Source organism: Xanthomonas hydrangeae, assembly GCF_032697525.1.
GTDB classification, from domain to species: domain Bacteria; phylum Pseudomonadota; class Gammaproteobacteria; order Xanthomonadales; family Xanthomonadaceae; genus Xanthomonas; species Xanthomonas hydrangeae.
Window position 1 is genome coordinate 1 of record NZ_CP103836.1, and the last position, 57,671, is coordinate 57,671.

43 protein-coding genes and 2 pseudogenes (1 of these 45 running past the window's edge) are annotated in these 57,671 nt (G+C 64.2%); 25 read left to right on the forward strand and 20 right to left on the reverse strand.

All coding sequences use genetic code 11. The annotated features are described in order from the left end of the window. Window positions 1-299 precede the first annotated feature (299 nt). Entirely contained in the window at window positions 300-1,766 is a 1,467-nt protein-coding gene (locus tag NYR97_RS00005) for a rhomboid family intramembrane serine protease (RefSeq protein WP_316695864.1), read from the reverse strand. 104 nt (window positions 1,767-1,870) lie between these two features. Here NYR97_RS00005 and greB point away from each other — a divergent pair, with 104 nt between their 5' ends. Further along, window positions 1,871-2,377, forward strand: a complete 507-nt coding sequence (gene greB, locus NYR97_RS00010; RefSeq protein ID WP_316695865.1) for a transcription elongation factor GreB — start codon at window positions 1,871-1,873, stop codon at window positions 2,375-2,377. A 121-nt stretch (window positions 2,378-2,498) separates the two neighbouring features. On the opposite strand, the gene rimO is transcribed toward greB, so the two are convergent. After that, window positions 2,499-3,872 (reverse strand): 30S ribosomal protein S12 methylthiotransferase RimO, encoded by a 1,374-nt coding sequence (gene rimO, locus NYR97_RS00015; protein WP_316695867.1) that lies wholly within the window; start codon window positions 3,870-3,872, stop codon window positions 2,499-2,501. Between the two features lie 182 nt (window positions 3,873-4,054). Between rimO and NYR97_RS00020 the strand changes: the two genes are divergently transcribed. From NYR97_RS00020 to NYR97_RS00035, 4 genes are all read left to right on the forward strand, one after another. Beyond that, a complete protein-coding gene (locus NYR97_RS00020; RefSeq protein WP_316695869.1) occupies window positions 4,055-4,717 on the forward strand; it encodes a dienelactone hydrolase family protein in 663 nt (220 codons plus the stop codon). Next, window positions 4,714-5,166, forward strand: a complete 453-nt coding sequence (locus tag NYR97_RS00025; protein ID WP_205394338.1) for an HIT family protein — start codon at window positions 4,714-4,716, stop codon at window positions 5,164-5,166. The genes NYR97_RS00020 and NYR97_RS00025 overlap by 4 nt, the downstream gene beginning before the upstream one ends. A 27-nt stretch (window positions 5,167-5,193) precedes the next feature. Further along, complete coding sequence (locus tag NYR97_RS00030; protein WP_006452352.1) at window positions 5,194-5,361, forward strand: LiaI-LiaF-like domain-containing protein; 168 nt, start codon at window positions 5,194-5,196, stop codon at window positions 5,359-5,361. Between the two features lie 475 nt (window positions 5,362-5,836). Continuing rightward, window positions 5,837-6,022 (forward strand): LiaI-LiaF-like domain-containing protein, encoded by a 186-nt coding sequence (locus NYR97_RS00035; RefSeq protein WP_024939537.1) that lies wholly within the window; start codon window positions 5,837-5,839, stop codon window positions 6,020-6,022. A 22-nt stretch (window positions 6,023-6,044) separates the two neighbouring features. Here the strand turns inward: NYR97_RS00035 and dcd are convergent, their stop codons facing one another. Continuing rightward, a complete protein-coding gene (dcd, locus tag NYR97_RS00040; RefSeq protein WP_006452354.1) occupies window positions 6,045-6,614 on the reverse strand; it encodes a dCTP deaminase in 570 nt (189 codons plus the stop codon). 96 nt (window positions 6,615-6,710) lie between these two features. Further along, window positions 6,711-7,562 carry an iron-sulfur cluster carrier protein ApbC gene (gene apbC / locus NYR97_RS00045; RefSeq protein WP_074057107.1) on the reverse strand — a complete coding sequence of 284 codons (852 nt, stop codon included), beginning with the start codon at window positions 7,560-7,562 and terminating at the stop codon, window positions 6,711-6,713. A 336-nt stretch (window positions 7,563-7,898) separates the two neighbouring features. Between apbC and NYR97_RS00050 the strand changes: the two genes are divergently transcribed. Both NYR97_RS00050 and NYR97_RS00055 read left to right on the forward strand, forming a co-directional pair. After that, window positions 7,899-10,889 carry a TonB-dependent receptor plug domain-containing protein gene (locus NYR97_RS00050; protein ID WP_316695876.1) on the forward strand — a complete coding sequence of 997 codons (2,991 nt, stop codon included), beginning with the start codon at window positions 7,899-7,901 and terminating at the stop codon, window positions 10,887-10,889. Between the two features lie 378 nt (window positions 10,890-11,267). After that, on the forward strand, window positions 11,268-14,342 hold the full coding sequence (locus tag NYR97_RS00055; RefSeq protein WP_316695878.1) for a TonB-dependent receptor: 3,075 nt from the start codon (window positions 11,268-11,270) through the stop codon (window positions 14,340-14,342). Between the two features lie 112 nt (window positions 14,343-14,454). Here NYR97_RS00055 and NYR97_RS00060 read toward each other — a convergent pair whose 3' ends face one another. After that, complete coding sequence (locus NYR97_RS00060) at window positions 14,455-16,050, reverse strand: phytoene desaturase family protein (RefSeq protein ID WP_316695879.1); 1,596 nt, start codon at window positions 16,048-16,050, stop codon at window positions 14,455-14,457. Window positions 16,051-16,416: 366 nt separating this feature from the next. On the opposite strand from NYR97_RS00060, the gene NYR97_RS00065 reads away from it, so the two are divergent. The 3 genes from NYR97_RS00065 (at window position 16,417) to NYR97_RS00075 (ending at window position 23,165) form a co-directional block, all read left to right on the forward strand. Then, window positions 16,417-18,519 (forward strand): M13 family metallopeptidase, encoded by a 2,103-nt coding sequence (locus NYR97_RS00065; RefSeq protein ID WP_316698451.1) that lies wholly within the window; start codon window positions 16,417-16,419, stop codon window positions 18,517-18,519. A 341-nt stretch (window positions 18,520-18,860) separates the two neighbouring features. Further along, a complete protein-coding gene (locus tag NYR97_RS00070) occupies window positions 18,861-20,966 on the forward strand; it encodes a M13 family metallopeptidase (protein ID WP_316695881.1) in 2,106 nt (701 codons plus the stop codon). Between the two features lie 186 nt (window positions 20,967-21,152). Continuing rightward, on the forward strand, window positions 21,153-23,165 hold the full coding sequence (locus tag NYR97_RS00075) for a M13 family metallopeptidase (RefSeq protein ID WP_316695882.1): 2,013 nt from the start codon (window positions 21,153-21,155) through the stop codon (window positions 23,163-23,165). A 242-nt stretch (window positions 23,166-23,407) separates the two neighbouring features. Here the strand turns inward: NYR97_RS00075 and NYR97_RS00080 are convergent, their stop codons facing one another. The 6 genes and pseudogenes from NYR97_RS00080 to NYR97_RS00105 all read right to left on the reverse strand — a co-directional run bounded on the left by NYR97_RS00080 (window position 23,408) and on the right by NYR97_RS00105 (window position 28,325). Further along, window positions 23,408-24,103 carry a rhomboid family intramembrane serine protease gene (locus NYR97_RS00080; protein ID WP_210763221.1) on the reverse strand — a complete coding sequence of 232 codons (696 nt, stop codon included), beginning with the start codon at window positions 24,101-24,103 and terminating at the stop codon, window positions 23,408-23,410. Between the two features lie 40 nt (window positions 24,104-24,143). Next, window positions 24,144-24,551: an MGMT family protein gene (locus tag NYR97_RS00085; RefSeq protein ID WP_316695885.1), complete on the reverse strand. Its 408-nt coding sequence runs from the start codon at window positions 24,549-24,551 to the stop codon at window positions 24,144-24,146. Between the two features lie 114 nt (window positions 24,552-24,665). Beyond that, window positions 24,666-26,036, reverse strand: a complete 1,371-nt coding sequence (gorA, locus tag NYR97_RS00090; protein WP_316695886.1) for a glutathione-disulfide reductase — start codon at window positions 26,034-26,036, stop codon at window positions 24,666-24,668. Next, a pseudogene (locus NYR97_RS00095) lies at window positions 26,033-26,173 on the reverse strand (amino acid dehydrogenase); the annotation flags it as partial. The pseudogene NYR97_RS00095 and the gene gorA, both read right to left, overlap by 4 nt. 204 nt (window positions 26,174-26,377) lie before the next feature. After that, on the reverse strand, window positions 26,378-27,622 hold the full coding sequence (locus NYR97_RS00100; RefSeq protein ID WP_316695887.1) for a DUF418 domain-containing protein: 1,245 nt from the start codon (window positions 27,620-27,622) through the stop codon (window positions 26,378-26,380). A 223-nt stretch (window positions 27,623-27,845) separates the two neighbouring features. After that, window positions 27,846-28,325 carry an FKBP-type peptidyl-prolyl cis-trans isomerase gene (locus NYR97_RS00105; RefSeq protein WP_006449968.1) on the reverse strand — a complete coding sequence of 160 codons (480 nt, stop codon included), beginning with the start codon at window positions 28,323-28,325 and terminating at the stop codon, window positions 27,846-27,848. Here NYR97_RS00105 and NYR97_RS00110 point away from each other — a divergent pair. The 8 genes and pseudogenes from NYR97_RS00110 to NYR97_RS00145 all read left to right on the forward strand — a co-directional run bounded on the left by NYR97_RS00110 (window position 28,324) and on the right by NYR97_RS00145 (window position 37,665). Then, window positions 28,324-28,978 (forward strand): annotated as a pseudogene (locus tag NYR97_RS00110) (C40 family peptidase). The gene NYR97_RS00105 and the pseudogene NYR97_RS00110 sit on opposite strands and share 2 nt — an antisense overlap. 109 nt (window positions 28,979-29,087) lie before the next feature. Then, window positions 29,088-29,837 (forward strand): C40 family peptidase, encoded by a 750-nt coding sequence (locus tag NYR97_RS00115; protein ID WP_006449966.1) that lies wholly within the window; start codon window positions 29,088-29,090, stop codon window positions 29,835-29,837. Window positions 29,838-30,563: 726 nt separating this feature from the next. Continuing rightward, on the forward strand, window positions 30,564-31,148 hold the full coding sequence (locus NYR97_RS00120) for a DUF4956 domain-containing protein (protein WP_316695888.1): 585 nt from the start codon (window positions 30,564-30,566) through the stop codon (window positions 31,146-31,148). Window positions 31,149-31,284: 136 nt separating this feature from the next. Beyond that, window positions 31,285-32,064, forward strand: a complete 780-nt coding sequence (locus tag NYR97_RS00125; protein WP_316695889.1) for a polyphosphate polymerase domain-containing protein — start codon at window positions 31,285-31,287, stop codon at window positions 32,062-32,064. Window positions 32,065-32,131: 67 nt separating this feature from the next. After that, window positions 32,132-33,109, forward strand: coding sequence for an esterase-like activity of phytase family protein (locus NYR97_RS00130; RefSeq protein ID WP_316695890.1), 978 nt, complete (start codon window positions 32,132-32,134; stop codon window positions 33,107-33,109). A gap of 31 nt (window positions 33,110-33,140) precedes the next feature. Further along, on the forward strand, window positions 33,141-34,274 hold the full coding sequence (locus NYR97_RS00135; protein WP_316695891.1) for an OprO/OprP family phosphate-selective porin: 1,134 nt from the start codon (window positions 33,141-33,143) through the stop codon (window positions 34,272-34,274). 30 nt (window positions 34,275-34,304) lie between these two features. Beyond that, window positions 34,305-35,663: a sigma-54-dependent transcriptional regulator gene (locus NYR97_RS00140; RefSeq protein WP_316695892.1), complete on the forward strand. Its 1,359-nt coding sequence runs from the start codon at window positions 34,305-34,307 to the stop codon at window positions 35,661-35,663. 61 nt (window positions 35,664-35,724) lie between these two features. After that, window positions 35,725-37,665, forward strand: coding sequence for a sensor histidine kinase (locus tag NYR97_RS00145; RefSeq protein ID WP_316695894.1), 1,941 nt, complete (start codon window positions 35,725-35,727; stop codon window positions 37,663-37,665). A gap of 120 nt (window positions 37,666-37,785) precedes the next feature. On the opposite strand, the gene NYR97_RS00150 is transcribed toward NYR97_RS00145, so the two are convergent. The 3 genes from NYR97_RS00150 to NYR97_RS00160 form a co-directional block, all read right to left on the reverse strand. After that, window positions 37,786-38,277 carry an acyl-CoA thioesterase gene (locus NYR97_RS00150; protein ID WP_316695895.1) on the reverse strand — a complete coding sequence of 164 codons (492 nt, stop codon included), beginning with the start codon at window positions 38,275-38,277 and terminating at the stop codon, window positions 37,786-37,788. A 90-nt stretch (window positions 38,278-38,367) separates the two neighbouring features. Next, window positions 38,368-39,204: a class I SAM-dependent methyltransferase gene (locus tag NYR97_RS00155; RefSeq protein ID WP_316695896.1), complete on the reverse strand. Its 837-nt coding sequence runs from the start codon at window positions 39,202-39,204 to the stop codon at window positions 38,368-38,370. A gap of 13 nt (window positions 39,205-39,217) precedes the next feature. Then, a complete protein-coding gene (locus NYR97_RS00160) occupies window positions 39,218-40,558 on the reverse strand; it encodes a dicarboxylate/amino acid:cation symporter (protein ID WP_023903384.1) in 1,341 nt (446 codons plus the stop codon). Between the two features lie 142 nt (window positions 40,559-40,700). Here NYR97_RS00160 and NYR97_RS00165 point away from each other — a divergent pair, with 142 nt between their 5' ends. The 5 genes from NYR97_RS00165 to NYR97_RS00185 all read left to right on the forward strand — a co-directional run bounded on the left by NYR97_RS00165 (window position 40,701) and on the right by NYR97_RS00185 (window position 46,508). Continuing rightward, window positions 40,701-42,407, forward strand: coding sequence for an alkaline phosphatase (locus tag NYR97_RS00165; RefSeq protein WP_316695898.1), 1,707 nt, complete (start codon window positions 40,701-40,703; stop codon window positions 42,405-42,407). Window positions 42,408-42,510: 103 nt separating this feature from the next. Next, window positions 42,511-43,806 carry a tRNA lysidine(34) synthetase TilS gene (tilS, locus tag NYR97_RS00170; RefSeq protein ID WP_316695899.1) on the forward strand — a complete coding sequence of 432 codons (1,296 nt, stop codon included), beginning with the start codon at window positions 42,511-42,513 and terminating at the stop codon, window positions 43,804-43,806. 31 nt (window positions 43,807-43,837) lie between these two features. Continuing rightward, entirely contained in the window at window positions 43,838-44,101 is a 264-nt protein-coding gene (locus tag NYR97_RS00175; protein WP_316695901.1) for an exodeoxyribonuclease VII small subunit, read from the forward strand. Window position 44,102: 1 nt separating this feature from the next. Then, window positions 44,103-44,978 (forward strand): polyprenyl synthetase family protein, encoded by an 876-nt coding sequence (locus tag NYR97_RS00180; protein ID WP_316695902.1) that lies wholly within the window; start codon window positions 44,103-44,105, stop codon window positions 44,976-44,978. 432 nt (window positions 44,979-45,410) lie between these two features. Next, window positions 45,411-46,508: a M35 family metalloendopeptidase gene (locus NYR97_RS00185; RefSeq protein ID WP_316695903.1), complete on the forward strand. Its 1,098-nt coding sequence runs from the start codon at window positions 45,411-45,413 to the stop codon at window positions 46,506-46,508. Window positions 46,509-46,578: 70 nt separating this feature from the next. Here the strand turns inward: NYR97_RS00185 and NYR97_RS00190 are convergent, their stop codons facing one another. Further along, the gene (locus tag NYR97_RS00190) at window positions 46,579-47,043 is read right to left on the reverse strand and encodes a DUF4870 domain-containing protein (protein ID WP_170118405.1); all 465 of its coding nucleotides are present in this window, start codon (window positions 47,041-47,043) and stop codon (window positions 46,579-46,581) included. 67 nt (window positions 47,044-47,110) lie between these two features. Continuing rightward, window positions 47,111-48,478, reverse strand: a complete 1,368-nt coding sequence (gene pmbA, locus NYR97_RS00195) for a metalloprotease PmbA (RefSeq protein ID WP_316695905.1) — start codon at window positions 48,476-48,478, stop codon at window positions 47,111-47,113. Between the two features lie 217 nt (window positions 48,479-48,695). On the opposite strand from pmbA, the gene yjgA reads away from it, so the two are divergent. Then, a complete protein-coding gene (yjgA, locus tag NYR97_RS00200; RefSeq protein ID WP_316695906.1) occupies window positions 48,696-49,277 on the forward strand; it encodes a ribosome biogenesis factor YjgA in 582 nt (193 codons plus the stop codon). 82 nt (window positions 49,278-49,359) lie between these two features. On the opposite strand, the gene tldD is transcribed toward yjgA, so the two are convergent. Next, window positions 49,360-50,805: a metalloprotease TldD gene (tldD, locus tag NYR97_RS00205; RefSeq protein WP_024940782.1), complete on the reverse strand. Its 1,446-nt coding sequence runs from the start codon at window positions 50,803-50,805 to the stop codon at window positions 49,360-49,362. A gap of 99 nt (window positions 50,806-50,904) precedes the next feature. Between tldD and NYR97_RS00210 the strand changes: the two genes are divergently transcribed. Next, the gene (locus tag NYR97_RS00210; RefSeq protein WP_316695910.1) at window positions 50,905-51,672 is read left to right on the forward strand and encodes a DUF6065 family protein; all 768 of its coding nucleotides are present in this window, start codon (window positions 50,905-50,907) and stop codon (window positions 51,670-51,672) included. A 190-nt stretch (window positions 51,673-51,862) separates the two neighbouring features. Here NYR97_RS00210 and NYR97_RS00215 read toward each other — a convergent pair whose 3' ends face one another. From NYR97_RS00215 to NYR97_RS00225, 3 genes are all read right to left on the reverse strand, one after another. Further along, a complete protein-coding gene (locus NYR97_RS00215) occupies window positions 51,863-55,786 on the reverse strand; it encodes a YhdP family protein (RefSeq protein WP_316695911.1) in 3,924 nt (1,307 codons plus the stop codon). Between the two features lie 169 nt (window positions 55,787-55,955). Further along, window positions 55,956-57,455, reverse strand: coding sequence for a ribonuclease G (gene rng / locus NYR97_RS00220; protein WP_006449951.1), 1,500 nt, complete (start codon window positions 57,453-57,455; stop codon window positions 55,956-55,958). After that, a protein-coding gene (locus NYR97_RS00225; RefSeq protein ID WP_006449950.1) for a Maf-like protein crosses the window boundary here: on the reverse strand, window positions 57,455-57,671 show its 3' end. Its footprint extends 356 nt past the window's final position; the window shows 217 of its 573 coding nt (coding positions 357-573); its start codon lies beyond the right edge, outside the window; it ends in the stop codon at window positions 57,455-57,457. The genes rng and NYR97_RS00225 overlap by 1 nt, the downstream gene beginning before the upstream one ends.

Below are 57,671 nucleotides of genomic sequence, written 5' to 3' on the forward strand. Positions count from 1 at the left end.
AGGACCCTGCAGCAAACCCGCATCACCGAGGGCGCGATGCCCTCACCGCTCCAGAGAGTTGATCGGTTGCTTTGTTTAAAACCATGCACACCGACCATCTCCACTGGTCCTTGCCCGCCCACCGTCGCGGGACCTTACGCGGCATGGATGCCGCGTAAGAGCCTACAGGGACGTACTTGCGGCGTGTCCCGCGACGGTGGGCGGGCAAGGGCCCTGCAGCCAAACCGCAGATCACCTGCTCTGCAATCGATAGGCGCTGATGGTCGGTTTGTCGCAGCAAGCCAGCAAATCGAACCAACTCACCCATTGTCGAGCAGAAAGCGCGCCTTGTTGGCTTGGCCTTGCTCCGGAAACTGCTCCAGCACCAGCCGCAACAAGCGCGTACGCTGCGCGCCGTCCTGCAGCTCGCCATGGCGCAAGGCCAGTACGAACCAGTGCTGCGCCAACTCCGCGCGCGACGCACTGAGTTCGCATTCTTTCAACAGCCGCTCGGCGTCGGCCAGCAGCCCATTGCGCATACACGCACCGATCAAGGCTAGCCGTGCCGGCAGCGCGCAATCAATCTTGGCCTTGCTCAACTCGGCAGCGACCGCCAGCTGGATGCGCGTCTGCTCGGCGTGGTGCGTCTGCAGCTGCAACAGCGTCTGCGCATGCCGCAAGCTGTCCTGGCGATGGCCCGCGTTGCGCGCGGTGCGATAACGCGCCAGTGCCACCTCCAGATTGTGCGGCTGCTCGCCGGCCAACTCGGCCAACAGGCGCTCGGCCTCCACGTTTTCCATGCGCCCCAGATGCCGCTGCGCGCGCTCCCAGCGATCGTCCACCAGCACTGCATCGCTCTCTTCCATGAAGGCAGGTCGGGTGCGCCGCAACAGCACCAGCAAGGCACCGAGCAGCGCGCCACTGACCAACCCGCCGGCATGCGCCTCGAAGGCGACCGCAGCATTGTCGCTCGACAACAGGCTGTACAGCTCCCAGCCCAACCATAGCGGCAACAGCAGAATCGCCGGGCCGCGCACATAGTTGAATACCACGAAAAACCAGTAGAAAAACCGTACTTTGCGCCACCCCCAGACCACGCAGAACGCGCCCATCAATGCAGCGATCGCACCGGATGCGCCCAACCCGCCGCCCGGCTCGCCCCAGCGCCACCACAGGCTGGCCACGCTGGCGCCGAACCCGCCGAGCAGATACAGCAGCAGAAACCATCCACTGCCGATCGCCCCTTCCAATAGGGTGCCCAGCGCCAGCAGGAACAGCATGTTGCCCAGCAGATGATCGAAACTGCCATGCAGAAATGTCGCCGTCAGCATCCGTGCTGGCGACCACTCCGAACTGCGCTGCAGATGGCGCAGCGTAAACACCTTGGACAGGCGCGCGTCGTAGGGCGCACGCAATGCGCGCCATTCGCGCAAACGTTCCTCGTCCTCGAACAGCGTGCCGCTGCGCAATGCCTGCGCGAACGCCACATCGTTCATCGTCCGATGCGCCAGATACGCGATGCGCTGACGCGCCGGCACGCTGCCCAGCCTGGCCTGGCGCGCGGCGCGCAGCTTGGCCTCGCCGGTCTGCTCCAGATAGCGCGCGTGGGCTTGCGCCTCCAACGCGCCCAGCCCGGAGTCGACGTAATAGCGCACCGCGTTTTCGACCAAAGCGTCGTCCTTGCGCTGATAGCCCAGGTAGACCACCACATTGATCAGCACCAGCAGCAGCGTCACCCAGGGAATGTTCTGGCGCGACCAGGGTTTGTGCAGCGGCATCAGTAGCATGACGGCGTCCGTGTCCGAGAACGCAAAGCTTCGCTGTGCGGCGGCAGATGCGCAAGCAGGTCATGCGCGCTAGCATCGCGTCCCCGCCGACCGACACACCGCCCATGAGCCGCTGGCGCCCGCCTGCCGAAAAAAGCACTGCGCTGATCACGCCCGACGGCCATGCCCGGCTCAAGGCCGAGCTGGAAGAGCTCTGGCGCGTGCGCCGGCCGGAGGTGGTGCGTGCGCTGGCTGCAGCCGCTGCAGAAGGCGACCGCTCGGAGAATGCCGAATACACCTATCGCAAGAAGCAGCTCGGCGAGATCGACCGCCGTGTGCGTTATCTGAGCAAACGGCTGGAAGCGCTGCGCGTGGTGGATACCGCGCCGACCGATCCGCGCGCGGTGTTCTTCGGCGCGCAGGTCGAGCTGGAAGACGCCGACAGCGGCGACCTGCTGCACTACCGCATCGTCGGTCCGGACGAAACCGACGCGGGCCGCGGCTGGATCAGCATCGACTCGCCGCTGGCGCGCGCATTGCTGAAAAAACGCGTGGACGATGAGTTTGAAGCGCAGCTGCCGTCGGGCAAGCACACCTTCGTGGTGGTGTCGGTGGATTACGCCAGCCAGTAGCCGCGTGATCGCCATCCGCTGACCTGTAGGAGCGCACTTGTGCGCGACAGGGCGTTATCGATAACGCCTCTTCGCGCGCAAGCGCGCTCCTACGGACCGCGGTGTCCCGACACCTGACCGGTTACACCATCTGCAGATTCAACGACCGTCCTTGCTGGATCGGGGCATTGGCCGGCAATGCATCGCCGAACAGATCGTGCTCATCGCTGTCAGTGATCTCCACATCGACCAGATCGCCGATCTTCAATCCAAGCTCGCCGCCGTTCTGGATATGCACCAGCCCGTCGATTTCCGGCGCGTCCGCGCGCGAACGGGCCACCGCGATATCGTCTTCGATCAGGTCGACCAGGCATTGCTGCACGCTGCCGATCTTGGCTTCCAGCCGCGCGGCGGAAATCTCCGCCTGCTTGGCCATGAAACGCGCCAGCCGCTCCTGCTTGAGCTCTTCCGGCACTGGGTCCGGCAATGCGTTGGCGCTGGCGCCTTCCACCGGCGAATACGCGAACGCACCGACGCGATCGAGCTGGGCCTGATCCAGGAAGTCGAGCAGGGATTCGAATTCGGCATCGGTCTCGCCGGGGAAACCGACGATGAAGGTGGAGCGCACCGTGATCTCCGGGCACATCGCCTTCCAGCGCTGCACGCGTTCGAGCGTCTTTTCCACTGCGCCCGGCCGCTTCATCAGCTTGAGGATGCGCGAGCTGGCGTGCTGAAACGGGATGTCCAGGTACGGCAGCAGCTTGCCTTCGGCCATCAGCGGAATCACATCGTCCACGTGCGGGTACGGATACACGTAATGCAGGCGCGTCCACACGCCCAGCTCCGACAAACCTTCGCACAGCGCCTTCATGCGGGTTTGGTACATGCGGTCGCGCCACGGGCGCTCGGCGTATTTCAGATCCACGCCGTAAGCCGAGGTGTCCTGCGAGACCACCAGCAATTCCTTGACCCCGCCGCGCACCAGCCGCTCGGCCTCGCGCAGGACCTCATCCACAGGGCGCGAGGCCAGATCGCCGCGCATTGACGGAATGATGCAGAAACTGCAGCGGTGATTGCAGCCTTCGGAAATCTTCAGATACGCGTAATGCCGCGGGGTCAGCTTGATGCCGTAGTCGGGCACCAGATCCACGAACGGGTCGTGGCGCGGCGGCAACGCGGCGTGCACCGCCTCCATCACGCTCTGGTAGTCCTGCGGACCAGACACCGCCAGCACCTGCGGGTAGGCCTCGCGGATCTGCTCCGGGCGCTTGCCCAGGCAGCCGGTGACGATCACCTTGCCGTTGGCGTTCATCGCCTCGCCGATCGCGTCCAGCGACTCGGTCACCGCCGAATCGATGAAACCGCAGGTATTGACCACCACCACGTCGGCAGCGTCGTAGCTGGGCACGATGTCGTAGCCCTCCACGCGCAGCTGGGTGAGGATGCGTTCGGAGTCGACGAGCGCCTTCGGGCAGCCAAGGCTGACGAAGCCGACTTTGGGGTTCAGCTGGGACATGGAAGCAGGAGCCTGGGGAACGGAGCGGCCTGGGGCCTGAGTGGGGCAATTATAGCGGCGTGCGGGCAACGCTCTGAACCGCCGTGCCTCGCCAGCCCGGCCGGCTTTGCGAAACCCTCACTTTTCACGATGCCGGTCCGGTCGATAATGCGCGCATCCCTCGCTGCACATCAGGAATTCCCATGGGTCACTGGACCACGCTCGACACCCCCGACGGCCAGGTCGCCGCCTGGCACGCCACTCCGACCACCAGCCCGCGCGGCGGCCTGGTGGTGATCCAGGAGATCTTCGGCGTCAACGAACATATCCGCGCAGTGGCCGATGATTACGCCGCACGCGGCTACGAAGTGCTGGCACCGGCCTTCTTCGACCTGGAAGAAAAGGACGTGCAGCTGCCCTACGACCAGGAAAGCCTGCAACGCGGCCTGGCCCTGGCCAATGCAGTCGGCCTGGAGCGCGCGGTGGAGGTGATCAAATCCGCCGCCACCCTGCTCAGCCGCGCCGGCAAGGTCGGCACCGTGGGCTATTGCTGGGGGGGCTCGGTGGCGCTGCTGTCGGCAATCCGCCTGGGACTGCCCTCGGTGAGCTACTACGGCGGCCGCAACACCCAGTTGCTGGACGAAACCCCCAAGGCGCCGGTGATGTTCCACTTCGGCGAGCGCGACACCAGCATTCCGCCCGAGGCGATCCAGGCCCACCGCGAGAAGCTGCCGCAGATGGAAACCTTCGTGTATCCGACCGGCCACGCCTTCAACCGCAGCATCGACCCCACCCACTACGACGCCGACAGCGCCGAGCGCGCGTTGGAGCGCACCCTGGGCTTCTTCGAAGCGCATCTGGGATGAGCGGGACTGCGGCAAGCGAATCTGCCCCAAGCAGGTCCGGAGCGAGCGGCTTCCAGCTAGATCCGCGCCTTGCGGCCGATAGCGTCTTCGTCGCCGACGGACCGCTGTCGCAGGTGCGGCTGATGGACGACAGCCGCTTCCCGTGGATCGTGCTGGTGCCGCGGGTGGCCGAGGTCAGCGAATGGATCGATCTGGATGGCGGCCAGCAGCGCCTGTTGCTGGCCGAGATCAATCAGCTCTCGCAGTTGCTGCGCGTCGAGCCCGAAGTGACCAAGCTCAATATCGGCGCGCTGGGCAACATCGTGCGGCAGCTGCACGTACATCTGGTCGGCCGGCACCCAGGCGATGCCGCCTGGCCCGGCCCGGTGTGGGGTAGCGGCAGCGCGCAACGTTTCGCGCCCGATGCGTTGCAACACCGTGTCGCTGCGTGGGCGCAACGGCTACGATAGGCGCCCGTCTTTCAACCACCCTTCCGCATGAAATCCAATGTCGTCGCCGCGCTGATCCTGATCCTCGTCGGCCTGCTGTTTCTGGCCAATAACCTGGGCTGGACCAATGTCAGCCTTGGTCGGCTGATCGCCACGTGGTGGCCGGCGGCATTGGTCGCTTGCGGTGTGGGGATGTTGTTTGGGCGGGGCAAATAGCCGGGAATGGGGAATCGTAAGAGCGGGCTTCTGGCGCTGTTGATTCCCGGACTGTCCGGCCGTAGCTGCTGATCTGTCATTGATCGAATGCGGCAATGCGCCTTGATGCGCGGCTCTATCGCCTGCGCGCATGATGGGCGTCGGCTCCCATAAACATGGAATGGAGCGATTCCAGCAGTCGATCGGTCCAGCGCATGGTCGGAGCGCCAACATCCCTTCTCCCGTCGGGAGAAGGTGCCCCGAAGGGGCGGATGAGGGTACGCGCGAAGCCTCATGCGCTAGCCGACTGCACCCGTAGCAAGCCAGAGTTCCTGTCTCCCTAACAATGCCAGCGAACACGACATGGCCACCAATGCAGCCATGACCTTGCGACCTTGCCGACATGACGTCTGTCATCCGCAAGAGTTGACTTCCGGCACCTGATCGGTGGGCGTGTTGCGCGCAGCATGGGCGCACACCTACCGAGGACATTGCCATGCACTATCGCCTGATTCCCGCCCTGTTCCTGATCACGCTGGGCACGCTGTTTCTGCTGGACAACCTCGGGCTGGCCCGTATCGACCTGGGCAACCTGGTGTCGACCTGGTGGCCGGCACTGCTGATCGCCGCCGGCGTACGCCAACTGCTGCGCTACCGCGAGCGGGCCACCGCGACCTGCTGAAGGCCGCGGCTGCTCCACTGCATCAGGTGCGCGGCAGGGTCACGCCGGTCTGGCCCTGGTACTTGCCGCCGCGGTCCTTGTACGAGGTCTCGCAGACTTCGTCGGACTGGAAGAACAGCATCTGCGCCACGCCTTCGTTGGCGTAGATGCGCGCCGGCAGCGGCGTGGTGTTGCTGAATTCCAGGGTCACGTGACCTTCCCACTCCGGCTCCAGCGGGGTCACGTTGACGATGATGCCGCAGCGCGCGTACGTACTCTTGCCCAGGCACACCACGAGGGTGTCGCGCGGGATGCGGAAGTATTCCACCGTGCGTGCCAGCGCGAAGCTGTTCGGCGGGATGATGCAGACATCCGATTCGATATCGACAAAGCTGCCCGGATCGAAGTGCTTCGGGTCGACGATCGTCGAGTTGATATTGGTGAAGATCTTGAACTCGCGCGAGCAGCGCACGTCGTATCCGTAGCTGGAGGTGCCGAAGCTGACGATGCGCTGGCCGGCGGCGTCGTGCTTGATCTGGCCGGGTTCGAACGGCTCGATCATCGCCTGCTGCTCGGCCATGCGCCTGATCCAGCGGTCGCTTTTGATGCTCATGTGATGTTCCTTGAAGACGGAAGGCAACGGGCCAAGCGGCCCGCGCGAAGACCGCGAATTCTAACAAGCGGCCGGCACTGCTGGCCGAGCCGCGCGCTACAGCAACGAGGCCGAAATCGGAATGCTGGCGCGCGGGCGCTTGCCCAGCTCCTCGGTCAGGCGCGCAGCGGCGGCCAAGTAAGCCTTTGCTGCTGCCGACTCGGGCGCGGCAACGACAATCGGCTGGCCGGCATCGCCCTGCTCGCGGATCGCAATCTCCAACGGCAACGACCCCAGCAAGGGCACGCCGTACTGCGCCGCCATGCGCTCACCGCCGCCTTCGCCGAACAGATGCTCACGGTGGCCGCAACTGGAACAGGTGTGCACCGCCATATTCTCCACGATCCCAAGTACCGGCACCTCCACCTTTTCGAACATCTTCAAGGCCTTGCGCGCATCCAGCGTGGCGATGTCCTGCGGCGTGGTGACGATCACCGCGCCGGCCACCGGAATCTTCTGCGACAGGGTCAGCTGGATGTCGCCGGTGCCTGGCGGCAGGTCGATCAACAGATAATCCAGGTCGTCCCACAGCGTGTCGTTGAACAGTTGGGTCAACGCCGAGGTCGCCATCGGCCCGCGCCAGATCATCGGCGTGTCCTGATCGACCAGCAGGCCGATCGACATCGCCTCGATGCCGAACGCGCGCAGCGGCTCGATCGACTTGTTGTCCGGGCTGTCCGGCCGCCCGCTCAGGCCCAGCATCGCCGGCACGCTCGGCCCGTAGATGTCCGCATCCAGCACGCCCACGCGCGCCCCCTGCTGACGCAAGGCCAGCGCCAGATTCACCGCCGTGGTCGACTTGCCCACCCCACCCTTGCCGGAACCGACCGCAATCACATTGCGGATCCGCGGATGCGGCGCCAGCGCACCCTGCACCGCATGCGCGGCAATCCTGCGCGCGCCACTCATGCGCGGCACACCTGCGCGGGGGCGATCGTCGCGCTCACAACACCTTCCAACATCGTCGTCATGCCTACCTGAATTCGTCGTGGGCGCAGCGGCAGCGACGCAAGAACGCCGCCGGGTACTGCGCCATGGAAGTGGTCAGTGTACCGGCTCGTCCAGACACATCCGCCTGGCGACTTCGCTGAAGAAATTCACAAGCAGCTACGAATATGTCAAGTGGAGACATATTTCACAAATATAGACACATGATTAAGGAATTGTTACGTTCGGGTTCTAGTTCAGCCAGCGCTCAGTGAGCACAGCTGTTTCGCCAACTCCCAGCGAGGAATCTGTCAGGTCATGTCGAGTCGTCTTCCGCAACACGCACACCGTCATCGTTTGAGCACCGCATTATTTGCCGTACTGGCCGCTTCTGCCGGACAAGCTGCGGCGCAATCAGAAAACGGTGTCGCGCCCGGCACCACTGATCTGGACAAGGTCACCGTCACCGGCTCGCGCATCGCGCGTACCGGCTTTGTGACGCCCTCGCCGGTCACGGCGATCAGCGCCGAAGAAATCCGTGCCACCGGCGCGACCACCATCAGCGACCTGATGGCACGCATGCCTGCGCTGGCGCCGAGCTACACGCTGGGCAATTCCACCCGCTTCATCGGGACCGCCGGTCTGGGCCTGCTCGACCTGCGCGGCATGGGCGTGGATCGCACCCTGGTGCTGGTCAACGGGCGTCGCCACGTGAGTTCCAGCCCGGGTTCGACCGCCGTGGACGTCAACACGATCCCGGTGGAATGGGTCGAACGCGTCGAAGTCATCACCGGTGGCGCCTCGGCCGTGTATGGCGCCGACGCGGTGGCCGGCGTGGTCAACTTCATCCTCAAGAAGAACTTCACCGGTTTCGAGACGCGCGCGCAGACCGGCCTGGCCGATGAGGGCAACTACAATCGCTCCTTCGCCAGCTTCTCGGCAGGCACCGACTTTGCGGACGGCCGCGGCAACATTGCGGTGTCCGGCGAATACAGCAAGCAGGACCGCTTCGGTCGCGGCAACCGCGCCATCGGTCGCGAGTATCTGGTGTCGGTTCCCAATCCCTCGTTCGACCCGAGCCAACCGCCGAGCGAGCGCAATCCGCAGAACGTGCTCAGCGGCCCGGGCGGCAATCATTCGACCTCCTATGGCGGCACCTTCAACCTGGGTACCTTCGATTTCCGCAACCCGGCCAGCTATGGCAACCGCTACCTGTTCAACGAAGACGGCAGCTTCCGCCGCAATCGCTACAACGGCACGGTGGTCAGCAATACCTCCTGCGTGGATTGCGATTTCGTCGATCTGAATGCGGTTGCCGACCTGCAGCCGGGCTTCGATCGCAAGAGCGTCAACACCATGATCAACTTCGAGATCAGCGAGAACCATCGCCTGTTCTTCGAAGGCAAGTACAGCGAGACCGATTCGGAATTCTTCGGCCAGCCGGCCTTCGACAGTTCGCTGCGCGTGCGTCGCCAGAATCCGTATGTCAGCCCCGAACTCGGTGCGCTGATGGATGCGCGCGGTGCCACGCAGATCCTGATGAACCGCTTCAACGTCGATGCCGGCCGTCGCGGCGAGAACATCGAGCGCAAGACCTACCGCGCAGTGCTCGGCGCCGAAGGCAATTTCACCGACAACTGGAGCTACGACGTGTCTGCCAACTACGGCAAGACCACGGTCGATCGCCTGAACCTCAACAACCGTATCAACGAGCGCTGGCAGGCCGGTATCGACGCCGCACGTGATGCCAGCGGCAACATCGTCTGCCGCACCACGCTGGATCCGAACGCGATCAATCCCCACACCAACCGCGTCTATTCAGCCCTGGCGCGCGAAGGCTGCGTGCCGTTCAGTGTATTCGGCAACGGCGCGGTGACCCCGGAAGCAGCGGCGTGGTTCAACACCACCGCGCGCGCGCAGGCCAAGATCCAGCAGACCGTATTCAGTGCATCGGTAGCCAACAGCAACCTGTTGTCGCTGCCGGCCGGCGACATCGGGTTTGCCGGTGGCGTGGAATACCGCAAGGAGCAGAGCGAGGAGATCACCGATCCGCTCGCAGCCTCGGGCGCGACCTTCCTCAACGCCATCCCCAATAGCGGTGGCGAATACACCGTCAAGGAAGTCTTCGTCGAGAGCACCATTCCGTTGCTCGCCGGCCTGCCGGGCGTGGACCGGTTGGCGCTGGACGTGGCAGGACGCTATTCGGACTACGACAGCATCGGCTCGACCAAGACCTGGAACGTGGGCCTGGACTGGACCATCATCCCGTCGCTGCGTCTGCGCGGCACCGTGGCGCAGGCAGTGCGTGCACCCAGCATCGGCGAGTTGTACGACTCGCAGAGCGAGAACTTCGCGACCATCAACGATCCTTGCAACTACCTGCCGACCAATTCCAATCGTCCTGGTACCGCCGGCGACGTGGCATTGCGTCAGGCCAACTGCAGCGCGCTGGGCGTGCCGGTCGGTTGGATCGACACGTTCACCTCGACCCGCCCGGGCGTGAGCGGCGGCAATCCGCAGTTGAAGCCGGAACGTGCACGCAGCCTCTCCTACGGCCTGGTCTGGCAGCCGGAGTTCTTCGAAGGCTTCGGCATGTCGATCGACTACTGGCGCATCGACTTGCAGGACGCAATCGGCACGGTGACTGCAGAGACCAACGCAACGCGCTGCGTGGACAATCCGGGCGGCATCGACAACAGCTTCTGCGGCTTCGTGCAGCGCGCCCCGCTGGGTGGATTCACCGACCCGCAGGGACGCATCTATCCCGAACACAGCATCATCGGCTGGCAGGCGCTCAACGAAAACCTGTCGCGCTCGCGGCGTGTAGGCGTGGATCTGGAAATGGACTACCGCTTCCAGCTCGGCCAAGGCAATACGGTGCTGCGCTTTGTCGGCACGCGCCTGATCCAGTCGCGCGAATGGGTGTTCCAGGACTTCCCGGCCGAGTACGACGAGTACGTCACCTACGTGACCGACCCGCGCTGGCGCGCGCAGTTCCAGACCAAGTACAACTGGAACGAATGGCGTGCCTCGTGGGACATGAACTATGTGGACGGCAACCTGCGCGTGACTCCGGAAAGCTACAACAGCAACCCGGGCTCGGCCAGCCCGATCAAGAACGGCTCGTACACGTACCACAACTTCCAGTTTGGCTATCAGTTCCCCGGCTCGAAGATCGACGTCTACCTCGGCATCGACAACGCCTTCGACAAGGACCCGCCGCGCAACTACTTCGGCTCGGATTTCAATTCTGCGCTGTATGACAACGTCGGGCGGTTCTTTTACCTGGGCACGACAGTCCGGTTCTGAGGCCTGTTGGCGATGCATCGAAAAGACCCCATTTGACGGGGTCTTTTTTGAATCCATGTTTCAGATGAAACCAGTCAACCAGACGCGACAATCAGTTACTGATATGGCGGCAAGGTAGCGTTCGGTTGGGCCGCTCGATGTCACGCCGCATCGCGCGCACTGACAAAAATGAATACTAGCGTGACCCAAGCCGGGCGGTATTTGCATGCCAGGCAATTTGTGCGCGGATCCGCATATTCGGTGCGGATCTCGCCCTTTTCATTAACGAATCATTCAAAAGGCTTGCGACTCAGCCCACAGATTCATTACGTTCGGGTTAAGGCCATCTGACTCTTCGATGACCGCCACTTCTCCCGATACCCAGTTGAAAGGTTAGGAATGAGCAATCAATTTCGTCGCCACGCCCTCAAGCGCACCGCTCTGGCTGTTGTGCTCGGCGCGTGTCTCGCCAACGGTGCGGTCTACGCACAAAGCACGACCGGCAGCATCTACGGTAGCGCTCCCTCGGAAGCGGGCAGCACCATCGTCGTGCAGAGCGACACCGGCCTCAGCCGCACGATCACCATCGACGCCAATGGCCGTTACAACCTCGGCTCGTTGCCGGTGGGCGCCTACACCGTCACCCTCAAGCGTGGCGATCAGGTCGTCGATACCCGCAAGAACGTGCAGCTGCGCGTAGGGTCCGGCACAGAGGTGTCGTTTGCTGGCGAAACTGCCAGCGGCAGCACCGACGCAACAACGCTCGGCGCGATCACGGTGACCGCCGCCAACGCACCGAAGATCGACGTCAGTTCCACCAGCTCGCGCTCGGTGATCACCTCCGAGCAGTTGGCAACCCTGCCGCTGGGACGCAGCGCCGAAGCGATTGCGTTGCTTGCGCCAGGCGCGATTTCCGGAAGTGGCGCCTTCAACAATGGCTCGCGGTCCACCATCTCGTTCGGCGGCGCTGGTGTAACGGAAAATGCCTATTACATCAACGGCGTTAATGTCACTAATCCGTTCAACAACCTCGGCGGGCTCAGCCTCCCCTACGGCGCAATCGACCAACAGGAAACATATACGGGCGGCTACAGCGCGAAGTACGGCCGCTCGACCGGCGGCGTCATCAGCCAAGTGGGTAAACGCGGCACCAACGAGTGGCATTTTGGTGCGCAAGCGGTATGGGAACCGAAATCGCTGGCGAGCTCACGCGGCGATGCTTGGTATCCGAATAGCGAACTTCCGGAGAATTATGGTTATGAAGATGATGACCTGCCCGGGACGATCTATCGCCGCGGCAAGGGCGACGTGCAGAACAGGACCGTTTACAGCGCGTACGCGGGTGGTCCGCTGATTGAGGATCGCCTATTCCTGTTCGTGGCCGGCGAAACGGACAAGGTCGACGGAGCAACCACCAATATTGCGACGGCCGCCAGCGACCAGGGGCGCAGCCATTATGAGAACAGTTCGCCGAAGTTCTATGGAAAACTGGACTGGAATATTAATGACAGCAATATTTTAGAATATACGCGCATCGAAAATAACGACCGACGTTCTGGCGTGTACAACAACTACGACTATGCAACACTTGCGGATCAGGGCCCTTCTGGCTTGTTCACGGATACGTACAAGCTCAAAGACAGTGTCGATATCGTCAAGTTCACCAGTTACATCACAGACGACCTGACCCTCAATGCAACGTGGGGACGCGATACTCAGCACAACCAACAGTTCAACCCCGGTGCTTCGGCATTGCCCAACATCGCCAGTTCGACTCTACAGGACCCTGCCATCACCGGCGGTCGGCGCATCACCAACGGGCAGGCCACTACGACTGTCAAGGCAGCAGACCCGATCAATAAGAGCCGCAATCTGCGCCTGGAACTGAACTATCGTCTGGGCGATCATGATTTGACCGCCGGCGTGGATAATATGTACTTCAATGCTTACGACGAAGGCGTCTTTACCAGTGGTCCAGGGTACCGCTGGATCTACGGCAGGCAGGACGATCCCAGCGAACCCATCAATGGTGCTCTGGGCGTCGGCGCCTCCGGAGGTAATGGCTACTTCGTGAACCGCCGTATCTTCACCACAGTTACCAGCATGGCCGTCGAGCAGAAGGCCTACTACTTGGAAGATCGGTGGCAAGTCAACGATAACTGGCTCCTCACGCTGGGTATCCGCAACGACAAGTTCACTAACTACAACAGCGATCATGTGGCTTACGTGGACAGTGGTGACCAGTGGGCTCCGCGCGTCGGGGTGAGCTGGGATGTCTTTGGCGACTCTTCCTTCAAGGTGTTCGCCAATGTCGGTCGCTACTATCTAGCCTTACCCAATCAGGTTGCGATCCGAGGAGCATCCGCCTCGACGTTCACCAATGAGTATTTCGCGTATTCGGGGATCGACGCCAACGGCGAGCCGACCGGTCTGACTGCACTGGGTCCTGGCCCGGTTTCCTCTAATGGTGAATATGGTCAAGCCCCGGATCCGAACTCGTTCGCACCAAGCGATCTGAAGTCGCAGTATCAAGACGAGTTCCTGATCGGCTTCGAAAAGACGCTTGGCGAGAAGTGGAATTCAGGCGCCAAAGTCACCTACCGTAAATTGCAGACCGCGATCGATGATGTCTGTGATCCCGGTCGTATGTCCGATGCGCTCGAAGCAGCAGGCGGCGATGCCAGCAGCGTGAGCATTCCTGGTTGCGTGATGTTCAACCCTGGCGAGACCAATACCTACAACCTTGCCAACACCGATGGCTCCGGCTACACCCAGCTGCGCATGTCGCAGTCCGATTGGGGCTTTACGGACAAGGCCAAGCGCAACTACGTGGCGGTGGACCTGTTTATCGAGCATCCTTTTGATGAAAAGTGGTATGGCCGCGTCGATTACACATGGTCGCATCTCTACGGAAACACCGAAGGACAGGTGAAGTCAGACCTCGGGCAAGCCGATATTTCCAAAACCCAGGATTGGGACGCAGCCCAGCTAATGTCCTACGCCGGTGGCAATCTGGCCAACGATCGTCGCCATCAGTTGAAGGCGTTCGGCGCCTACCAATTCACTCCAGAATGGCTGGCATCTGCCACGGTCAGGGTGATGTCGGGCACACCGAAGTCGTGCCTGGGTTATTACGCCGGCCCTGACGCTGCAGCGGTAAATTATGATCCGGTGGGTTATGGTTCGTCGTATCACTACTGCTATGGTCAACCTGTATCTGCGGGCGGCGCTGGCGAGACTCCATGGATCAAAAATCTGGATCTGGGCGTCACGTATCGTCCAGGCTTCGCCGATCACAAATTGGCGTTTTCGCTCAATGTGTTCAATGTGCTGAATGACCGTTCGGTCAATCGCGTCTCCAGCACCAACGAAGTCACTCGCCGGACTGTGTCCAATACATATGGACTTGGCACCGAAGCGTGGAGCTACAACCAGCCGCGCTATATGCGTCTGACCGCCTCATACGATTTCTGATCGTTTGATTGCGAGCGAAGGCGAGGTGTATTCACTCGCCTTTGCCCTGCAGGCGTCCTGTCTCCGGCCCCGGTCTTTCCGGGGCTTTTTTTTGGCTGCCAACGCGGCTGCGTCAGCTGTCCAAAATAACCCGCGCAGCATTATGCCCAGGCGCGCCGGTCACCCCGCCGCCGGGATGCGTCCCGGACCCGCATAGATACAGCCCGGGTATAGCGCCGCGATAGGCGCCCTGGCCCAGCATCGGACGTGCGCTGAACAATTGGTTGAGGCTGAGCGCGCCGTGGAAGATGTCTCCGCCGATCAGGCCAAAGATTCGCTCCAGGTCGAGTGGACTCAGCACCTGCCGGCCCAGCACCGATGCAGCGAATCCTGGCGCGTAGCGCTCCACCGTTGCAATCATCAGATCTGCGACCTCCTCGCGATGATCGTCCCAGTGCCGACCATCAGGCAGTTGCGGCGCCACGTGCTGGCAAAACAGGCTGGCCACATGCTGGCCGGGCGGTGCCAGCGAGTCGTCCAGCGTGCTGGGAATCAGCAGTTCGACCACCGGCTCGCGCGACCATCCGGATGCGCGCGCGTCCTGCCAGGCGCGGTCCATGTAATCCAGACTCGGCGCGAGAATGATGCCGGCGGTGAGATGGTCGCCCGCACCCGGCAATGCGGTAAATTCCGGCAGGCGAGAGAGCGCCACGTTCATGCGGAACGTGCCTGATCCACAGCGGTAATGCGCCATGCGTTCGTGTGTGGGCACAGGGACATCTTCTGGACGCATCAGGCGTTGATAGAGCAGTTTCGGATTGACGTTGGCAACCACTGCACGCGCTCGAATCGTCTCTCCGTGAGCGGTGAGGACACCGACCGCACGCCCCTGCTCCACCAGTACGCGATCCACCGCACAGCCGGTACGCATCTGCGCACCGTATTCGCGCGCGCTGGCGGCCATTGCCCGGGTAATGGCGCCCATGCCACCGATGGCGTGGCCCCAGGCGCCCTTGACGCCGTTGCTTTGCCCGAACACGTGGTGCAACAACACATAAGCCGTGCCCGGCGCGTACGGGCTGGCGTAATTGCCGACGATGCCGTCGAAACCAAACAACGCCTTGATCGGCGCGCTTTCGAACCAGCGATCCAGATACTCGGCTGCGGAAATCGTGAATAAATCGAGCAGGTCCTGACGTAACGTGAGCGGCAAGCCCTGCAGCTGCAGCCCCACCTTTGCCGCTCGCCACAACTGCGGCAACGCTTGCAGCCAACCACCCTCGGTGACATCGGGCGGCGGCTGCAATGCCAGCGCACGCAAGACATCGGCCAGTTGCTCCAGCCGCGCTTCATAGGCAGGCAGTGCAGCGGCATCGCGTGCGGAGAATTTGGCGACTTCCGCAGCGGTGCGCCCAGCACCGGCCAGCAGATACTCACCATCCGGTAGCGGCAGAAAGTTGTTGATGCGGCGCGCAACCACGCGCAGGCCATGTCGCTCCAAAGCAAGATCGGTGATGACCTTGGGCTGCAGCAACGACACCGTATACGCCGCCACTGAATTGCGAAATCCGGGATGAAATTCTTCGGTGACTGCTGCGCCGCCGACCACATCGCGCGCTTCCAGTACCAGCACGCGCTTGCCTGCCTTGGCCAGATATGCAGCGCACACCAGGCCATTGTGGCCGGCGCCGATGATCAGTGCGTCCAACGGTTCGGAGGCGGTAGGCATGCGCTCGTATATAGCATCGCTTGCCCGGGTCGGCCATTCGCGCAGTGGCGATCATCGTCACCGATGTGCGCTCACCATCACCGACAGGGTCCATGTCTGCCGAGAACATGAACCAAACACCCGCGCGATGCAGATTGAGAAGGCCGCAGGCTCCCTACCCAGCGCGTCACGGCACGTACGCCACGTTGCCATCCAGCAGCCGCATGCCAAACAGCCGTCAGCCCAACGTATCTACACACGCCGCACCCATGACCTTCGACACCATGCCATCCGGCTGGCGAGGCGTAGAGTGCCGGCCACGGCCCTGGCGACGGGGCTTCCCAATCCGCTGCTTATGGAGCCTTTGTGATTCGAACACCTCATTTATTGACGCTGACCCTGGCCGTGGCCACCGCGCTGAGCGCTTGCAAGAAGTCTGAAGACGCCGCGCCTGCCGCCCCCGCGGCCGACACAGCGGCAACCACGCCCGCTGCACCCAAGACGCTGACCCTGGACCAGAGCAAGCTGCCGGCGGTGAACCAGTTCACTGCCGCCGACCTGGATGCCAACGGCAACGCCTGTACCGACCTCAACGCCTACGCCAATGCCAAGTTCCTGGCCGCCAATCCGGTGCCGAGCGATCGCACCAGCTGGGGCGCGTTCGAGATGCTCGACGAGCGCTCCAATGCGATCCAGCAGCAGCTGGTCGAACAGGCTGCGGCCGACACCAGCGCCAGCGGCGTGGAAAAAATCGTCGGCGACCTGTGGTCGACCGGCATGGACGAAGCCAAAATCAACTCTCAGGGTATCGAGCCGCTGAAGCCTGAACTGGCCGCGATCGACGCCATCAGCGACCAGGCCAAACTGGTCGACTATCTGCGCAGCAGCGCGGCCAAGGGCAACAACGAACTCTTCAGCTTCGGCGCCGAGGCGGACTTCAAGAAGTCCAGCCAGAACATCGCTTACGCCATGCAAGGCGGCCTGGGTTTGCCGGATCCGGAGTACTACACCAGCCCTACCAACAAGGCCAAGCTGGAGGCATACCAGGCGCACGTCGCCAAGGTGCTGGAGCTGTCCGGCGTGGCTGCGGCCGATGCCGCCGCGCAGGCCAAGCAGGTGGTCGCGTTCGAAAGCCGTCTGGCCAAGGTCTCCAAGACCAGCACCCAACTGTCGCGCGATGCCTCGCTGGCCTACAACCCGATCTCGCCGGCCGATGCCGACAAGCTGACTCCGAACTGGTCGTGGACCGAGTTCTTCAAGTCGCAGGGCGTGACCACGCCGGAAATGTTCTCGCTGGCGATCCCGGCCTTCCATCAGGAAGTCAGCAAGATGATCGCCGACACCGACCCGGCAATCTGGCGCGCCTACCTGCGCTTCCACACCGTCGATGGCGCCTCGCCGTTCCTGAGCCAGCCGTTCGTCGATGAGAACTTCGCGTTCTACAACAAGACCCTGCGCGGCCAGAAGGAAATCAAGCCGCGTTGGAAGCGCGTACTGGCGACCATCAACGGCCAGACCGGCGAAGCCTTGGGCCAGATGTACGTCAAGGTCGCGTTCCCGGCAGATTCCAAGGCCAAGATGGAAACGCTGGTGACCAATCTGCGCACCGCGCTGAAGGCCCGCATCGAAAAGCTCGACTGGATGAGCCCGGAGACCAAGACCAAGGCGATCGCCAAGTGGGAGAGCTTCACGCCCAAGATCGGCTACCCGGAAAAGTGGCGTGAGTGGAACGGCTTGAACACCAGCCGTGACAGCTACCTGGGCAACGTGATGGCCGCGTCCGAATACAACTACAAGTGGAACCTGTCCAAGATCGGCAAGCCGGTGGACAAGACCGAATGGGGCATGAGCCCGCAGACGGTCAATGCGTACTACAACCCGCTGCAGAACGAGATCGTGTTCCCGGCGGCGATCCTGCAGCCGCCGTTCTTCGACCCGAATGCACCGGAGGAAATGAACTACGGCGGTATCGGCGCGGTGATCGGCCATGAGATGACGCATGGTTACGACGACCAGGGCAGCCGCTTCGGTGCCGATGGCAACTTCATCGCCGATCCGGGTTGGTGGACGCAGAAGGACCTGGACGCGTTCAAGGCGCGCACCGGCAAGCTGGTGGCGCAGTTCGACAGCTATCGCACCCCGGCTGGCGACAAGGTCAAGGGCGACCTGACCCTGGGCGAAAATATCGCCGACCTGGGCGGCCTCAACACCGCCTACGACGCGATGAAGACCGCCACCGCCGGCAAGGACGATCCCAAGAGCGACGGCATCACCCGCGACCAGCGCTTCTTCCTCAACTGGGCCACGGTGTGGCGCCGCAACTTCACCCCGGAAGAACTGGTGGTGCGCCTGAAGACCGATCCGCATGCCCCGGCCAACTTCCGCGCCATCGGTGCGCCTTCGAACATGCCGGCGTTCGCCGCCGCGTTTTCCTGCAAGGCGGGGGATCCGATGGTGCGTCAGGGCGATCAGCAGGTCGTGATCTGGTAATCGTAGTCGCAAGAAAGCGGTAACCAACGCGGGCGGCGATCGGTTGATCGTCGCCCGTTTTTTTGGGCATTTCCGAAACGCACGTTCGCGACGCGTGCGGACTGCACGAGATTGTTTCCGCAACGCAGGCAGCAGGCACTCGCATGCAGCAGCCACTTCGCTTTCGACGGGATTTCTGCGCACACACAAACGCATCGCCTGCGCATCTATCCGTGCTTGAAGCGTGAGTTCGTCACTCAGCCATCGAGAGCATAAACACCAAGCCTCAACAAAGCTCAACGCGTGCTCTCGCAAAGACGCACGCGCTTATGCTCGGTGTCCTTTCATGCGACTGGACTTCCATGTCACCGATCAAGACCTCTACGCTCGCTCTGGCACTGGTTGTGGCCCTGGCGGGCTGCAAGCGCGAAGCCGACGACAGCAGCACACCCGCGCAAACGGCTGCGCCGACGCGCGCATCGGCAACCGCCGCCACCACAACCAAATCCTCGTTCGACATCAATGAGCTGGACACGGCAACAAACGCTTGCCAGAACCTGGATACGTTCGTTAACGCCAAATGGGCCAAAGCCAATCCGATTCCGGCCGACCGCACCAGTTGGGGCGTGTTCGACGAACTGACGGAAAAGAGCCTGGTCACGCAGCGAGAGATTGTTGAAAGCGCCGCCAAGCAGGCAGACAAGCAAGCCGACCCGCTTGCACGCAAACTTGGTCTGCTTTACGCCTCGGGGATGGACGAAGCCGCCATCGAGGCGGCGGGAGACCAGCCGATCCGCCCGCAGCTGGAGGCCATTGGCGCGCTGAAATCCGCCAAGGATGTCGCCGCGTACATCACCAGCCGCTATGCGGAGGGCGATGGCAAGGTCTTCGAGTTCGGCGCAAGCGAAGACTTCCACAAGGCAGATCGGCAAATCGCCTTTGCCAACGAAGGCGGCCTGGGTCTGCCGACCAAGGACTACTACACCGCCGCCGAATACGCCCCCATCCGTGAGGCCTATCTGGCCTACATCGCCAAGTCGTTCGAGCTCACCGGCAGCGATGTCGACGCGGCCAAGGCGCAGGCGAAGGACGTGATGGCACTGGAATCGCAACTGGCTGCCGCGTCGCTGGCGCCAACCGATGCACGCCAACCCAAGAACCAATATCACTTCGTCAGCGTTGCCGAGGCAGACAAGCTCACCCCGCATTTTTCATGGAAAAACTTCTTTGCCGCGCAAGGCGTGGATGTCGGCGCCGGCTTCTCGTTGTCGCAACCGCGTTTCTTCGCAGCGTTCGACCATCAGTTGGCCAGTGCACCAATTGCACAGTGGCAGGCCTACCTGCGCTTCCATACCATCGACGAGGCATCCAAACAGCTCAGCAAGGCATTCGTCGACAACAACTTCGCCTTCTATGGCAAGGCCCTGTCCGGACAACCGGAGCAACGCCCACGTTGGAAACGCGTCCTGCGCGCGGTCGACGAGGCCATGGGCGAAGGCCTTGGCCAGCTCTACGTCGCGAGAGTGTTCACGCCAGAAGCCAAGCAACGCGCGGCCGAATTGGTCGACAACGTCCGCGCAGCGCTCAAGACGCGCATCGAAAACGTCGACTGGATGAGCAACGAAACCAAAACAAAGGCGCTTGCAAAGTGGGAGGCCTTCCTGCCCAAGATCGGCTATCCGGACACCTGGCGCGACTGGTCGGGGCTGGAGATCGTTCCCGGGGCCTACTACCGCAATCTGCAGGCGGCGGCCAAGTTCAACTATCACTACGACATCGCCCAGATCGGCAAACCCACCGATCGCAAGCGGTGGTCGATGCCTCCGCAGACGGTCAACGCGTATTACAGCCCGAGTACCAACACCATCAATTTCCCGGCCGGCATCCTGCAACCGCCGTTCTTCGATGCCAACGCCGACGATGCCCTGAATTATGGCGCCATCGGCGCGATCATCGGGCACGAGGCCACGCATGGCTTCGACGATCAAGGCAGCCAGTTCGATGGCGCGGGCAACAACGTCAATTGGTGGACTGCGCAGGATCGCAAGGCATTCGAGCAGCGTGCCGACGGCTTGGTGAAGCAGTTCGATGCGTATGTTCCCTTGCCGAGTCACCCCAAAATGCATGTCAACGGCAGACTCACCCTGGGCGAAAACATCGCCGACCTGGGCGGTATCAACATTGCCTACGACGCGCTGCAGACCGCACTGCGTCAGCACCCTGAGCGCGTTGCGAATATTGACGGGTACAGCCCCGATCAGCGGTTTTTCCTGGGCTTTGCGCGTAACTGGCGTGGACTCACACGCGAGCAGCAACAGCTGGTCTACCTCGCGAGCGACCCCCACTCACCGGACAATCTGCGCGCCATCGCCGCACCCTCCAACATGCCGCAATTCGCCACCGCGTTTGCGTGCAAGCCCGGCGATGCGATGGTGCGGCCTGAGAAAGACCGCGTGGTGATCTGGTAGGCGCTGCGCCAGCCACTGCCTGCAAGCGCTTTCAGCACGACGGCAACACGCACAGGCCCGCCCACGCGGGCCTGTCGCGTTCATGCAAGCGGCCGGCACCGAGGACGAACGGCAGCTCGCGCCCGCCTGCACGAGGCGCAGCCTTGCTAAACTCCGCCGACTTCAATCTGGCCACCCTTCTTCTCGATGCCCACCATTCGTCCGCTTGCCCTCGCTCTTGGCTTCAGCCTGATCACGCTGCTGTCCGCCCCCGACGCCGACGCCGCGCGCAAGAAGAAGGCCGCTCCCAAGGCCCCGGCCGTCTCGGCGGCGTGTACCGATTTCTACGATTACGCCAATGCCGGCTGGCTCAAGGCCAATCCGTTGCCGCAGACCGGCGCCGTCACCGCACTGGGCCAGTTGTCCGAGCGCGCCCTGCAGCAGCAGCGCGAATTGCTGGACGCCTCGATGAAGACCCCGCAGGGCAACGTGCAGAAGCTGCTCGGCGACTTCTGGGCCAGCGGCCTGGACGAAGCCTCGGTCGAAAAGGACGGCTCCAACCCCATCGCCCCCTTGCTGGCGCGCATCGACGCGATCAAGAAGGCCAAGGATGTGCCCGCTTCCATCGCCGCGCTGCATCAGGTCGGTATCCCGGTCGGCTTCAACTTCGGCCCGGACGTGGATCTGAAGGCGCTGGATCGCCACATCGGTTACTTCATGCAAGGCGGCATGGGCCTGCCCGATCCGGCGTTCTACACCCGCACCGATGCCGACACCCAGGCGCTGATGGGCCGCTACCGCAGCTACGTCAAGCAGATGCTGGCGCTGACCGGCACCCCGGCCGACCGCCTCGAAGCCGATGCGGCGTCGGTGCTGCAGATCGAAACCGCGCTGGCACGCAGCGCGCAGTCCGTGCAGGGCATCAACAACCCGTTCAACAACTACGCCCCGATCGCCACCAAGGAGCTGACCAAGCAATACAAGAACCTGCGCCTGGCCGACTTTCTGGAAGCGCAGGGCGTCAAGGACGATCTGGTGTCGATGGCCGACCCGGCCATGTTCAAGCAGCTCGACAGCATGATCGTCAGCATCAAGCCGGAGCAGTGGAAGGCCTACCTGCGCTGGCGCGTGGGCGATGCGATGGCGCCGTACCTGTCCAAGAGCTTCCACGATGCCGAATACCAGTTCCGCGGCCGTCTGCTGCGTGGCGATGCATTGCCGCCGCAGCGCTGGCAGCAGGTGCTGGATGCGATCAATATCGCCGCCGGCCCGATGCTCGGCCGCGAATACGTGGCGCGTTACCTGAGCAGCGACACGCGCCGTCAGGCCGAAGCCATTGCCGACCAGGTGCGCGATGCACAGCTGGCCGCGCTGGAGCGCACCGGCTGGGGCAATGGCGAGGCGATCACCGAAGCCAAGGCCAAACTGTCGGCGATGAAGATCGAAGTCGGCGCACCACGTCGCGATCTGGACTACACCGTGCAGCCGATGGGCCGCGGCAGCTTCGGCGGCAACATGCTGATCGCCTCGACCTGGCGTCACCGCGAAGAAATGAAGCGCATCGGCAAGGGCAACGCCGACCGCCGTTGGGACGTGCTGCCGCAGCAGCCGGCAGTGGCCTACGACATCGCGCAGAACCGTCTGATCATCACCGCCGCCGTCTTGCAGGCACCGGTGCTGACCGCCGGCAGCACCCCGGCCGCGCAGTACGGCGCCTATGGCGCGCTGGTGGCACACGAAATCACCCGTGCCATCGACGCCAAGGGCTCGCTGGTGGATGCCAAGGGCGAGTTGCGCAGCTGGTGGACGCCGGCCGAGAAGACCAGCTGGACGCTGCTGACCGGCAAGGTGGCCAATCAGTTCGCCGCTTATCCGTACCCGGGCGTGCCCAACGTCAAGGTCAACGGCGCGCAGACCGCCGAAGAAAACTTGGCCGACCTGGCCGGCATCGAACTGGCCTGGCAGGCCTTCAGCAAGGCCCAGCCGGCCGCCACCGAGGCCGACAAGCAGGCGTTCTTCACTGCCTGGGCCGGCCTGTGGGCACAGCAGCTGTCGCCGAACGAAGCAGTGCAGCGTGCAAGCGCCGATATCCGTGCACCGGGCCAGTGGCGTACCAACGGCCCGCTGTCCAACTTGCCCGAGTTCGGTGCAGCATTCACCTGCAAGCCGGGCCAGCCGATGCAGCGTGTGGATACCGAGCAGTTGAAGATCTGGCGCTGATTTCAGCGCCAGGCAGTCACTGGAAATCAACACGCAGTCACTGGCAATAAAAAAGAGCGCGGATTCCGCGCTCTTTTTTTGTCTGTCTCGTTTTGTCTGTCTCGCGCGTTCTTCCATCCGGAAGAACCACGCCCTGCTCTTCGTAGGACGGTCCTGGCCGCGATGAGGCGTTACCGATAACGCCCCATCGCGGCCAAGGCCGCTCCTACCGTTCAGCGCCTATCTGATCCGCCGCCACTCTCTCAACGCACCACGCGCAACGGCGGCTTGCGACCACCTTTACCACCCTTGCCGCTGCTGCCGCCGAACGGCGATTGACCGCGCCAGTAGCGAATCATCAGCCAACCGAACAGCATGCCGCCCAGATGCGCGAAATGCGCCACGCCCGGCTGCCAGCCGGTCGCGCCCAGAAACAGTTCGATCGCACCGAAAACGATCACGAAGGTGCGCGCCTTCATCGGGATCGGTGGAAACAACAGCATCACCCGCTGGTTGGGGAACAGCATGCCGTAGGCCAGCAACAGCCCGAACACCCCGCCCGAGGCACCCACCACCGGTGCGCCACTCTGGGTGAACCAGGCCATCAGCAGCTGGCACACGCCGGCACCGGCCACACACACCAGGTAATAGGTCAGAAAGCGCTTCTGGCCCCAGGTCTGTTCCAATGCTGCGCCGAACATGAAAAGCGCCAGCATGTTGAAGAACAGATGGTTGAAACCGCCGTGCAGGAACGCATAGGTCAGCAACTGCCACGGCATGAAGCTGGCGCCGGGCGAGAACGCATCGAAGCCGTTGGAAATCGGCCACAACATCAGCGACGACAGCGCCGCATCGGACGGCAACACGCCGGCGCCCAGGTCGCCCAACGCCCACTGCAACAGGAACAAGCCGATATTGGCGATCAATAACGCTTTGGTGACGGGCGGTAGTTGTGGCATGGCGGCATCCTTCGGAATGCCAACCATCATAACGGCAGGCTTATGAAGGCCCCCACACAGCCGCATCCAGGGTGTGCGCGGCACTGGCACGGCGCACGCGCCCCTGCTCCACCGCAACGCCTTCGGCGCGCAGGCGCTGGCATTGTTCCTGATAGCCTGGCGAGCCTTCCGGCGACGCGATCCGGCCATCGCTGCGCAGCACACGATGCCAGGGCAGCTGCGGATCGTCGTTGCCGCTGAGTACGCGCGCCACCAGCCGGGCCCGACCGGGAAGGCCGGCACGCAGCGCGACTTCGCCGTAACCGGCAATCTGGCCGGAAGGAATCGCACGGATCACTTCAAGAATGCGCAGTCGTGCCTGCTCGCTGGAGAGCACTGCACCATTGGACGCGGAACGCGCAGTTGGTTTGGCAGACGGATGAGGACTGGCTTGGCGAGGCTTGGACATCACGCAAGGATGCCACTTTAAGGATCTAGAGCCCCTCTCCCGCCGGGAGAGGGGCTTTGAGTTGCTGCTCTCGTCCGCGCAGCTACAACAGCCACAGCTGCCGCAACCACCACCTCAATGCATCAATACAATCTCTTCGGACGAAGTGGGATGAATCGCCACCGTCTCGTCGAAGTCGCGCTTGGTCGCGCCCATCTTCACCGCCACCGCGAACCCCTGCAGCATTTCGTCGGCACTTTCGCCCAGCAGGTGCACACCGACCACGCGCTCTTCCTCGCCCACGCACACCAGTTTGAACAGGCTGCGCTGGGGTGAATCGGCCAGCGCATGCAGCATCGGGCGGAAGTTGCTGCGGTAGACGCGCACCGCACCGTGGTAACGCTCGCGCGCCTGCTCTTCGGTCAGGCCAACCTGCCCGAGCGGCGGATGCGAGAACACCACACTCGGCACGCCTTCGTAGTCCATGCGCGCATCCGGCTGATTGCCGAACAAGCGATCCATTAGCTTGCGACCGGCCGTGATCGCCACCGGCGTCAGCCCGACCTTGCCGCCGACATCGCCGATCGCATGAATATTCGGCACGCTGGTGGTCTGACCCTCGTCCACCACGATTTCGCCTTTTTCGCCCAGCGCGATACCAACCGCCTCCAGACCCAGCCCTGCGGTGTTGGCGCGTCGACCCACGGCAAAAAACACCTTGTCGAAGACATCATTGCCCTGCTCGCTCGTATGCGCCGGGTGCCCATGCACACGCAGCCCACCTTCGGCATCACGCTCCAGGCCGGTGGTACAAAATCCGAAATGCAGGCGAACGCCGAGATGGCGCAGGTTGTCGGCCAGCTGCAGGGTCAGTTCGGCATCGAAACGCTCCAGCAGCCGTTCGCCTTGCACGAACAGATGCACGCGGCTACCCAGCGCCTGCAGCAAGCCGGCGATTTCCACCGCGATATAGCCGCCCCCGACAATCGCCACCTGTGCGGGCGCGTGACAGAGATTGAAGAAATCGTCGGACACTTCGCCGTGCTCGGCGCCGTCCACGTCCGGGCGCAGTGGATGCGCACCGGTGGCGATCACGATGTGCTCGGCGGTCACCGGCACGCCGTCGCTGCCCATGAGGGTGTGCCGGTCCTGCAACACGCCGCGTTGCGGAATCATGACCACGCCATCCTCATCGAGCCGGCGCCGATAACTGGCATGGATGTTGGCGATGTAGCCCTGCCGATGCGTGACCAGTTCCTGCCACGCCAATGTCGGCCGCGGCACATCGAAACCGAGCGCGCTGGCCAATGCGATTTTTCCGGCCAGATCGGCTGCCAACCACATCGCCTTCTTCGGCACGCAGCCCAGATTGACGCAGGTGCCACCCAACTCGTTCGGCTCCATGATCGCCACGCGGGCGCCGTGTTTTGCTGCGCGAAATGCCGCCGCCAATCCACCGGAACCGCCGCCCAGGATCACCACGTCGTAGTCGTAACGGGCACTCATGCGAATCGCTCCGCGCGGTAAGCAGGCAGGTCCAGCGCAGGTGCGCGGCCCGTGATCAGATCGGCCATCAGTTGTTCGCTTGCAGTGCTCATGCTGATGGCGAGCATGCCATGCCTTGCCGCGAGCCAGACGTGAGGACGGACGGCAGGTCGCGCATGGCCTGTCTATCGGCTGCAATCGGGCGTAATCCAACCCGTCACCGGCGATCCAGTCGTCATGGCAGCGGCGAGCAATGCGTCACGATCCTCCCCACCACTGCGTGCTGGCCTGCGTGCCTGGCCTGGCAACTGTGAGCAGTACATGCCGCGCAACCCGCAGCAATACGCGCGCGACGACACGTGTCACTCCAGGCACGCGCGGCCATGTCGCATCGGCGGCACACGCAGATAGGTCACGCTACGCCACAGCCACTCCATCGGCCCGAAGCGGAACCAGCGCAGCCACAGCCGACTCAGCACCACCTGCAGCGCGAACAACCCCAGCGCAAACGGTAGCTGCCACACGCGCGGCAACTGCTCGAAATAACCGAGCCCGTAACCGTAGAACACCCACGTGCACAGCAACGACTGCAGCAGGTAGTTGGTCAATGCCATGCACCCGGCCGGTGCCAGGCACGCCAGGCGCGGTGCCAGCTGCACCACCCATGCCGCATACCCCAGGCTCATCAACGGCCCGGCGATCAACGACAAGGCGAAGGCGCCCGACACACGCAAGTCCAGACGCGCCGGATCCATCCACGGCTCCAATGCATAACTCATCAGCATCACGCCCAGCCCGAGCGGCAACACGCCATAACGCAACATGCGAAACAGACGCGGAAAGCGCTCAGGCGCGGCAATCGCGCCGCTGCGCACAAACCAGCTGCCCAACAGAAACATACCAAGCATCGCCGGGCCATTGATGCTCAGCCCGCTCATCGCTTCCTGCAGGTCATGCCAGCGCTGCAGCGTCGCTTGCAGGTACGTGCCGCTGCCGTATGCGGCGCGCTGCGCCTGCACGCTCGCGACCGCCTGCTGCGCCGCGTCGGCCATCGCCGCCTTCCACTCCACCGCAGCTGCCGGATCGGCCTGCGTCAACGTCCCTGCTACGCCGTACAGCAGCATCAAACCGGGCGCGCAGCAGTACACCAGCGCCGCAACCCACGGCAGCGTCACCGTCGGCACCGAGCGGGTGGCCAGCAACAGCAACGCCAGCAAGGCGTAGGTCACCAGAATATCGCCGGACCACAGCAGCAATGCATGGGCCAGCCCGATCGCCAGCAATCCAAGGGTCCGCCGCAGATACATGCCGAAAAACCCGCGCCCGGCCTGCTCGGCGCGCTGCGCCATCACCGCAAAGCCCATGCCGAACAACAACGCGAACAAGGTGTAGAACTTGCCCTGCACGCACAGGTAGACCAGCGCATCGGCAACACGATCGATGCCATGCCAGTGCGGATCCACGCCGGTGAGCGCCAGATCGAGCGGGCCGACGAAGGCTTCGATATTCATCAGCAGGATGCCCAGCAGCGCAAAGCCGCGCAGCACATCCAGCACGACGATGCGCTCGGTTGCGGCAATGGGCTGCAGAAAATCGCGTGGTTTCATCAAGGCTCGGAGCGTGGTGTGCACGATAAAAAGCAAACAGCCCGCCGGGATGGCGGGCCGTTTAACCCACAGCGGTCACCCGGAGTGGCTGGCAACACGTCGCAAGCCCTCGTTGGCTGGAAGCGGAGACGATCCAGAAACCGGCATGTCTGCGTGGCACATGCCAAGTCCAGACACCGGCCAAACCCGCCCGACGGCAGCGCGACCGTGTCAATCACCGCTCTCAGTGGTGATGGCCGCCTTCCCCATGCACATGTCCGTGGTCGCGCTCTTCCTGGGTGGCTTCACGCACGTCGATGATTTCCACATCGAAGTGCAGATCCTTGCCGGCCATCGGGTGGTTGAGGTCGACGTCGACCACACTCATGCCGACCTTCTGCACCGTCACTGCGCGCGGGCCGAAGTTGGTCTGCAACATCACCTGGGTGCCCGGTGCCAGCTTGGTGGCGCCGAAATGCTTCTTGGGCACACGCTGGCTCAGGCCTTCGCGGTATTCGCCGTAGGCCTCGGTGGCCTTGACGTCCACGCCGAAGCTCTCGCCGGCCTCCTTATCCATCATGGCCGCTTCCAGGCCCGGAATGATGTTGCCGTGGCCGATCATGATCGCCAACGGGTCACGTTCCTTGGAGCTCTCTATCGGCTCCTGGCCGATCTCCGAAACGGTGTAGTGGAAGCGGACGACGCTGTCTTTTTCGATCTTCATGCCTGGCTCTGAATGGGCTGCCCGGTGGCAGACGGTGGAGGACGGCTTGTCGGCCGCCGGGTGCGCCGCCATCATGGCGACCTGTTCGAACCGACCATTATCCCGGCTCCATGCCTATCACGCCAGTTTTCGCCGCTCACACCCGTCGTGTCGCGGCCAGTGTATTGCTGGGCCTGCTCGTGCTGTTGAGCGGTTGCGCACAGACCCCGGTGCATCGCCCGACTGCCCCAGCGCCGACTGCGCGCGTATGGCCGCAGGTACCGCCGGCAGACCCGGCCGCCGCCAACAACATCCTGATGCGCGCCTTGGGCCTGGTCGGCACGCCGTACCTGTTTGGCGGCAACACGCCGGAAACCGGTTTCGACTGCAGCGGCCTGGTCGCCTATGTCTACAAGGATGTATTGGCGTTGGCGCTGCCACGTACCTCGCGTGAGCTGGCCGCCATCCAGGGACCCAGAATTTCGCCCGAAAAGCTGGCGACCGGCGATCTGGTGTTTTTCGGCTCCAGCGGCAACGTCACCCATGTCGGCATTTATGTCGGTGAAGGCCGCTTTGTGCATGCCCCCAGCACCGGCGGTACAGTCCGCTTAGATTTCCTGGACGGAGCCTACTGGCGTGACCATTATTCAGGTTCAAAGCGTGTTTTACATTGAAACGTGACGCGCATCACAAGTCTCATAACGGAAATTTAACTTTTTTTGAACGTAACGATTCTTTCACCAAGGCATCATCGCGCATCGACAGCAGAAATGTGATTCCCGCGTGACGAACGACGAACAGATCAATCCTGGCGCCGCACCGCTTCCGCCCCGGAAACCGCTCCGCCTGCTGTGCGCCACCGCTCTTTGGCTCGCAGCCCTTCCCGCTCTGGCACAGACCGCCAACGCTCCCTCATCCGTTCCGCAGACGACCACGCCAGACAGCGCCGTCGCCGCCGAGAAAGCCGCAACCCGCAGCCGCGCCGACGCCGCTGCCACCGCAACCCTAGCCGCCCTGCTTCCGCATCTGGCCGCCAATGACGCCATTCCGCTGATGGACCGTTCGGCAATGTTCGCCGGCGACCTCAGCCGCCTGTTGGCCAATTACGACGTTTCGCAGAGCGCGGCCAACGCCGCCCAGAATGCCGTGGCCGACAGCCGTGTCCAAGTGATCCTGCAACGCGCCATGGCCCTGCTCGGCACCCCGTACGTCTGGGGCGGCGAGTCCACCGAGGGCTTCGACTGCAGCGGCCTGGTCGGCTATGTGTTCAAGACCGCCCTGGGCATCGACCTGCCGCGCGTCTCGCGTGATATCGCACGCGACGAATCGGCCGAACTGATCAAGGACCCCTCCGCGCTCAAGGCGGGCGATCTGGTGTTCTTCGGCCGGCGTGGTCGCATCGACCATGTCGGCCTGGTGGTCGGCGACGGCAAGTTCCTGCATGCGCCCAGCCGCGGCAAGGACGTGCGCGTGGATTCGCTGGCCAGCGGTTACTGGAGCGAGAAGTTCATCCAGGCGCGTCGGGTGCTTTGATTGACGAACGTACGGCATAAAAAAGCCGCGGCATTGCCGCGGCTTTTTTGTTAGGACTTGGTATGTCGCAATTTGCCGGAGGCCACAGTCCGGTCCACCTGATCACCGGCGATACTGGACAGCGCAGGGCTGTTCACAGCCTGGTCTGACTCCCCTCTAGTGCCGGTCGGTCGACCTCGTTGGACGAGTTGCCGGTACGTCGCCACGTCCCCGCTTTGCCGACACGCACGCCTTCGCCAACAGCTGGCGAACGCGGCGCGATGGCACTGCGCCGGCGTGCAGTGCCCGATCTAACCGGGGGTCGGCAGGCTACTAGGCCCTGAAACGCAAGCACCCCACATCAGCAGCGCAAGGTCGACGCGGACAGTCCCTGTCCGCGTGCGTGTCACGCCGATACCCAGCGCCGATGTGGCGTGCTTGAACGGCGTCTGCCGGCAACGTTCTGCAAACACGCTGCATGTAGCCACCGGGCAGGCAGCGATCGATTCTGCGCCATCGTCGTGCCGCAGGTTTTATGGATTCCAGAATCCAGTCCAGATCCTGGAATTTGCAACGCCGCACCTGTCAGCTCACAGGTCGCCCGACGCGCAGCACACTCTCGCGAAAAGCTGCATCTGCTTGATCTGCAACGCGTCCGAGGATTGATTCAGGCACAACGACCAGATTGGCATGCGTTCTGCTTTGCACTCCATAAACGCGGCATTCCGCCCGTGTCGGAGTAGAGCCTTGCTATCCACATTGATCCACACACCCTTGTTCGAATTGCTTTCGCGATTCTGTATCGATATTGCTGCAGTGCTGGCGTTGATCTTCGCCATGTATTACCGCCGCCATCAGGACAAGGAACTCGTTACTGCAGCGGCACTGTTCAACATCTTCGTGTTTGCGGTGCTCACCATCCTGTCGAGCGTCCAGTTCAGTGTGGCCGCCGGTTTTGGCCTATTCGCAATCCTCGCGCTGTTTACGCTTCGCTCCGAGCCGATCACCAAGATCGAGATCACCTACTTCTTCGGCAGCGTTGCCATCGCGGTGATCTGTTCGGTACAGGGCACCACGCTTTCGCTGATCGCGGCCACGGTGGTGCTGGTGCTGGCGGGCGCCTATGTCTTCGACCACCCGCGGATCGTGCGCTCGGTCGAGAACATCAAGATCACCTTCGACCAGATCCATATCCACGCGCTCTCCGATCCGACTGCGATGAACGCCAGCATCGCCGAGCGGCTCGGCGTGGACGTCGTGTCCTACGAAGTCCGTGCCATCGATTACCTCAACGACACCGTGAGCATGCGGATTTTTTATCGCAAACCTTGAGGACGCCGCCATGCATACATTTGCCTGTCCACCCGCTTTGCCGCGTCACCGGTTCACCGATGGGGTTCTGCTCTCGCTGTCGCACAGTGATGCGGCAGCCGTTACCGGGCGCGCTCAAACGCCCGTCGCCACAGCCATGACGTGCCCGGAGCAGCAGTTCCGCGCCATTGGTCTGGAGCGACTCAACGCCACCGCATCGATGTTGATACGGCGCGACAACAAGTACGTGGTGCACGAAGATCGGCTGGCACCGGCGTGGGCGGAGCTGATTGGCCAGTTCGACATCCTGGAAATCGATGGAAAGCGCGACTTCATCTACGACACCTGCTATTTCGACGATCCGGGCCATACCAGTTACTTCGATCATCATCGTGGCCGTCGTCAGCGCTGCAAGATTCGCATGCGTAGTTATGTCGATGCACAACTGTGCTTTGCCGAGATCAAGCTCAAGGGCAAACGCGGCCAGACCGAAAAACGGCGCATCGCCTGCCCGGTGGACCAGTACGGTGTACTCGGCGCGCACGCACAGTCGCAGATCCGTTCGGCCTATCGCGAACTCTACGCACGCGACCTGACACAGGCGCTCGAACCCATCTGCTGGATGCGGTATCGCAGAACCACGCTGGTGGCCAAGGAGGGAGGCGAGCGGATGACGATCGACCGCGGCATGGTCTTCATGGATGCCTCTGGCACCTGCCGGATCGACGATGGCCTGGTCATCGTCGAAACCAAGTCGGGCAACGCCAACGGCATCGCCGACAAGATCCTGCGCAGGCTGCACCAGCACCCCACCAATAGCGCTTCCAAGTACTGCGTCAGCCTGGCCGCGCTGCGGCAGGTCTCCAAGTACAACAAGTTACTGCCTGCGCTGCGCAAGCTCGCAGTGGTTCCCACGCACGCGGAACCGACGGCATGACGTACGCGCCGCTCGGCGCACATCCGCGCTGCATCACACCTTCCCTCATTTCCGACAGGACCCCTCCATGCACCTGAACCTCCTTCTGACTGCGGGGTTGGCCACCGTGGGACTGCTGACAACGTGCACACAGGACCCCCACGTCACGACCGGCATCGCCGTTCCGTCACACACCGAAACCTCGCCACCGCAGATCAATGCACGATCGGATAGGCATCGCTTCACCTTCCCGCCCACGGCAAGGGTGGGAAACGTTCCTCTTACCGAGCTGTCCGCCCTGGCCTGGGACGCGGACGAACAGCTGCTCTATGCGCTGTCCGACACCGGCTACGTGTTCCATTTCCGTCTCAACCTGGATGACAATGAGATCGTGAGCGTGGAGCCGGTCCACTCGGCGGCGCTGGTAGACGCAAAGACGGGTTTGACGTCCGATGCGTTCAATGCGGAAGGGCTGGCGCTCAACAACGCCGCCAACGGCGTATCGGGCGACACAGAACTGGTCGTTTCGCTGGAAGACAAGCCCTCCCGGATCGTACGTTTCACCCCGACCGGCAACCTGCTGGGCGAACTCGCTGTGCCCTCGCCTGCCGACGACCTGGGCCGCTATCGCAAGAAGGGCCGCGGCCTGGAAGCGGTGGCGCTCCATCCTGCGTACGGTCTTCTGACAGCGCCCGAGTCGCCCCTGCTGGAGCAACCGGAGGACCGGCACACGGTGTATGCGAAACACCGGCGTTGGTCGTTCCTGCGACATTCCCCTGACAGCCGCCTCAAGGGACTGGACGTACTGCCTGACGGCAGCCTGCTGGTGCTTGAACGCGACAAGGTAGGCGCCAAGGACAGCTTCGCCGCCAGCGTGCGCCGGCTGGACCTTGCCGCCTGCAGCAGGGACGGCAGCTGTGCGACCGACACCGTCGCGATTCTTCCGGTCGGGCGGGACAACTTCGAAGGCATGTCCGTGATCGACCTGCGGCACATCCTGCTGGTCAGCGATAACGCGGGACTGGTGACGCAGGACACTACCTTCGTGTTGGTGCGGCGGCCATGAGCGTCGTTCAATCGCATGACGGGACCATCGCATGAACAGGCCGCTGTTTGTCTGGCTGTCGGTGGCGTGCCTGTCAGCGACGCAGGATGCGCACGCGTTCGAGACCCACTTCGGCGGCCGCCTGCATCTGGATTACGCGACCTACCGGGCCGACGTCAGGCAGCTCGATGACGCCTTTCTGCTGCGGCGTGCCAAGCTCGATGCCGATGGCAAACTCAATGACGATTGGTCGTTCGAGGTCGCCTACGACGTCGCGGCTGTCTACACCGTCACCGATACCGGCACCCACAAGCAGGGCGCATTCAAGGAAGGCTTCGATGGCGTGGCGCTGCAATACGATGGCTGGAAGCAGGCCGACCTGGATCTTGGCCAGTTCAAGGTTCCGTTCGGACTGGAGGAATTGAACAGTTCCAACAACATCACCTTGATCGAACGCGCCTTGGCCAGCGATGCCTTCGCGCCGTCGCGGCGGTTGGGCGTGGGCGTGAGCCGCAATCGCCGAGGCTACACGCTATCTGCCATGGGCTTCGGCGGGTCGATCGATGGCCGCGACAGGGGCCATGGCGCCGCGCTGCGGGCCACCTTGGTGCCAGTCAACACCGGCGACGGCGGAACATTGCTGCATCTGGGCGCGGCGGTCGTCATCGAACGTCCCAGCGGCGAGGTCAAGTTCAATGCACGGCCGGAATCCAGGGCTCTGGATGTCCGATTCTTGAACACCGGCGATCTGGACAGCGTCGATCGCATCGATCGCATCGGGCTGGAAGCCGCCGGCAATGCCGGCCCGGTTTCGGTGCAGGCCGAATGGATGCGTGCTGCGCTCAAACGCAGCCGCAGCAGTGCCGATGCGCAGCTGCAAGGCTGGTACGTGATGGGCAGCTGGGTGCTCACCGGTCAGTCGCGCCAGTACAAGAACGGCAGGTTCAGAAGCGTTTCGATGCAGCAGCCTCGCGGCGCCTGGGAACTGACCGCACGCTACAGCCATCTCGACCTGGACGACGGCCAGGTACGGGGGGGAGAGGAAAACAACGTGACGGTCGGTGTCAACTATTACGTCAACAATCGCTTGCGTATCATGCTCAATTACATCGATGTGCGAAGCGAGCGCCGGGGCCGAACGGACAATCCCGACATCTTGCTGGCCCGCACGCAACTATCGTTCTGACGTGCGCGTGGCGCTGCCGGAGACAAAAGATTGGCAAGAACCCGAATCCTGATTGTCGATGACGAGGACAGCATCCGTTTTGGCATGCGCGACTTCCTGGAATCCCGTGGCTACGACGTGATCGACGCCGATAGCTGTCGCAGGGCGCGGGAGCTGTTCCAGGCATCGTCGCCGGATGTCGCGGTCATCGATTTCCGGCTGCACGACGGCAGTGCGATCGACCTGCTTGGCGACTTCAGGCAGATCGACCCGGACGTGCCCATGATCGTACTGACGGCCTACGGCTCGATCGACCTGGCGGTGCAGGCGATCAAGCAGGGGGCAGAACAATTTCTGACCAAGCCGATCGAAATGCCGGCGCTGCACGCCATCGTAAAGCGGCTGCTGACCAATCGGCGGCTGCATCGACAGCAGCAAGTGGTGAGCAAACGCGAACAGCGTGAGCGGGTGAATCCGTTGCTGGGCGATAGCCCCGCCATCCGGATGCTGGCCGAGCAGGCAAGCAAAGTGATGGGCAGCGACAGCCCGATCCTGATTCTTGGAGAGACCGGCACCGGCAAGAGCATGCTCGCCAAGTGGCTGCATCACCACAGCACGCGTGCCGACGAGCCGTTCGTGGATCTCAATTGCGCCGGGCTCTCGCCGGAATTTCTGGAAACCGAATTGTTCGGCCACGAAAAAGGTGCCTTCACCGGGGCGAGCGCCCTCAAGCAGGGCATGCTCGACATCGCCGATGGCGGCACCGTCTTCCTTGATGAGATCGGCGATGTCGATCCACGCGTGCAGCCGAAGCTGCTCAAGGTGCTGGAAGAAAAACGTTTTCGCCGGATGGGCGCGGTGCGCGAGCGCGAAGTGGACATCCGGCTGATTGCCGCCACCCACCACGACCTTGCCGGCAAGGTGAAGGAAGGCACGTTCCGCAGCGATCTGTATTTCCGGATCAGCAGCATTCCGTTGACGATGCCGGCACTGCGCGACCGCAAACAGGACATCCTCTCGCTCGCTTCCACGCTGCTGGCACGCCTGGTCGCTGACCCGGCGCGGCAGGTGCAACTGACCGATGACGCGCAACAGGCGCTGCGCGACTATGCATGGCCCGGCAATATCCGCGAACTGCGCAACGTGCTGGAGCGCGCCGCATTGCTCTGCAATGACGACACCATCACCCGACGCGACCTGCGTTTCGAACTGCCCGCAGCGCAAGACGTGCCGGCCAACACGATGGATCTCACGCTTCAGCAGCTCGAGCGACAACACATCCAGCGCGTTCTGCGCGATGTGGGAGGCAAGGTCGAGCAGGCTGCGCTGCGCTTGGGGATTCCACGCAGCACGCTCTATCAAAAGATCAAGATGCATGGCATCGGCGCGGCATCGCACGATCCCGGCTAAGCCCGCATACCGGGGTTGAGCGCTCAACGGGTCACATTTGCACGCACGCGAGGAGTGCGACATGGTCAAGGCGAAGATCTATGCAGGCATCGCGATCATCGTCGCCTTCGGCGTGATGTCGATGCTCTACGTCCAGCGCGGACTCGACGACGTCGTCGGCCATCTGACCAGACTCGAGCAGATCGATGCACCCTTCAGCATCGCTGCCCTGGAGATGGAAAAGAATGTCGGTGAGTATGCCTATGGTGTGCTGCAATACATCGCGCAACCGCTTGCGGATACCCGCGCGGAAACCGTCAACGACAGCGCCGACTTTTCCCGCTACCACGCCAACTACATGCAGTTGAGCAGCACCGACAGGGAAATCGAGTTGGGCAAGCACCTCGCTGCCGACTTCAAGACTCTTTCGGGCATCGGCACTGCGCTAATGGAAAAAAGAGACGCGCTCGACGTCACGTTCGAGCGTGTCACCGGGCTCTTGAAGGACATCGACGTGCTTGCAGACCATCGCATGGTGGCGGCTGCGCCCACGATCGAACCAGCGCGAAGGCGCAGTCTGGCCGCGATCGCGAACATGCAAGCACAGGCAGCGAAACTTGGATTCTGGTTGTCGGCATATGAGCGCAGGACGACGGCGCTGACAACCCGGCAGTTGCTGGAAAGAATTGCCGGCCTCGACGATGCCATCTCCGAGTATCGGCGTTTGCCGCTGGCGCCGGAGGAGCGACGGCTGGGCGATGATGCCGAGGCGTTGCGTGTGCAGATCAGACGCGGTGTCGATGAACTGCTTGTGGGCGAGGACGCCATCGACGCACTGGCGAGGCAATTTGTCAGATTGCAGAACCATATCGACGATGTCTCCGACGATGAGATCGAGCCGTTGGCAGCCAAGGGGCTGACGGCACCGCAGAAGGAAGCGGACCGCATCGCGGTACGGGTGCTGAACATGCTGGGGTATGCGATCCCGCTGTACCTGCTGGTTGCAATGGTGGTGGGCGCATTGCTGATCATGACGGTTGTCAGGCCATTGCGAAAACTGGCGTCGGGTACCAAGGCCATTGGCGACGGCAATCTTGGCTACCGCATCGCCGAACGCGGCAAGGACGAGTTCGACGATCTGGCACGGCAATTCAACCTGATGGTGGCGCGACTGCAGGAAAGCACCGTCTCCAAAGCGCTGCTGGAAGACAGCGAACAGAAACTGCGGCTGACGGTATCGGACCTGCGCCAGGAAATCGCAGAACGCGCACGGTCCGAACGGGAACGCGGAAAGCTGCAGGCCGAGTTGCGACGTAGCGAAGCCATGGCGGCCATCGGCGCGCTGATGGCCGGCGTTGCCCACGAGGTGCGCAACCCGTTGTTCGGCATTTCATCGACCCTGGATGCGATGGAGGCAAGTTCCCACGGCGGCGGCGGAAGCGGCCGTCACCGGGAAGTGCTACGCCGCGAGGTGCGCCGACTCAACAAGCTGATGACGGACCTGCTCGAATACGGCCGGCCGCCGACCGAGGAATTCACCAGCGGGCGCCTGGGCAATGTGATCGCCGAGGCCAGCCATATCTGCGGCCCGGCTGCCGACGCAGCGACAGTTGTCATCGTCAACCAGGCCAACGTCTATGACGGCGTGCTGCCGATGAACCATGGCCGCCTGCTGCAGGTGTTCGTCAACCTGATCGAGAACGCAGTCCAGCATGCGCCTGCCGGCACCGAGGTAACCATCACCGCCAACACGATCGAGGACAACGGGAATCGCACGGTGGAGTGCCGTGTGCAGGATCGCGGCGCGGGCTTCGCCGCCGAGGATCTACCGTTCCTGTTCGACCCATTCTTCACCCGGCGCCGCAAGGGCACGGGGCTGGGCCTGGCCATCGTGCAGCGCATTGTCGATGAGCACCGCGGCTCCATCCAGGCCCATAACGGTCCACAAGGCGGCGCGGTCATGGTGCTGCGCCTGCCGATCACGGGCTGGTCCGACGACGAGCGCGATCTGCCGGCCGGATAAAACATCGCATCCCGCGCGCCGAGGCCCCGATTGCGCCAGGCGCCGGGAGTGATGTGGCGGATGATGCATCGCGGGGAACGCAGCGTATGGCGACTCAGCCAGCTCGTTGCCGCAGCCGGGTCAGTGATCGGTATCGGCCTGGTAATGCGACATGGTGTCCTCGATGCCCTTGCTCAGTTCCATCACCTTGAGCGCGTACTCGGCCAGGCGCTGATCCTCAGGCGTGTCCGGCTGCCACGAGGGCACTGCCACCGGTGTGATCCCGTCCGGATCCATCGCCACGAACACGATGATGCAATGCGTGCACAGCCGCGAGTCGCCGCCCATGGGGCTGCGTGCGCGCACATCGATGGCGAAATGCATGCTGGTGCGCCCGGTGTAGACCAGCTTGGCCGACACCGCGACCAGATCCCCGATCCGCACCGGCGCCACGAAACGAATGCCGCCCACCGCCACGGTGACGCAGTAGTGCCCGCTCCAGCCACTGGCTGCGGCAAAGCCCACCTGGTCGATCCACTTCATCACCACGCCGCCATGCACCTTGCCGCCGAAGTTGACGTCGCTGGGTTCGGCCAGAAAACGAAATGTCAGATCACGCTGTTCGCCAATCACCGCCCGCCCTCGTCAATGGATGAGCTGGCAGTGTGCCATGCAGGTGCGACAGAAGCGCGCAGGGACATTCGAGGTTCCGCGTGTATTCGATCAACCGCGTATCGCTTCAATGTTGTCCTGCTTGCGCAAACACAACCAAGGGAAATGCAGCTGTTTCAACTTGAACATCCGCCGCAGGCGCGCACTCGGCCGTCGCGGGTCGAATAGCAATTGCACTGCAAACCGATCGAACGTGGCGTAGGTGTGTTGATGATAGTGCGCGGCCAGTGCGGGCACGCCCAAGTCGGTGAAATAGCGCAGGCTGCGCACGGCGCTTTCGCTGGCGCGTTGCGGGTCTGCGTACAGCGGGCTGTCGAGGATGTGCAGTTCGCCGCCGTCGCGCAGTTGGGCGAGCAAGCGGATGACCAACACGGCGGGGTCGGCGAAATACTGGATGCAGGCCGGCAGCACGATCACGTCGAAGAGATCGCGCGGCAGTGCCAGGGTCTGGATGTCGGCGGTGATGAAACTCAGGCGCTGGTCGTGGCCGAACACGCGTGCGGCCTGGGTCAGTTCGGTGCGATTGACGTCGATACCGCAGACGTCGCGTTGCAGCGATTGCGCCAGCAACTGCGACAGCCAGCCGTTGCCGCAACCCAGTTCGGCGATGGCGCCCTCACCTACCTGCGCACGCAGGTGCTGGACCAGCAACGCGCTGGACAGCGCACGCACCTGCCATTCCAGACTGGCTCCAAGCTTGCCGCCGGGACGCGGCAGGCTGCGCACCTGTGCATCGGTGTAGAGCCGGCCTTCCTTGCGCCGGATTTCCAGATACTGCTGCTCGAACGGGTCGTCGGCCAACGAGCGCTGCACGAACACGCCGTCGATGTTCTCCAGCTCGGACAACTGCTGCAGCCGATCGCGCAGCGCGGGAAATCCAACACTCATCGGTCGGTCGCGCTCAGCGCTGCGAGCTGGCGCGATCGGTCAGCGGATCTTCCAGCCCCACATTGGTCGACGCCGACTCGTAGACCGCCTTGTCCAACAAACCGGTTTCCTTGGCCACCAGCACCGGCACCAGCATCTGCCCGGTCACGTTGGTCATCGTGCGCATCATGTCGAGGATGCGGTCAATCGCATACAGATAGCCGATGACTTCCAGCGGCAGGTTGGCCGCACTGAGCACCACGGTGGCCATGATCACCGCAGTGCCCGGCACGCCGGCCGTGCCGAAGCTGCCCAGTACCGAAGCGATCAGCACCACGAAGTATTGATTGGCGGTCAGTGGCACGCCGGTGTATTGCGCAATGAACACTGCGCACAAGGCCGGAAAAATCGCGCCGCAGCCATCCATCTTGATGCTGGCACCCAGCGGCACCGCGAATGCGGCGTAATCCTTGCTGACGCCCAGGTTATGCGTGATCGAGCGCATCGCCACCGGCATCGCGGCAAAACTCGATGAGCTGACGAATGCCACCTGCATGCCCGGCGCCGCACCACGGAAGAACTTCCACGGATTCAACCCATGCAGCAACAACAGGCTGCTGTAGACCACCACGATGTGGATCGCGCAGGCCACATACAGCGCCAGTACGAAATTGCCGAACGGCAACAGCTTCGCAAAGCCGTAGCTGCCCACCAGACTGGCGATCAGGCCAAAGGTGCCGAGCGGGGTCATCTCCAGCACGAAGCGGGTGACCTGGATCATGATGTCGCTCAACTGCGCGGTGAGCTTGCGCGCCTCGGCCACGCGCTCGCCGAGCTTGACCATCGCAAAGCCCAGCAACGCAGCGAAGAAGATCACCGGCAGGATCGATCCGCGCCCAGCCGCCAGTACCGTTTCGCCGGCCGCATTGGTCTTGGTGCCGATGCCGGTCAATGCGTAGAACGGATTGGAGGGCACCACGTCCAGCAACACCTTGATCGGGCTGGGCACATCGCGCGGTTTCCAGGCCGAATCCACGCTCAGGCTGAAATGGCCGGCGCCGGGCTGCATGAGCGTGCCTACTGCCAGGCCCACGCCCACCGCCAGCGCGGCGGTAATGACGAACCACAGAAAGGTACGCCCGCCAAGTGCGGCGACGGATTTTTGCCCGTGCAGCGACGAGATCGCATTGATCACCGCGAAGAACACCAGCGGGATCGCGATCATCTTGATCAGGGTGACGTACAGATCGCCGAGTGGGCCGAACCACACATCGGCTGCAGGGCCCATGGCCGCTCCGGCGATCGCACCCAGCACGAAGCCGGCCACCACGCGTTGCCAGAACGGAATGCGCAACCAGGCCGAGACCAATGTCATGCGTCGAATCATCCGGGGGGAGAGTGCATGCACGATAGCTCAGGCCCGCGCTGGCCGCGAGACCACGACTGGAACAGCGGTGTGTCATCTGTGTGACACCAGGCATCCCGGCATAATGCGCGCTGATTCAGTCACGAGTTCGATGCCGATGCGTTACCGCCTGCCTGCCCTCGCCGCCCTGACCACCTTGTGTGTCGCCGCCTGCGCTTCCACCACCGGCACCAGTGCGTCCGCGCCTGCCGCCGTGCGGGTGGAGGTGCCGCAGGTGACCCATCCCGCCGGCGAGACGCCGCAATGGTGGTACCGCTCGGGCGCCGCCCGCGCAGCCGGCAATGGCGCGATGGCCGGGCGCGCGCGCAACGTGATCCTGTTCCTGGGCGATGGCATGAGCCTGACCACGGTGGCCGCCGCGCGCATTCTGGATGGCCAGCGCAAGGGCGGGCCCGGTGAAGAGAACCTGCTGTCGTGGGAGCAATTTCCGGCGACCGCTTTCAGCAAGACCTACAACACCGATTCGCAGACGCCCGATTCGGCCGGCACCATGACCGCAATCACCACCGGGGTGAAATCGCACATGGGCGCGATCGGCGTCAGTAGCGGCAACCGCAGCGACTGCGCCGACAGCCTGGGCAAGGGCTTGCTGAGCTGGCTGCAACTGGCCGACAGCGCCGGCATGGCCACCGGCATCGTCACCACCACCCGGCTGACCCACGCCACCCCGGCGGCCACCTACGCGCATTCGCCGGACCGCAACTGGGAAAACGACACCGACCTGCCCGAGTCCGCGCGCACTGCAGGCTGCCAGGACATCGCTCAGCAACTGCTGTCCACCGCGCGCTTCGGACGCGGCCCGCAAGTGGTGCTGGGCGGCGGGCGCAGCCAGTTCCAGACCGTGCAAGAGCGCGACCCCGAGTACGACGACAAGGTCGGCCTGCGCCTGGACGGCCGCAATCTGGTCGCCGAATGGAAGCAGGCGCACCCGCAGGGCGCCTATGTCTGGAACGAGCAGCAATTGAAAGCAGCCGCCGGCGCACCCGCGCTGCTGGGCCTGTTCGAGCCGGATCACATGCAGTTCGACCACGACCGCAATCGCACCGCGCAAGGCGAGCCCAGCCTGACCGAGATGACCCGCACCGCGATCCAGTCGCTGTCGCGCGACCCGACTGGGTTCGTGCTGATGGTCGAAGGCGGCCGCATCGATCACGCCAACCATGCCGGCAATGCCTATCGCGCGCTCGACGAGACGGTGTCCCTGTCCGAAGCGGTGCGCGCCGCCGTTCAGACCGCCCCGCCGGACACGCTGATCATCGTCACCGCCGACCATTCGCACACGCTCAACTTCGTCGGCTACCCGGTGCGCGGCAATCCGATCCTGGGCAAGGTACGCGGCACCGGCGGCGAAGAAGGCGACCGCACCCAGCTGGCCACCGACCTGGCCGGCCAGCCCTACACCACGCTTAGCTACGCCAACGGCCCCGGCTACACTGGCACGAGCAACGCGCAGCCGGCCGGACCGAAGAAGTACCCGCACGAACCCAGCAGCAGCGAGCCTGCTTCCGGACGCCCGGATCTGACCCACGTCGACACCGAAGCCCCCAGCTACATGCAGGAATCGCTGGTGCCGACCAAATCCGAAAGCCATGGCGGCGAAGACGTCGGCATCTGGGCCACCGGCCCGGGCAGTGCGGCGTTTCGCGGCACGCTGGAAGAGAACGTGATCTACCACGTCATCGTGCAGGCCACCCCGCGCCTGCGCGAGCGCCTGTGCAAGGCCGGCACCTGCGACAGCGCCGGCGTGCCGGTGGAGTTGCCGGCATCGGCCGCGTTCGAGACTGCGAGCAAGCGTTGATGCGCAGCGCTGCGCATCGGCGATCGGCGATCGGCGATCGGCAATGGTGCGCCGTCGCAGGGCACGCCTCGCTGCAGCGCTGCCGCAGTGGTCGCACACATAGATGACCGTCCTGGCGCTCCCCGCGACGCCGCCGGGCCCGATCCTTGTCGCCTACAGCGGCGGCATGGATTCGAGCGTGTTGCTGCATCTGCTGGCAGCCACGCCGCGCTATCGCGACATCGGCTTGCGCGCGGTGCACGTGCATCACGGCTTGCACGCCGATGCGGATGCATGGGCTGCGCATTGCCAGCGCCAATGCGATGCATTGCAAATTCCCTCGCAGATCGCGCGCGTGCAGGTCGCGCGCGACAGCGGCCTGGGTCTGGAAGCGGCCGCACGCCATGCACGCCACGCCGCGTTTGCCGAAACACTCACGCCCGGCGAATGGCTGGCGCTGGCGCACCATCGCGACGACCAGGCCGAAACGTTCCTGCTGCGCGCACTGCGCGCTTCCGGCCCGGACGGCTTGGCTGCCATGCGCGCGCAGCGTCCATTCGCAGGCGGCATGCTGTGGCGTCCATTGCTGCACCATGCACGCACCGACTTGCTGGCCTATGCGCAGGCACATGGGCTGGAATGGATCGAAGACCCCAGCAATGCCGACACACGGTACGACCGCAACTTCCTGCGCACCCAGCTCATGCCTCTGCTGCAGCAACGCTGGCCACAGGCCGCCGAGGCGTTGGCGCGCAGTGCGCACCTGAGCGCCAACGCCAGCGCGCTGCTGCTGCAAGAGGACACCGCGCTGCTGCCCGGCATGCTGACCGCCACCGGCGCCCTGGATCTACAGCGGTTGCGTGCGCAGCCGGCGACACGTCGGCCGCGCCTGCTACGCGCCTGGGTGAGTGCGGCACACGCCCCGCCGCTGCCCGCACACGGCATCACCGCGCTGGAACAGGAAATCGACAACCACGCACCGGACCGGCAAGCGCGCTTTGCCTGGCAACAGGTCGAAGTGCGTCGCTGGCGCCAGTGTCTGTATTTACTTCGCCCACACACCGCATGCCCGCCGCAGTGGCAGACGCACTGGGATGGCCAGGCAGCGCTGCACCTGCCCGATGGCGCGCAGTTGCAGTTACACGGCGCCCCCGGCCTGCGCTTCGCGCAACCGCTGCTGGTGCGCGCACGCCACGGTGGCGAGCGCATCGTGTTGCCGCAGCGTGCGCATTCGCATCGCCTCAAGCACCTGCTGCAGGAACTGGATCTACCACCCTGGGAACGCGAACGCCTGCCGATCCTGTGGGACGGCGACCAGGTACTCGCCGCCGGCGATCGCATCATCTCGGCCGCATTGAACAACTGGCTGCAGGCCAATAACGCAGCGTTGCGATGGCACAGCAACACAGCTGCGAATTGACCCGCCTGCGCGCGCGCCGCACACTTTAACGATGGTCAAAAAATCCTTGAACGAAACATCCCCGGTTGCCCGCTTCGAACAGTCGCTGGAAGAACTCGAGCAACTGGTGCAGAAGATGGAAGTCGGCGACCAGAGCCTGGAGCAATCGCTCATGGCCTATGAGCGTGGCATCGGCTTGTACCGCGATTGCCAGCAGGCACTGGAACACGCAGAACTGCGCGTCCGCATGCTGACCGACCCCGCCCGCCCCGATCTGGCCGAAACCTTCGAACCGCCGTCGCCGGACGGCGGCTGAGGTGAGTTCGGCGTTGTTCGATCACTGGATCGCCCGCACCGAACGCAGCCTGGAGGCGTGCCTGCCAAGCCCGGCACTTGCTCCGCAACGCCTGCACGCCGCCATGCGGCATGCGGTACTGGGCGGCGGCAAGCGCATGCGTCCGTTGCTGGTGTATGCGACCGGCGCGCTGTTCGGCGCCGACGAAGACAGCCTGGACACGCCTGCCGTGGCGGTGGAGCTGATCCATGCCTATTCGCTGGTGCACGACGACCTGCCGGCGATGGACGACGACGCGCTGCGCCGCGGCCAGCCCACCGTACATATCGCCTTCGATGAGGCCACGGCGATTCTGGCCGGCGATGCGCTGCAGACGCGCGCGTTCGAGTTGTTGGCTGCGGCATCGGTGAGTGCCGACCTGCGCGTCGGCTGGCTGCAGAGCCTGGCCAGCGCTGCAGGCGCTGCCGGCATGTGCGGAGGCCAGGCACTGGATATCGATGCCACCGGCCAGCTGCAATCGCTCAGCGAGCTCGAGCGCATGCACGCACTCAAGACCGGCGCACTGATCCGCGCGGCGGTGCGCATGGGCGCGTTGACCGGTGGCGCCGCGCATGCCGACCAGCAGCGTCTGGACAGTTTTGCCGATGCGCTGGGCCTGGCGTTCCAGGTGCGCGACGACATCCTGGACGTGGAATCGAGCTCGGCGCAGCTGGGCAAGACCGCCGGCAAGGACGCTGCGCAATCCAAATCCACCTATCCCGCCCTGCTCGGGATGGACGGCGCCAAGGCCAAGCTGGCAGAGCTGGCCACGCGCATGCACGACATCCTGCAGCCCTACGGCCAGCCAGGCGAAACGCTGGCGACACTAGGCCGGTTTGCGGTGGACCGCGCACACTAGCGCGACGCTCAGAACGACCACGCAGCCATACAAACGGCCCACGCGATCAAACGCAGACCTCGCTGCGTGGTCACTCCCCAGCGGCAGCGATGCATGCATCGATCCTGCAATCGCGCCTTCTTCTGCGCACACCGTGCGCCAGCGCACGGTGCAGTCGTGGATCGTCCTCGAATAACCGGGGTTCCGCGTCACAAAACGTAAATTCTCTTTACTTAGATTTTCACAAGGGAATTTATGCATCGCGCATTAAAACTGTGGATGGACGCACAACTTGAAGCCAAATTGTCGCCATCGCTGTCCATATTTTCCATTCCAGCGCCATCAGCAGGCCAAAAACAGCACTAATCGATTGTCTTGTCGTGCCCGCTCGCCGTGCCTAGGTTGGTCTGCCCGCGTTCAGCGGACATCCCCCGATCACATGGAGAGTTGCTGGTGAAGAATGTTTTTCTCGCATCGTTTGCAGCAGGCACGTTGGCCGTTGTTGGCGTGCTCGGATCGGCGCAGGCGCAGTCCGTGCGCGGCCCGGTTCCGTTGACCATCGAACTGGCGCCGGTCGCCGATCAGGCTGGGCGGCACCAAGGCAAGATCGCCGTTACCGTTACCAACAACGGCAGCCAGATCGCGCGCGTCCCGACCTATCAGCTGCCGCTGAAGTCACTGGATAACGGCATTCTGGACGTCAGCCGCGATGGTACGCCGGTGAACTATACCGGGCGCCTGGTCAAGCGCGGCCTGCCCAAGGCGGCCGACTTCACCATCCTCAAGCCCGGCCAGAGTGTGCAGGGCGAGGTCGATCTGGCGGGTGCCTACGATCTGTCGACCAGCGGCAATTACACCATCCAGGTCCGTTCGTCGCTGCAATACGCCTCACTGTCCGACGGCAGCCTGATGAAAGCGGCCAACGGCGAGCCCGCGGTGGCCACCAGCACCCCGCTCACCGTCTGGCTGGACGGTGTGCGGCGCGGCGTGCAGCGCCAGCTCGCAGTCGGCCCGACCGCCGTGGTCAACGGCATCAACTACCTCAACTGCAGCACCACCCGCACCAACCAGGCCGCCAGTGCCGTCACTGCCGCGCGTAATTACTCTCAGAACGCGCGCACCTACCTCAATGGCGGCAGCACCGGCGCGCGCTATACCACCTGGTTCGGCGCCTACAACGCCTCGCGCTATAGCCGGGTCAGCTCGAACTTCGTCAACATCGACAACGCGCTGGACCAGAACAACGGCCAGCTGACGATCAACTGCAGCTGCGAAGCGGATCTGGCGGACGCCTTCGCCTACGTCTATCCGAACCAGCCGTACGAGATCCATGTCTGCAACGCGTTCTGGAGTGCATCGACAACCGGTACCGACTCCAAGGCGGGCACGCTGGTGCACGAGACCAGCCACTTCACCGTGGTGGCCGGCACCCAGGACCGCGTCTATGGTCAGTCCGGCGCGCGTAGCCTGGCGATCAGCAACCCGGCCCAGGCGATCACCAATGCCGACAGCCACGAGTACTTCGCCGAAAACACCCCGGCGCAGAACTGATCCAGCCATCGCCTGAAACGCCAAGGGCCCGGCATCGCTGCCGGGTCTTTGTCTTTCGCATTGCGACCGGTTACTTGATCAGGCGCAGCGTGAACGGATACCGGTAATGCTCGCCGTTGTTGGCCTTGACCGCGGCCAGGATGCACAGCACCAGATTGGCGATCCATACCAGCGTCGGCACGAAGAACAGGATGCCGAACGACACGATGGTCAGGATCACCGCAGCCACATAGGCGATGATCACGGTGATCTGGAAGTTCAGCGCTTCCTTGGCCTGATCGGTGGCGAACGGCTTGGACGGGCTGGCGTCCTTGCTGATCAGCCAGATCACCAACGCGCCGATGAAGGACGTGAGGATGCCGAGCAGATGCGCGGCAAGCGCCAGGGTGCGCTCTTCCGACGGCGAGCTGGTGCCGATCGGCGGCGGCGGCGGTGCAGCGTGTGACTCGAAGTCGCTCATCATGTCTCCCCATGCATGGTTGTGGTGCGGCGGACTATAGCAACCCGTCAGCCAGCCACCAGTGCGGGAAGACATGGTCTCGTTCACGATGCTCCGCGGCAGTGGCCGGGAGCGGTGAGCACAGTCATCGCGACCGGCGCGCTCAGCTGTCGCCTGCCACCGTCATGCGGTTGAGCAGCACCGCACCGATCTTGACGTGCGAACGCGGATCCACATCGTTGCCCACCGCCTCGATGCCGGCGAACATCTCGCGCAGGTTGCCGGCGATGGTCAGGCCGTCGACCGGATAGGCGATCACGCCGTTCTCGATCCAGAACCCACCGGCGCCGCGCGAGTAATCGCCGGTCACCGGATTGACGCCGTTGCCCATCAGTTCGGTGACCAGCAGACCGTGCGACATGCCGGACATCATCGAGGCCAGATCGCCCGCATTCGCAGTGACCTGCAGGTTGTGCACGCCGCCGGCGTTGGCGGTGGTCTGCAGGCCCAGCTTGCGTGCCGAATAGCTGCCGAGCACATACCGCTGCAGCACGCCGTCGGTGATCAGCGCCGAACGCCGCGTCGCCACGCCCTCGCCATCGAAGGCGGCCGAGCGCAGCCCGCGGCGCAGATGCGGCAGCTCCTCGATGTTGAACCAGTCCGGGAACAACTTGGTGCCGACACTGTCGAGCAGGAAGCTGGCACGCCGATACAGCGCGCCGCCGGAAACCGCGCCGAGCAGATGGCCGACCAGCGAGCGCGCCACTTCCGGCGCAAACAGCACCGGCAGCTGGCCGGTGGGGAGCGAACGCGGTTGCAGCCGCGCCAGGGTGCGATCGGCAGCGTGGCGGCCGATCGCCTCGGGCGCTTCCAGGTCTTCGCGTGCCAGCGCACTGCTGTACCAGCCATCGCGCTGCATACCGTCGCCCTGCCCGGCGATCAGTGCGCAGCTGATCGAATGATGGGTGCCGCGTTCGCGCCCGATGAAGCCATGCGAGTTGGCGTACACCGACAGGCTGAGCCCGGTGCTGGCCGAGGCGCCATCGGAATTGCTGATCCGCGCATCGGCATCGCGCCCGGCGGTTTCGCAGGCCAGCGCCAGGTCCACCGCAGTGTCGGCGTTCAGCGCCCACGGGTGCCAGCTGTCCAGTTCGGGGAACTCGCGCGCCATCAGTTCCGGATCAGCCAGGCCGGCGGCCACGTCGTCTTCGGTATAGCGGGCGATCGCGCAGGCCTGGGCCACGGTGGATTCCAGGCTGGAATCCTGCAGATCGGCGGTGCTGGCGCTGCCCTTGCGCTTGCCGAAGTAGACGGTGACCGCAATGCCGCGGTCGCGGGTGGATTCCACCGTTTCCACATCGCCCAGCCGCACATTGACATCCAGGCCGCGCTCTTCGCTGCAGCTCACTTCGGCCTGGGTGGCGCCGGCCGCACGGGCGCGCTCGAGCAGGCGCTGCGAGATGTCGGTGAGCGCGTCCAGGCGCTGCAGGCTGTCGTCGTGGACACGTGTTTCGGAGGAGAGTGCGTTCAATGCTTTATCCTAGTCTCGTAGCGCGAATGACTTGATTGCGGGTCCTTCCGCAAGAGCCCGGCCATCCGTGGCCGGACTTGATGTATGGCGGATCCTTCCGCAAAAGCCCGGCCATCCATGGCCGGACTTGATGTATGGCGGATCCCTCCGCAAAAGCCCGGCCATCCATGGCCGGACCGTCTAATGATTAATAACTTCTTGTTTTGGATGGATTGCAATGCGCGGACGCGACGAAGACACCGGTGAATTTCGCGGCGCCAGCCGCAGCCAGCAACGGCGCGAGGCGCTGGAAATTTTCGACCTGGGCGAAAAGCTGGTGGCGCTCACCTCGGCGCAGCTGGCCAAGTTGCCGGTACCCGAATCGCTGATTCCGCATATCGAAGAGAGCAAGCGCATCACCTCGCATATCGCGCACAAGCGGCAGCTGGCGTTTCTGGCCAAGCACATGCGCCGCGAGGACGACACCACGCTGAACGCGCTGCGCGATGCGCTGGATGCCACCAGCGACACCGCGCGCCGCGAAGTGGCCGCGATTCACCGCGTCGAGCGTTGGCGCGAGCGGCTGCTGGCCGAGAGCGATGTGGCGCTGGCCGAATTGCTGGAAGCCTATCCGGCCGCCGACCGCCAGCAACTGCGTCAGCTGGTGCGCAACGCCATCAGCGAGCGGGCCAAGAACAAGCCGCCGCGCGCCTACCGCGAGCTGTTCCAGGTGCTGCGCGAGTTGTCTCAAGAGCCGGGATTGGAGATTGGGGATTCGGGATTGGAAGACGACGAATCGGCATCGGAAGGCGACGAATAGGGATCCGCCCGATTCATCCAGCCCAGCAACGGCCATCCCGGCCGTTGCGAATCCCGAATCCCGAATCCCGAATCCCCGCATCTCAGGCCTGCGTTCCGCCAACGGTGATGCCGTCGATCAGCAACGACGGCTGGCCGACGCCGACCGGCACGCTCTGCCCGTCCTTGCCGCACACGCCCACGCCTTCGTCCAGCGCCAGGTCGTTGCCGATCATGCGCACCTTCTGCATGGTCTCCGGGCCGTTGCCGATCAGCGTGGCGCCCTTGACCGGCGCGGTGACCTTGCCGTCTTCGATCAGATAGGCCTCGGTGGCCGAGAACACGTACTTGCCGCTGGTGATGTCGACCTGGCCGCCGCCGAAGTTGACCGCGTAGATGCCCTTCTTGACCGAGCGGATCATTTCCTGCGGATCGTGCTGGCCGGCGCGCATGTAGGTGTTGGTCATGCGCGGCATGGTCAGGTGCGCGAACGATTCACGCCGGCCGTTGCCGGTCGGCGCCACGCCCATCAGGCGCGCGTTGTGGGTGTCCTGCATGTAGCCGACCAGCACGCCGTCTTCGATCAGCGTGGTGCACTGGGTGGATGTGCCCTCGTCGTCGATATTGAGCGAGCCGCGGCGGCCATCCAGGGTGCCGTCATCGACGATGGTCACGCCCGGCGAGGCCACGCGCTCGCCGATGCGGCCGGCGTAGACGCTGGTGCCCTTGCGGTTGAAATCGCCTTCCAGGCCGTGCCCCACCGCCTCGTGCAGCAGCACGCCGGGCCAGCCCGGGCCGAGCACCACCGGCATCACGCCAGCCGGTGCCGGAATCGCATCCAGATTGACCAGCGCCTGACGCAGCGCCTCGCGGGCGAAGCCTTCCGGGCGGCCATCGGCGAACAGTTCGGCATAGCCGTAACGGCCACCGCCGCCGGAGTAACCGGACTCGCGCCGCCCGCCCTGCTCGACGATCACCTGCACGTTCAGGCGCACCAGCGGGCGCACGTCGGCGGCGAGCACGCCGTCGCTGCGCGCGATCAGCACCGTGTCCACACCGCCGGACAGGCTCACCATCACCTGCTTGACGCGCGGATCGGCGGCGCGCACGTACTGGTCGATCCGGCGCAGCAGATCGACCTTGGTCGCGCTGTCCATGTCGTCGATCGGGTCGGTGGCCGGGTACAGCGCACGGCCGTTGCCGCGCACCAGCGAGCGGGTGGATTGCGCACCGCCCTCGCGCGAGATCGCGCGCGCGGACTGCGCCGCCTCCAGCAAGGCGTCGCGCTGGATGTCATCGGAATAGGCGAAGCCGGTCTTCTCGCCGGCAATCGCGCGCACCCCCACGCCTTGTTCGATGGAATGCGCACCGTCCTTGACGATGCCGTCTTCCACGCTCCAGCTCTCGCGTCGCGAATGCTGGAAGTACAGGTCGCCGAAGTCGATGCCCGGGCCCAGCAGGGCGCCGAAGGTGCGGTCGAGATGGCCGGTGTCCAGGCCGGAAGGAAGCAGCAGCCGGGTTTCGGCCAGAGTGAGAGCGTTATCGGTCATGCAGTCAGGATGGGGCCCGCGCGCCGGGGAGACAAGTCGTTCGGCTGAACGTGCGGCGCAGCTATCATCGCAGGCCCGCTGCCCTGCCGACGCCCGCGCATGAAGCTCACTGCCCACGTCCTGGATGGCCATACGCTGGACATCCGCCCCGCCCCACACGAGCGCGACTGGATGGACGCCACCGACCAGCGCTATGCCTACCGCTGCCTGCCGCTGGCGATCGCCAATGCGCATGGCTGGGAGCTGCTGTGCCAGGCCGGTTTCGCAGCCAGCTGGAACGGCGGCGATGGCCTGGACGCCATCCAGATCGTTGCCGATGCCGGCAGCGCATCGCCGGCGATCAGCCACTTCGGCTACGGCGTGCTGACCTTCCACGTGCCCTGCCTGTTCCGCACCGAAGAAGGCATCGATCTGTTCGTCACCGGGCCGTTGAACCGGCCCAAGGACGGTATCGGTGCGTTGAGCGGCATGGTCGAAACCGACTGGAGCCCGTACACCTTCACCATGAACTGGCGATTCACCCGGCCCGGGCGGGTGCGCTTCGACGCCGGCGAGCCGTTCTGCCATCTGTTTCCGCTGCCGCGCCGGCTGATCGAGCAGGTGCAACCGCAGTGGCAGCCGCTGTCCGAGGCGCCGGAACTGGCGCGGCAGCATGCGGACTGGACCCACAGCCGCACGCGGTTTCTGGATGAATTGCCGGATGCGCAATCGGCCGCCGCACGCGAGAAATGGCAGCGCGGCTATTTCCGTGGCGTGGCGGGCGCAGATCAACCGCCGAGGCCGGGCCATCGTTCGCGGCTCCGCCTGCCGATGTTCACCCGTACTGCCAGCGAAGACGAGGCGGATAACGGGACGCCAGCAGACTGAGCACGTCAGCGTATGGGCGCAGCTCGCCATGTGCAGAGCTGGCTGGATGCCCGGCGGGCGCTTCAACGCCTCAGCGCGACGGTGTGCGGTGTGCGGTGTGCGGTGTGCGGTGTGCGGACTGAATGGAAGCATTGCGCTCGGCGGGCTAGGCGCATTCGACTGACCCGCGCGCGCCGCACATTTGGGCGCCTCAGCGCGGCGCTGCACCAGGCTTGCTGGAACTGGTACCTGGCGCACTCGAAGAACTCGGCTTGCTCGGCACACGCTCGCGCGCTTCGCGTTCCACCACGTCCACCTGCGGCTCCTTCCACGGGCCGGTGACGTGATAGGTCTTGGCACCGATCGCGCCCAGCGGCTTGCTCAATACCGCATTGGCGGCCGCGCCCACCGCCGCGCCGACCGGGCCACCGGCCACGGCGCCGACCACGGCCAGCAGGTTGCCGGCCTTGGGATTGACGTCCACGGTCTGGTCGAAGGTCTGCGCACGCAGGTCGGTCAGCCCACGGATACTGATGTCGGCGGCCGGGCCTTCGATGCGGATGGCGTCGGTGCGCGCGAAACCATCGCCGAAGCGCACCTCGCCGGCCAGCTTGTTGAACGCCAGCCCCTTGGAGAAGAAGTCGCGGAAGTCGAACATCAACCGGCGCGGCAACTGCGCCACGCTGAGCAGGCCGAGCACGCGGCCGGCGCCGGGATCCACCTCCAGCAATTGGCCGTTGCGTACGTCGATCTTGAGATCGCCGTCCAGCGAACCGAGCGCAAAGCCGGTCGGCGAGCCCTGCCAGCCGGCGTTGAGTTCCAGCTGGCCTTCGCCGCCGCGCAACTGGCCGCCCAGGGTGAGGTTTTGCAGCAGATTGCCGAGATTGCGGCTGTCCACGCGCGCCGATAGCCGGGTGCTGGCGGATTCGCCCTTGCCGCGCCAGGCGCCGGTCAGACCAATGCTCTGGTCGTTGGAGCGCAGTTGCAGCTGATCGACCTGCATGCCGTCGCTGAGCCGGCTGCTGCGCAGGATGGCGGCGCCCAGGGTCATCTTGCCGACCTGCAAGTCATCGATATCCAGCGACAACGGCGGAATCGACACCGGGTCGAACTCGGCCACCGCGCGGCGCGCCGGCTCGGGCAGGGCGCCGGCCAGCGGGTCGCCCGGCTCGGGCGCGGCCGGTTCGGCCGCCACCACCACCGGCTGCCAGTGCACGGTGCGCAGCTTGCCCTGCACGGCGGCGCCGTCGGCATTGGGCACCGTGAGCTGGCCGGCCAGCGACGGGCCGTCCAGCGTCACCGCCACCGCGTCGCGGGTCGGGCGCAGCCGCAGCCGGGTCTGCGGGAACACGCCGCCGATCATCAGCAGTCTGTCTGCCTGCACGTCCACCTGCTGCAGCGGCACCGTGCTTTTTTTGGTCTCCGGCTGGCCCGGCAGCGGCGGCATCTCCGGCTCGCTGCTGCCGCGCGCCAGGCTGATCCAGTCGATCGCATCCAGCGAGGCGGTGCGGCCGGTGACGATCAACCCGTTGGCCGGTGGGCGCTCGCTGACCGTGTCGGTGCCCATCACCACGCGCACGCCGGTCTGGTTGCCCTGGCTGCTTGCCTTGAGCGCCACCAGCTTGCCGAACGCCACATCGATATCGCCATCGCCGACCGGCAAGGCCACCTTGACCTGGGTGTCCAACGGCTGGGTGGCCGCCTTGTCCAGCGGCGCAGGCAGATCCAGGGTGGTGCCGACCAGGTCCGAGCGCAGGCTCAACATCGCCTTCGCATCGGTCTGGCCCGGCGGCGGCAATGGCACATCCACGCCCACCTGCCAGGGCGCACTGCCGTGCACGTACGGGCGCAGCCATTCCATCTGCGGCGCGCGGTCGAACAATTCCTTGGCATCCAGGGTGGCGGCAAAGCGCGCTTCGAACGCCTGCTTCGGGTCCTGCACGAAGCCGCCGGCACGCAGGGACAACGCGCCGCTGCGGCCCTGGTGCTGCACGCTCAACTGCTCGGCGGCAAAACCGGTGTCGCGGTAGTCGGCCTGGCCGCTGACCTGGTCGAAGGCCAGATTCCAGCGCGCATCGGCCAGCCTGGCACCCTGCAGCGCGACCGTGCCCTGCAGGTGCCCGCCCACGCCCTTGCTGCGTAGCGGACGCAGCAGATCGAAGCTCACCGTTGCCGGGCCGGACACCGTGAGATTGCGCAAGGTGTCGCCGTAGCGACGCTCCAACGGACTTTTGCGCAGCATGCTCAGCAGCTGCGCAGCGTCGGCCTGGGTGGAGGCACGCACGTAAAGCTCGGAGGTGGCGAAATTGGGAATGCCGGCCTCAAGCCGGGTGATTGGCGCGCCGGCCAGCTCGCCACTTCCCTGCAGCGAGAAGCCGTTGCCGAGGAAGCTCAGATCGGCCTGCACCTGCTCCATCGCCGGCCAGTCGGGATTGAAGGGGATCACGCCGTCGCGAATGTGGCCAAACGCTTCGAAGCGCCCGTCATTGCCTTCGAACGGCCAGTCGTCCAGATCGCCACTGACCAGGCCGGTGCCGCCGGTGATCACGCCGCCGGCCACCGCCTTGTCCAGCCAGTCGATGGCGGGCTTGCTCATCTTCGAGCGGATCCAGAATTTGCGCGCCACCGGCAAGGCGACATCGTCCAGTTGCGTGGCCAGCTGGATGCGCGGGCGGCTGCCATCGTTCTGGAACCACAGCCCGCCGCGCACATTGGCGCCGTAATCCTTGGCCTGCACCCGCAAGGCCGGCGTGGCGACCTGCCAGCCGGCGCCGTCGCGCCAGCCGACGAGCTTGCCGGCCAGCTGGATCTCATGCACCACCCCGAAGCCGGTCGGCCAGTCGAAACGCACCGTGGCATCGGGCGCGGTGTCCAGCTCGACCGCCTGCGCATCGCCATCGATAAGGCCGCGCAAACCGCTGATGCCTGGCGCGTTGCCCACCGGTAGAAACGCCAATTCGTCGATCCGGCCCTGCGCGCGCAGTGCACCGCCCTGCTCGCCTGCAACCTGCAGGTCGGTCACACGCAGCTGCGGTTTGGACAAACTCAACCAGCGCCGCAAGGTGGGCGACAGGTGGTCGCTCAATGCCGCCGCTGCGATCAGACCGGAGACATCCACATGGTTGCCGACCACCGCGTAACGGCGCCCGCCAGCGATGCTCAGCCCATCCAACTGCTGCAATTTGGCCGCCTGCCCCAGCCGCAGCAGCGGCGCATCCATCCGCCAGCCGCCTTCGATGGTCTGCCAGCGCGCGCGTGCCTGCAGCCGCTCCCACACCAGCGTGCGGCGTGCGGTTTCATCCGGCAGTGCGGCACCGGACAAGCGCACCTGTTGAAGATCGGCATCCACGGTGACACCGGTGATGCGGCGCGCACGCAGTTGTGCCCACGCCTGCAGCCGTCCGCCGCCGCCATCCACGCGCATGCCGCCGACGTGCAGCAACGAGGCCCACGCGGCCAGATCTGCGGGGTCGGCCTGCGCGTAGGCGCTGCCGTCGCCGCTGTTGCGATCGAATTCCAGCACGGTGGTCAACGGCGCGCGCTGCACATCGATCCAGGCATGGCTGCCTACTTTCACTGTCGAACCGCTGACACGCAGACGCAGATCGATGCGCGGCAACGTGGTGTCCAGGCCGATCGAGGGCGCGGTCACATGCAAACGCGCCTCGGCCACCTGAATTTCGCCGAGGCGACGCAACGCTTCCAAGGGGTCGGCACGCCGCGCGGCCGGCAAGCCCTGCACCGACCACACGCCGTCATCGCTACGCTGCAGCGTCAGCGCCAGACCACGCAGGCGGACTTCGGTCAGCGAATGGCCGGGCAACAGGCCGGCGTACATCGCCAGCAGGATTTCGGCCTGGCCCACGCGCACATCGCCATGCGGGCCGATCCGCAACCCATCCAGCCGCAACAGCGGCCCGCGTCGGGTCCACTCGGTCTGCAGGCGATCGAAGGCAATGGGCTGGCCGGCGCGCTGACTCAGCCACGCGGCGATCTGCTGCGGCCGCTGCTCGGCAAGCGGCAACGCCTGGCTGGCCGCACCCACCAGCAATGCGATCGCCACCAGCACGAGTGCGGTGGCGGTGATCGCATAGCGGCGAAACAGACGCAGACGGCGGCGCAGCGGGGTAGGCATTAACGGCGGGGAATGGTGAATAGGGAATAGGGAATCGCAGGAGCACAAACCGCGCCGCGCACACGATCATCCATCCGCGCGCGCCGCCATTCTAAAGATGTCACCGGCACCCCGCAGAGCGCCTTTCGCTCCACCCCCATTCCCGATTCCCGACTCTCCATTCCCCGCCTCACAGCAGCACCACATCGAACTGCTCCTGCAGATACTGGTCGTCGGACTGGAAGCGGATGCTCTTGCCGAGGAATTCCTCCAGCTCGGCCACGGCCGCCGACTCTTCGTCGGTGATACGCGCCACCACTTTGGACGAGGCGATCACCAGCAGCCGCGCGGCGTCGAACTGGCGTACCGCGCGGGTGATCTCGCGGAAGATCTCGTAGGTCACCGTCTCGGCGGTCTTGATGGTGCCGCGCCCGCTGCACTGGCCGCAGGTTTCCGACAGCTGCCGCTCCAGGCTTTCGACGGTGCGCTTGCGGGTCATCTCCACCAGGCCCAGCGGCGAGAATTCGTACACGGTGGTCTTGGCGTGATCGCGTGCCAGCGCCTTTTCCAGCGTGCGCAGTACCTGACGGCGATGCTCGGCATCGTCCATGTCGATGAAGTCGATGATGATGATCCCGCCCAGGTTGCGCAGCCGCAGCTGCCGCGCCACCGCCTGCGCGGCCTCCAGGTTGGTGCGGAACACGGTTTCTTCGAGATTGCGCTGGCCGACGAACGAACCGGTGTTGACGTCGATGGTGGTCATCGCCTCGGTCTGGTCGATCACCAGGTAGCCGCCGGACTTGAGCGGCACCTGCTTGTTCAGCGCGCGCCCGATCTCGTCCTCGACCCCGTACAGGTCGAAGATCGGCCGGTCGCCGGTGTACAGCTCCAGGCGCTCGGCCAGCACCGGCATGTACTTGGCCACGAACGCCTGCAGCTGCACGAAGGTCTCGTTGGAGTCGACCTTGACCTTTTCCACGTCGCGGCGGATCAGGTCGCGCACCGCACGCAGCGGCAGGCTCAGGTCTTCATAGATGATGCTGCACGGCGGCGCTTCGCGGCCGCGCCGCTCCACAACGTTCCAGACCCGCGACAGATAGGCGATGTCCTCGGCCAGCGCCTCGGCCGGCTGGCCTTCGGCATTGGTACGGATGATGTAGCCGAAGCCGCCGTGCTGGGCCGAGACCTCGCTGACGATGGTCTTCAAACGCAGCCGCTCGGCCTCGTCTTCGATGCGCGCCGACACCCCGACGATCTTGGATTGCGGCAGCAGCACCAGATAGCGCGAGGGAATGCTGATCTGGGTGGTCAGCCGCGCGCCCTTGGTGCCGATCGGGTCCTTGACCACCTGCACCACGATGTCCTGACCGTCGCGCAACAGCTCCACGATCGGCACCGAGGCCGCCGGCGGTGGCGGAATCGGGGTTTCTTCGGTATCGACCACACTGGCCGGTGCCGGCGCCGGGCGGATCACGTCGTTGGCGTGCAGGAACGCGGCGCGCTCCAGACCCAGTTCGACGAACGCCGCCTGCATGCCGGGCATCACCCGCTGCACCTTGCCCTTGTAGATATTGCCGACCACGCCCCGGCGCCAACCGCGCTCGATATGCAGTTCCTGCAGCATGCCGTTCTCGATCACCGCCACGCGGGTCTCGCGCGGGGTGACGTTGACCAAAATCTCTTCCGACATCAATGCGCTCCGAAGGCTGTGAGCAACTGCGAGGTGTGAAATAAGGGCAATCCCATCACGCCGGAATAGCTCCCGGACAGATGGCTGATAAAACGTTCGGCGCGTCCCTGGATCGCGTACGCACCGGCCTTGCCCATCGGCTCGCCGCAGGCCGCATAGGCAGCGATCTGCGCAGCATCGAGCGTGTCGAAAGTGACCTCCGATACCACCAACGCC

Coding starts and splice junctions, on each gene's coding strand:
- NYR97_RS00175 (WP_316695901.1), top strand. CDS start 43,838: ATGGTCAAAAAATCCTTGAACGAAACATCCCCGGTTGCCCGCTTCGAA.
- rng (WP_006449951.1), bottom strand. CDS start 57,455: ATGTCGGAAGAGATTTTGGTCAACGTCACCCCGCGCGAGACCCGCGTG.
- NYR97_RS00125 (WP_316695889.1), top strand. CDS start 31,285: ATGACGTGCCCGGAGCAGCAGTTCCGCGCCATTGGTCTGGAGCGACTC.
- yjgA (WP_316695906.1), top strand. CDS start 48,696: ATGCGCGGACGCGACGAAGACACCGGTGAATTTCGCGGCGCCAGCCGC.
- NYR97_RS00070 (WP_316695881.1), top strand. CDS start 18,861: ATGTCACCGATCAAGACCTCTACGCTCGCTCTGGCACTGGTTGTGGCC.
- NYR97_RS00025 (WP_205394338.1), top strand. CDS start 4,714: ATGAGCGGGACTGCGGCAAGCGAATCTGCCCCAAGCAGGTCCGGAGCG.
- NYR97_RS00160 (WP_023903384.1), bottom strand. CDS start 40,558: ATGACATTGGTCTCGGCCTGGTTGCGCATTCCGTTCTGGCAACGCGTG.
- NYR97_RS00190 (WP_170118405.1), bottom strand. CDS start 47,043: ATGTCTTCCCGCACTGGTGGCTGGCTGACGGGTTGCTATAGTCCGCCG.
- rimO (WP_316695867.1), bottom strand. CDS start 3,872: ATGTCCCAGCTGAACCCCAAAGTCGGCTTCGTCAGCCTTGGCTGCCCG.
- tldD (WP_024940782.1), bottom strand. CDS start 50,805: ATGACCGATAACGCTCTCACTCTGGCCGAAACCCGGCTGCTGCTTCCT.
- NYR97_RS00075 (WP_316695882.1), top strand. CDS start 21,153: ATGCCCACCATTCGTCCGCTTGCCCTCGCTCTTGGCTTCAGCCTGATC.
- NYR97_RS00155 (WP_316695896.1), bottom strand. CDS start 39,204: ATGAGTGTTGGATTTCCCGCGCTGCGCGATCGGCTGCAGCAGTTGTCC.
- NYR97_RS00080 (WP_210763221.1), bottom strand. CDS start 24,103: ATGCCACAACTACCGCCCGTCACCAAAGCGTTATTGATCGCCAATATC.
- greB (WP_316695865.1), top strand. CDS start 1,871: ATGAGCCGCTGGCGCCCGCCTGCCGAAAAAAGCACTGCGCTGATCACG.
- NYR97_RS00165 (WP_316695898.1), top strand. CDS start 40,701: ATGCCGATGCGTTACCGCCTGCCTGCCCTCGCCGCCCTGACCACCTTG.
- NYR97_RS00130 (WP_316695890.1), top strand. CDS start 32,132: ATGCACCTGAACCTCCTTCTGACTGCGGGGTTGGCCACCGTGGGACTG.
- NYR97_RS00060 (WP_316695879.1), bottom strand. CDS start 16,050: ATGCCTACCGCCTCCGAACCGTTGGACGCACTGATCATCGGCGCCGGC.
- NYR97_RS00210 (WP_316695910.1), top strand. CDS start 50,905: ATGAAGCTCACTGCCCACGTCCTGGATGGCCATACGCTGGACATCCGC.
- NYR97_RS00030 (WP_006452352.1), top strand. CDS start 5,194: ATGAAATCCAATGTCGTCGCCGCGCTGATCCTGATCCTCGTCGGCCTG.
- gorA (WP_316695886.1), bottom strand. CDS start 26,036: ATGAGTGCCCGTTACGACTACGACGTGGTGATCCTGGGCGGCGGTTCC.
- NYR97_RS00215 (WP_316695911.1), bottom strand. CDS start 55,786: ATGCCTACCCCGCTGCGCCGCCGTCTGCGTCTGTTTCGCCGCTATGCG.
- NYR97_RS00100 (WP_316695887.1), bottom strand. CDS start 27,622: ATGAAACCACGCGATTTTCTGCAGCCCATTGCCGCAACCGAGCGCATC.
- NYR97_RS00145 (WP_316695894.1), top strand. CDS start 35,725: ATGGTCAAGGCGAAGATCTATGCAGGCATCGCGATCATCGTCGCCTTC.
- dcd (WP_006452354.1), bottom strand. CDS start 6,614: ATGAGCATCAAAAGCGACCGCTGGATCAGGCGCATGGCCGAGCAGCAG.
- apbC (WP_074057107.1), bottom strand. CDS start 7,562: ATGAGTGGCGCGCGCAGGATTGCCGCGCATGCGGTGCAGGGTGCGCTG.
- NYR97_RS00055 (WP_316695878.1), top strand. CDS start 11,268: ATGAGCAATCAATTTCGTCGCCACGCCCTCAAGCGCACCGCTCTGGCT.
- NYR97_RS00035 (WP_024939537.1), top strand. CDS start 5,837: ATGCACTATCGCCTGATTCCCGCCCTGTTCCTGATCACGCTGGGCACG.
- tilS (WP_316695899.1), top strand. CDS start 42,511: ATGACCGTCCTGGCGCTCCCCGCGACGCCGCCGGGCCCGATCCTTGTC.
- NYR97_RS00020 (WP_316695869.1), top strand. CDS start 4,055: ATGGGTCACTGGACCACGCTCGACACCCCCGACGGCCAGGTCGCCGCC.
- NYR97_RS00050 (WP_316695876.1), top strand. CDS start 7,899: ATGTCGAGTCGTCTTCCGCAACACGCACACCGTCATCGTTTGAGCACC.
- NYR97_RS00005 (WP_316695864.1), bottom strand. CDS start 1,766: ATGCTACTGATGCCGCTGCACAAACCCTGGTCGCGCCAGAACATTCCC.
- NYR97_RS00135 (WP_316695891.1), top strand. CDS start 33,141: ATGAACAGGCCGCTGTTTGTCTGGCTGTCGGTGGCGTGCCTGTCAGCG.
- NYR97_RS00105 (WP_006449968.1), bottom strand. CDS start 28,325: ATGAAGATCGAAAAAGACAGCGTCGTCCGCTTCCACTACACCGTTTCG.
- NYR97_RS00085 (WP_316695885.1), bottom strand. CDS start 24,551: ATGTCCAAGCCTCGCCAAGCCAGTCCTCATCCGTCTGCCAAACCAACT.